We start from the raw sequence: 54,507 nt of genomic DNA, 5'->3' as shown, positions 1-54,507 counted from the left end.
CGGTCGGGGACCACGATCACTTTGCGCACTGTAAGCCCTTCCAGCGAACGCGCCACCCCCGGATCGGCCAGCGCTGCTGCTTCGGCATCATCCTTGGCCGTGCCCTTCGCCAGCTCGATCTCGCCACGCCGTTTGCCATTGACCTGAACCGCTATGGTTACGGTGTTGTCGACCAGCAAGGACGGATCGGCCTCCGGCCAGCCGGCAGAAACCACCATGCCGTCTCCGCCCAGCCGCTCCCAGCAGGCTTCAGCGAGGTGTGGCATGAAGGGCGAAATCAGCTGGGCGAGGATGCCCAGTGCTTCGGCCTCTGCGGCTTTTCCGGCATCATCACCGCCGCGGAATTTGCGCAGCGCATTGACGAAATCGTGGATCTTGGCCACGGCCGTATTGAAGCGGAAGCTCTCGATCGCCTCGGTCACATCGCGGATGGCCCGATGGGCCACACGGCGGATTTCCAGCGGCTCGCCTTCGGCATTTCCGGCAGCCTTGCCGGGAGCCGGAATCTCATCAGCGCGCTCGTCCACCAGGCTCCACAGGCGCTGGATGAACCGCCAGACACCGTCCACGCCGCCATCGGTATATTCAACATCCCGTTCGGGCGGGCTGTCGGACAGCACAAACCAGCGCGCAGCATCCGCGCCATAAGTGTCGATGAAATCGTCGAGGTCGACGACATTCTTCTTCGACTTCGACATTTTCTCGATCGCGCCGACCGTCACCGGACGGCCCCCTTCGATCTCGACCAGCTTGCCGTCCCGCTCCTCGATCTCGGTCGGGGCCAGCCAACGGCCATCCTCGGACCGGTAGGTCTCGTGTGTTACCATGCCCTGCGTGAACAGGCCGGCGAACGGCTCGCCATCGGGCAGATCGATCAGACCGCAATCGCGGATCGCGCGGGTGAAGAAGCGCGCATACAAAAGGTGCAAGATCGCGTGTTCAATGCCGCCCACATACTGATCGACCGGCATCCAGCGCCGGGCCTCGTCGGCATCAAACGGCTTGTCTTCTGGCCAGGGTGAGGCAAAACGCAGGAAATACCAGGACGAGCAGACAAACGTGTCCAGCGTGTCGGTCTCGCGCCTTGCCGGTGCGCCGCACTCCGGGCAATCGACATTGCGCCAGCCCTCATGCCGGTCGAGCGGATTGCCCGGCGTGTCGAAGGTGACATCGCGCGGCAATTCCACCGGAAGAGCTGTGTCTGGCACCGGCACCACGCCGCATGTCCCGCAATGGATGACCGGGATCGGACAACCCCAATAGCGCTGGCGGGAGACCAGCCAGTCGCGCAGACGGTAGGTGGTCGCACCCTGGCCCAGATTCACCTTTTCCAGCTCGGTGATGCAGCGCTCTATGGCCTCATCGGTCGCCAGTCCGTCCAGGAAACGCGAATTATAGATCGTGCCCGGCCCGGTATAGGCCTCGGTGTCGATGCTATGGCTGGCCGCGTCGGTATTCGGCGGCAACACGACCGGCGTCACGTCCAGATCGTATTTACGGGCAAAGTCGAGATCGCGCTGGTCTCCAGCCGGTGAACCGAAAATCGCGCCCGTGCCATAGGTCGACAACACGAAATTCGCTGACCAGACCGGGATTTTCCATTTCTTGTCAAAGGGATGCAGGACCTTGACGCCCAGATCGACACCCTTCTTGGGGGCCTTCTCGATCTCTTCCTCACTGGTCCCGGCAGAGGCGCAATCGCGGGTGAAGCTGTCGACAAACGGATCATCCTGACCGAGTTCACGGGTGATGGCGTGATCGGGAGCCAGCGCCAGGAAGCTGGCGCCGAAAATCGTATCCGGCCGTGTCGTGAACACGGTGATGCCGGGCATGCCGAAGCGCTCCGCATCCGCCGGATCAGCGAACGGGAAGGTAATGTGCGCCCCGCGCGACCGGCCGATCCAGTTGGCTTGCATCAACCGGACTTTCTCCGGCCAGCGGTCCAGCGTCTCCAGCCCGTCCAGCAGGCTGTCGGCATAATCGGTGATCTTCAAAAACCACTGGTCCAGCTCGCGCTGCACAACCGGCGCGCCAGAGCGCCAGCCTTTGCCGTCGATCACCTGTTCATTGGCCAGAACCGTATTGTCGACCGGATCCCAGTTGACCTTGGCCTTGCGGCGCTCGACCAGGCCCTTTTCCATCAACTTCAGGAAAATCGCCTGCTGATGCTTGTAGTAATCGGGTTCGCAGGTGGCGATCTCTCGGTCCCAGTCCAGCGACAGGCCGAGCCTTTTGAGCTGGCCGCGCATGACCTCGATATTCTTCAGTGTCCAGTCGCGCGGATGGACCTGGCGTTCACGTGCCGCATTCTCGGCGGGCAGGCCGAACGCGTCCCAGCCCATCGGGTGAAGTACGTCAAAGCCGCGGGCGCGCTTGTAGCGGGCCACAACATCGCCCATCGCATAATTGCGCGAGTGCCCGACATGGATCTTGCCGGACGGATAGGGGAACATTTCCAAGACATAGTATTTCGGCCGGTCAGACGCTTCGCGGCCTGCGCGGTCCACGCCCTGATCGGCCCAGATGCTTTGCCATTTCGGCTCGGCTTCCCTGGGATTGTATCGGCTCATCTTGATGTGTCCTGAACCCGCGCCCTGCACGGGTTGGGGTTTAGTCTTGCGTCGAGATACGCAGCTGACGCGCCCGCGTCAGAATGGCGTTCTCGATATCCAGCGCGGTCTGGCCCGACACCGAAGCGTCGATCCACTCACCATCCTCGGCGCGCTCCTGACGGAAAACACGGACCGAAAGGGCATCGCCCCGCAGGCGCGTATCAAGAATGTAGACCGTGACCTGGAAACGCTCGGACGGCAGTTCCGGGTTGGCGTACCAGTCCGTAACGATGACGCCGCCGAACGGATCGACTTCGCGCAGCGGCATGAAGCTGATCGTGTCCAGGCTGGCCCGCCACAGGAAGCTGTTCACACCAATGCCTGCCGGACGATGATCGCTCGATCCGCTGGTCAGGCTCGGAAGGCGTAGCCCGCCCCGCTCATTGTCAGCACGCGGCGTGGACGAACAGGCCGCGAGCGCCAGCGCGGAAAGCGCAAGAACCGGCAGGGTAAGGGAGCGGCTGAACTTCATCGATCGGTCTCCATGAAAGGCAGGCCCGGCCGGCGGCCGGAATGCGGCTTGATCTATAACATGCGAAACGCGCATGGCCAGCCATTGGCGACACCTCTTGCAGGGCCGGTCCGGATTTCTCCATCGTGGCTTTCAGGACACATCTGCCTTTTTCTTGCCATAATTGCCGCTCGGCTTGCTTGACGATGCAGGGCAGTGCGGTGTGGATTAACGCCTCGTCCGGGGGGACGGGGCCGACCGGCGGGGCCGCGAGAGGCATGATGTTACGGATTTCTGGCGCGATCATATTCTCCGCGCTGTCCGTTGTCCTCGCGGCCGCGCCGGCGCATTCTTTCCAGAACAATTCCGATTTCAGCGAGGCGTTTGCCGCGGTCGAATTCCGTTTTTCGGCCGATGCGGCACTGGTCTTTGCGGCGGGTGATTATGGCGGCAGCACGCTGGCCGATCTGGATATGCGCTTTGAATGGGAAGGCATTTCCGACAATGGTTGGCGCTGGGGTGCAGAGTTGGGTCTTCATGCGCAGGCCGATAGCGCCCGTGAAGGCTTTGCCAATCAGGCGGGACTGACTGTGCCTCCGCAGCGCTCGCTGACCACAGGCCGGTATAATGGCGGTGTGCCGGAAACCCGCCAGCGCGCGGTTGCGGCCAGCCAGGCGGCGCTGTTTCTGAAAACCTCATGGGGGGACTGGCGCGCCGGGCTGACGCCGGGCGCGGCTGCGGCGGAAACCGTACCCATGCCGACCGGCTCGGCCTATGTCCGGCTGGATGGCGGCCCGTTATCGCCGTCCTATGGTGCTGCGATAAGGACGTTGAACGCAGCCTCCGGCCTCGGACCGTCCCTGATCTATACCAGCCCGCGTATTGTTGGCCTCCGCGCTTCGGTCTCCTTCACACCGGAGACCGCCTATTGCGCCATCGATTTCTGCCGGTCGAACGAGACCCTTCCGCAGCTGGCGTCCTCGCACCTGGAGAACTTATTCGAGGCGGGTCTGTCCTTTGATCATACATTTATCGAGGCCGGCCGGGTGCGTCTGGGTGTCAATCTGGTGCGCGCCGAGCCCCGATCGGTTCGTTTTGCCGAAGACTATCAGGCCGTGGGTTTGCAGGCCCGCTGGTCCCGGGAAGACTGGCATGCCGGCATCTCTGCTCTCTGGTCGGACAATGCCGTCTCCAATGGCGGGTATGAGGCCGTGATGGCGGCTGTGCGGCGTGACGCCGGATTGTGGAGTGTCGGACTGGAATGGGCGCAGGCCAGCGATGACCTGCTGATGGAGACCCAGGACGCGTATCAGCTGACCGTTTCTCGCCTCGTAGGCGAAGATTTCAGTGTGGCATTTGGATTACACGAGGTCGATACGGAGTTTACGCAGTTCGGCCCCTTAGTGACTGGAAATTCAGCAAGAAATGGAACGGGTGCCTTTCTGGAGCTGGTCTTCAACCACTAGGCGCACGAAGAATTTCCGTTAAATCGCCGTAAGTCTGCCAATCAGGGCTTCGAATCCGGCCGCCTCTTGGCTATATTGGATAGCTACTGAGGGGTATTGCAGATGCGCTTTGCGTTGAAAGCTGATTGGATCGCGTGTGCGGTCGCGGGGCTGATGGCCACCGCGCCGGGCGCTTTCGCGTTCCAGGATGCCGTCAGCGCGTCGAGCGATGACGATGCCCAGCAATGGTATGAGACCTACACGCTCAGCTCTGACATGGCGCCGGGCGTCAATCTCGACTTCCCTGACAGTGAAGTGGAATTCGACAGCGGTGATGGCTGGGGCTTTACGCTCGGCTTCGACCGCAGCGAAGACCAGCGCTACGAGTTCGATTCGATCGAAACCGGTGTTTATGTCGACCTCAATGACCGCTTCCGCTTCGGTGGCTCGATCCGGTTTTCCAATCCGGACAATCTGATCGAGGGCCCGCAATTGCGCGAGCGTGCTCCGGAAGTGAAGTTCGAGACCGGCTGGCGCTTCTAGGCTTGCAACGCCTCTATCGCGGCCAATCCTGAAAATCCGACATCCTCCAGCCTGCGGGCGGAGTCTGCGTTCACACCGCCCAGCGCATAGACAGGCAAGAGTGCCTGGCTGACCAGCTGGCGGGACCTGAACCGCCCCAGCGCCTTTCCACTGCCTCGGCTGTTGGTGACACAAACCGGAGAGAGCAGTGCTGCATCTGCCGATAGCCGGTGCGCCCGTTCCAGCTCGGCCCGGTCATGCGCTGAAACGGTCATGACCCTCTCCCTGTTTCGCCGCCGCCAGTCGCGCGCCTGCCGCGCCAGCCGGGCCGGCCAGTGAACACCATCGGCATCGCAGGCCTCAGCCAGGGCCGGATCGGCCGAAATCAACAGGACCAGCGCTTTTGCCCGCGCGATACCGGCGAGCTGGCTGGCCTCGGCGAACCGCTCCTTGCGGCCGAAATGCCGGTAGATCAGCGCGCAACCGGCGGGCAATCCGGATGCGAAAGCCGCCACATCGGGCGTGCGGACCGGATCGGTCAGCGCCATCAGCGGCGGCAACAGGTCCGGAACGCCCGGCCATCTGGCGGCCAGCCTTGCCAGTCTTTCAGCTTCGGAATAGTTGCGGGATGTCATGACCACTGATCTAGACGAATTTGCCGCGCGCCGGAACGCCATCCTGGATGCGATCGCCAACGCCGCCCGCATGGCCGCACGTTCGCCTGCGGATATCGCGCTCGTCGGCGTCTCCAAGAAGCAGCCTGATGAACGGATCGATCTGGCGCTGGCCGCCGGACAACGCGTCTTCGGGGAAAACCGGGTCCAGGAAGCCGAGGCGCGCTGGACCCATCGCCGCGCCGCCTATACGGATCTGGAATTGCGTCTGATCGGTCCGCTCCAGACCAACAAGGCGGAACAGGCCGTCGCGCTCTTCGATGTCATCGAGACGCTGGACCGGCTCAAGCTGGCGCGTGAACTTCGCAAGGCGATGGACAAGCTGGGCCGGACGCCGCGCCTCTATGTTCAGGTCAATACCGGCGAGGAAGACCAGAAGGCGGGCATTGCCCCGGGGGAGCTGGGCGAATTCCTACAGCTTGTCCGGACGGAATACGGCTTCGTGATTGAAGGCCTGATGTGTATTCCGCCGGTCGAGGAACCGGCCGGGCCGCACTTTGCCATGCTGGCGGACCTCGCCGCCGCGAACGACGTGAAAAAACTCTCCATGGGGATGAGCGCGGATTTCGAAACCGCTGTGAAATTCGGCGCCACCAGCGTGCGGGTTGGCTCTGCCCTGTTCGGCGAGCGCCCTAGCGCCTGATCTCGAGCGCATCGCCCGGGCGGGCAGTTTTCAACACAGTCTCCAGATCGTCGCGCTTCAGCGCCACGCACCCGAGCGTCCGCGGATAGTCCGGCTTGGCACAATGCAGGAAGATCGCCGAGCCCAGCCCCGGCTGCGGCGGTTCATCATTGTGCGAGAGGATGACGATGATGTCGTAAAGCTCATCCTGGCGGGTCAGCTCCTCGCAAGAAGCCGGATAGGGAAGGCGCACTGGCCGGTTATAGGCGCCATTCTCCGGCGCATCGCACCAGCCATCATCGGGGCGGATCTCGCGAACCGGCAGCGCCGTATCCGGCCGGGTCACACGATCTGCCCGGTAAAGAACGCGGCGAAGCCGGTAGGTGCCGAGCGGTGTGGCGCCATCGCCTTCCCGCTTGGAGGCCTCATCAATGACGCCGCCCTTGCCGAGGGCGGCACGAAACGCGAAGCCGGCGCCCGAGAAAACGCCTTCGGATGAAACGGTGAAAACAGTCATGAATGCGATTTGCCTACAGGCCGCCCGATCGCGCAAGTGGTCGGCGCGGGACGCCAGACTTCAGGCCAAGCCCGGCGCGGCGCCCCGATCGCCTCCCCCACCACGGAGGTGTCACGCCGTCTGGCCGTGGCCGGGGCGCGTCAGCGTTAACCATGCAATTTTGCGGCCATTTTCACGCGCCAATGACAGGCGCGTAACGCCTTTGTGTGCTTGACCGTGATGGCCTGACCGGGTCATTCCTGCCGTGTATTTTCTGCCGGTGGGCAGGAATTGCCTCCCGCTGAAAAACAGGCATGATCGAAAAACCATGAGCGCCAAGAAAACGATTCTCTGTGTCGATGATGACGACGATCTCCGCGAAACCCTGGTCGAGCAGTTCGGATTTCATGACGAATTTGCTATCCGCGATGCCGCTGATGCCACCAGCGGGATAAAGATTGCGCGCGATGAACGCGTCGATCTGGTCCTGCTGGATGTGGAATTGCCCGACATGGATGGCCGCGAGGCTTGCCGGCTGATGCGCAAGAATGGCGTCACGGCGCCGATTGTCATGCTGACCGGTCAGGATACCGATGCCGACCAGATCCTCGGGCTCGAATCCGGCGCCAACGACTACGTCACCAAGCCATTCAAATTCTCGGTCCTGCTGGCCCGGGTGCGCGCCCATTTGCGCAGCCATGAGCAGAGCGAGGACGCCGTCTTCCAGATCGGCCCCTATGAATTCAAACCGTCGATGAAGCTGCTGGTGACGGCAGATGAAAAAAAGGTCCGTCTGACCGAGAAAGAGACCAATATCCTCAAATATCTCTACCGGGCGGGCGGCAAGCCGGTCTCGCGCGACGAGCTGTTGCACGAGGTCTGGGGTTATAATCCCAACGTCACGACCCACACGCTGGAAACCCATATCTACCGGTTGCGGCAGAAGATCGAACCGGACCCCGCCCGTTCGCGCCTGCTGATCACCGAAAGCGGTGGTTACCGGCTGCAGAGTTAGGCTCTAAAGCACCAGATCCAGCACCACCGGCACATGATCGGACGGCTTTTCGCGGCCGCGCTCGGGTTCGTAGATCCGGAAGCCGTCGCGGCCTTTCGCCAGCGCCGCATCCTTCAAGGGCGGGGTGACCCAGATATGATCGAGCCGCCGCCCGCGATTGGAGGCCTTGTAATCCCGCGCGCGATAGCTCCACCAGGTGTAGATCTTTTCCGGCTCGGGGATGACTTCGCGGGCCACATCGACGAAATCGCCGGCATCGATCACCGCATTCAGCTTCTCCACCTCGACGGGCGTGTGAGAGATCACCTTCAGAAGCTGCTTGTGTGACCAGACATCGTTTTCCGTCGGCGCAATGTTGAAATCGCCAAGGATCAGGATCTTGTCCTTCTTTGTGTTCCGGGCTCCGAAATAATCCCGCATCCGGTCAACGAATTCCAGCTTGTGGGCGAAGCGCGGATTGGTCTCGACATCGGGCTCGTCCCCGCCGGCCGGGACATAGAAGTTGTGCAATTCGATCCCGGCCACGCCGACGCGCTGATGCCGGGCTTCCTCGCGCGGGCAGATCGCCTCATCGCCCAGATCCTCCAGCGGAAGTTTCGAGGCGATGGCCACGCCATGCATGCCTTTCTGCCCGCGGATATGGAAATGCTCATAGCCCATCGCCCGGAAAGTCTTTTCCGGGAATTGTTCCTCCAGGCATTTGATTTCCTGAAGGCAGAGCACGTCCGGCTGCGCCTTGGCCACGAAGGGCGCAATCAGCGGTTCGGCGCGCAGGCGCACGGAGTTTACATTCCAGCTGGCGATCGACAGCTTTGTCATGAAGTCTAGCCTTTACAGTACGTTATAGGTTGATCCGGCGAGCCCGATCGGCCAGCGCCCGCGTACGAACAGCCGCCAGCGGGCCAGGAAGGGATGCGGCGGATCCTCATCCTCGGATTCGGACAGGATCACCAGTGCCGCGCCATTGGCCGCTTGTACCAGCGCGCCCGCAGCCGCATTCAGCACGCTTTCATCGCGCATATCGCCCAGCGAAGCGGAATAGGCGACGGCATCCTGTGCCGCCTCTCCGGCCTTCAGGCCGACATATTCCAGCGCTGTGCTGATCCCGTCCTCATCGATCCGTTCGGCAGCTGCGGCGACGAGCCCTGCGCGTAGCATCTCCTCGGCTTCCCAGCCCTCGGGATTGAAATCCAGAGCTTCAGCGGCTTCCGCGGCTTCGTCCCAGCTGGTCAGGAGGCCGGGTTCGGCATAGGGAAAACCCAGCCCGTCCAGATAGGTTCGCGACAAATCCTTCTCACGGTTATCCAGCGGATCGCCCAGCCGCATGAACAGGCGCGCATCCGCAATCCCGTCGGCAAAGGCCCGGACCTTGTAGAGCAGCGGGATCTCGTCCAGCAGGCGGGTAAAATCATCATCGGACATATGTGTTACCTGATACGGACTTCACCATTTCGGAATTCAAACAGGACCACGCAATTCGACAGGGCCTGCCCCTGCGGCAATTCCTCGAACCGCCAGCGTTGGACAGCGCGCTCGGCCGCCCGTTCAAAATAGCCTTCCGGCACCGATTCCGCAGCGCGCACGCGATGAGGCCGGCCGGTGTCATAGACATGGAAGCGAACAACGACCCAGCCTTGCAGGCCCCGGATCCAGGCGCTTCTGGGGTAGTCAGGCAGCTCGAACTGGCGGGCTGCCAATTGCGCACCCTGACAGTCTTCCGGCCCGATCAACCGTTCGACATTCGCCGGGATCGGGAAGGGCTGTGTGGCCATGAAAGGCTCGTCGCGCGGATCCAGCCCCCCGGCACCGGGCAAGGAGGAGACGCTGGAACAGGCGGCCAGGGCCATGGCACCCAAGGGAAGAAGTCTCTGTATCATCAATCTACGCTAACGCGGTTATCGCAAAAGAAAAACGCCCCGGCGGTTCGGGCCGGGGCGCTTGTGACCGCCTAGTAGCGGTAATGCTCGGCCTTGAACGGGCCGTGCTGTTCGACGCCGATATAATCGGCCTGTGTGGGTGACAGCTCTGTCAGTTTCGCCCCCAGCTTCGGCAGGTGCAGGGCCGCAACCTTTTCATCCAGATGCTTGGGCAGGATGTAGACCTCGTTCGAATAGTTATCGCCGCGGGTCCACAATTCGATCTGCGCCAGCACCTGATTGGTGAAGGAGGCCGACATCACGAAGGACGGGTGACCATTGGCGTTTCCGAGGTTTACCAACCGGCCTTCGGACAGAAGAATGATCCGGTTACCATCCGGGAATTGCACCAGATCGACCTGCGGCTTCACATTGGTCCACTGGAAATTCCGCAGCGCCTCGACCTGAATTTCATTATCGAAGTGACCGATATTACAGACGATCGCCATGTCCTTCATGGCGCGCATGTGATCGACCGTCAGAACGTCCTTGTTGCCGGTCGCGGTGACGAAGATATCGCAATCATTGACGACATCCTCGACCGTCACCACCGCATAGCCGTCCATCGAGGCCTGCAGGGCGCAGATCGGGTCGACTTCGGTGATCGCCACGCGGGCGCCGGCCTGGCGCAGCGATTCCGCCGATCCCTTGCCAACATCACCATAACCACAGACCAGAGCGGTCTTGCCGGCCATCATCACGTCGGTGCCACGGCGGATGGCATCCACCAGGCTTTCGCGGCAGCCATAGCGGTTGTCGAATTTCGACTTGGTCACCGAGTCGTTCACATTGATCGCCGGGAAGGGCAGCTCGCCGCGCTTCTGCATCTGATAGAGGCGCATCACGCCTGTCGTGGTTTCTTCCGAAACGCCCTGAACCGCAGCCTTTGCCTTGGCGAACCAGCCCGGCGATTGCGCGATACGCTTCTTGATCTGGGCGAACAGGAATTTTTCTTCCTCGGACTTCGGTTCTCCCAGGATGGAGGGATCATTTTCCGCCTTTTCACCAAGGATCAGGTAGAGCGTGGCGTCACCCCCGTCATCGAGGATCATGTTGGCGGTTTCGCCGTCCGGCCAGGTGAAGATGCGGTCTGCAAAATCCCAGTATTCTTCCAGCGTCTCGCCCTTGTGCGCGAAGACCGGAATACCCTTCTCCGCAATCGCGGCAGCGGCATGGTCCTGGGTCGAGAAAATATTGCATGACGCCCAGCGTACTTCCGCGCCCAGCTCGACCAGAGTCTCGATCAGAACAGCCGTCTGGATGGTCATGTGCAGCGAACCGGCAATACGCGCGCCCTTCAGCGGCTTGGTGTCGCCATATTCCGCACGCAGGGCCATCAGGCCGGGCATCTCGATTTCGGCCATTTCGATTTCGGTGCGGCCCCACTGGGCAAGTGACAGGTCTTTTACGGCATGATCGGACATGGTTCGAGGGTCCTTCCTTATTGGAAACTTTGGAAAAACGACCCTCCGGGGCGGGGACTCCCGGCCGGAAAGGCTTGTGGATGGGGCGCCGGTTAGCACGCGTCCCGCTTTCACACAATGCGGCGGCGTGGATGGCGTATCAAAAGATTCCGTGAAACCCCTGACTCTGGCGGCCCAAATCTTGTATAAACAGGGTTCAGAGGCCCGTCAGAAGCGGGCCCTGCCGCGGCGGGTGTGCCGCAAGACATTAAAAGGGGTGGGTTCATGTCGAGTATTCCGGGGGCGCACGCCAGCCTCGGCTTCGGGCGTAAACGCGTCGAATTCTACGCTGCGCCGGGGGTAACCGCCGGCGCTGCCGCGCATCGCGGCGAGCACGAAATCCGCGATATGGACGGCCAGTCCCACATATTGCGCCTGTCCCGGCCCGATACACCTCTGGAATCCGGAGAGAATGTTACCGTCCTGCGCTTGCAGAGCGGGCCTGACCATGAATCCCGCCCGGTCGCCCTGATCAATCACGACCGGAATGCCTGGACCCGTACCGCACCGGATGCCACCGGCATTCTGGGCCGCAGCGGAATTACCCGAGGACTGAACTGGTGGCTGTCCATGATCCTGTTCATGGTCACAGCACTGGCGTTCTCCTGGCCGGATATCCGCCTCTTCATGCTGGAGGTTGATCCCGCGCTGTTTGCAGCGCTGCCCGATCTCAATGTCTTTGAAATGGCGCGCCAGCAATTCCCGATCCTGCCCGGTTTCGATCTGGCCGCTGTCATTCCCGGATTCTCCGGTGTAGCCGGTCAGGTCAGCCTCGCCGAATGGCTGACCCCGAATGTCCTGGCGTTTGCAGCCGGCCTTCTGGTGCTGGCCCTGTTCACCTATTTTGCCCGTTCCTGGCGGATTATTTGGGTGCCGGCCTACGCCGCCGCAGCGCTGGCAGCGGGACTGGCGCTGGGGGCGATTGCACCGCTCATTCCGTCCATGCTGGCACTGGCCGGGGTCGGCCTGCTTTTCTGCCTGGGAGGCATCGTCAACCGAACCCGCGACTCAGCCCGGCTGGAGGGCCGCATTGCCCGTCTCAGCGAGAACATCCTCCGCAATCCGCCGCGCGAAGGCGTCAGCGCGCCTGCTGCGGCAGGTGCGGCCCTGTCCACCGGCGTGGCTGCCGATGCCGTGATTGAGGCAGCTGAGCCGGCCGCTGATCAGGCCGAAGCGCCGGAAGAGCTTGCTGTCGAGGAGGCCGCTGAACTCGCTGATGAAAGTGTTGATGATGATCTGCCCAGCGACGAGGCGCTCGCCGCTGCCCGTGCGGATGTGGCGCCTGCCGATGAGGACATGGCTGATCCGGCGCCGGTTCCCTCGCTTCGCGCCTCACAAGAGGATGGTCCCGAAACACGCGATCCGGACCGCGACATGATCATGCCGCCGCCCCCACCGCTGGCCAATCGCTCGGTCAGCGATAATGGCGATGCCGGTGAAGCCGGCGAACCGGACGACACGCCGGTTGCTGAAGCTGAAGCCGCCGGTACAACGCCGGATGCCGTGGCCGCTACGCCTGAAACGGCCGATACTCCGCAACTGGATGAAGGTCCGGAAGCCGGTGATGATGAGCAGGATCCCTTCCTTTCGAGCTCTCCGGCCCGAGAGGAGGACGATCCGCGCTCCTAGGCAGATTCGTGGAAACGGTCCTCGACAAGCTTGACGAGGGCCTCCAGTGCGGGTTCCGCCTGAGGCCCTTCAGCATGGATGACAATGTCCGTGCCGTGCCCGGCGGCCAGCATCAACAAGTCCATGATCGAGGATGCCTCGACTTTCTCATCGCCACGCTGGACTTGGACCCGGGCATCATAATCAGCGGCAAGATCAACAAATTTCGCTGATGCGCGGGCATGCAGCCCCCGCTCATTGCAAATGGTCACGCGGCGGGAGTGCGGCATTACTTGCTGGCGCTTTCCAGCACGCGGGCCGCACGCGCGACATAACGTTGGCCCGCTTTCTCGCCGGCCTCGGCCAGAGCCTCGAGATCCAGCGTCCCGCGGCCCTCGGCCAGCTTGATCATCATGGGAAGATTGATCCCGGCCAGCACTTCCACCTTGCCCGGCGACAATTGCGAAATCGCCAGATTTGACGGTGTGCCCCCGAACATGTCGGTCAGGATCAGAACCCCTGCCCCGCTATCGAGGCGGGCAATGCGGTCGCGCAAATCATCCCTGCGTTCGGCCAGATCGTCGTCCGGACCGATGCACACGGCTTCGCACTGCTCGAGCGGGCCGACGACATGCTCGGTCGCCGCGACAAACTCGCGGGCCAGATCACCATGTGTAACGATCAGAAAACCGATCATGCCTTACCCCATCGGCCTTGATTAAATCCCGCAGCGCCTGCAACGGAAAGGCCTTTTTTCACGCCGGGCTCAATTTTGAGCAGCGCGGGGGAAGGCGACCACGAAGCGGGCCCCCTTTATCTGGCCGTTTTCATCTACCCGGTTCTCGGCCCGGATATGTCCGCCATGCACGCGCACAATTTGCCGGGCAATGGCCAGGCCAAGCCCGGAATGAGAGCCGAATTCCGCGCCTTTCGGACGCTGGGTGTAAAACCGCTTGAAGATGGTTTCCAGATTGTCGGGCGGAATGCCGGGGCCCTCATCCTCGACCGTTATGGTCAGCGCCTGATCCGCTTCCAGGCTCAAACGGATGGAAACCACCCCATCCACCGGGGAGAAGGTAATGGCATTATCGATCAGGTTCCGGACGACCTGGCCGATCGGGGCGGCGCGCCCCTCGACAGGCCCCGTTTCCAGTCCGGTTGTGAAGGCGAGCCTCGGACCGGATTCGCGGGCTGTTTCATAGGACGAAACCGTATCCCCGATCAGCTGCACAAGATCGACATGGCCGACCGCCTCGCGGGCCAGTTCGGCATCAAGGCGGGAGGCTCGCGAAATGTCTGTGATCAGCCGGTCCATGCGCCGCACATCCGAGGAGATGACCTGTAAAAGCCGGTCCCTCTGCTCGTCATTTTTCGCCCGAGGCAGGATTTCCGCCGCTGACCGGATCGAGGTCAGCGGGTTTTTCAATTCATGCGCGACATCGGCCGCAAACTGTTCGATGGCATCCATCCGGTCGTAGAGCGCAGCTGTCATTTCCCGCAGCGCCTCGCCCAGCTCGCCGATTTCATCGCGGCGCCCGGCCAGCGAGGGCATTTCCACCCGCCTGCCCTTGGCCTGGCGGACCCGCCGGGCCGCTTCCGCCAGGCGCCGGATGGGCCGGGCAATGAACACGGTCAGGGTCAGCGAAGACAGGATGGACACCAGCGCCGCCAGCAGGAAGAAAGGGAACAGGGCGCGCCGTTCATCGGCAATGATTTGGTCCAGATCGAAGGATTCCAGCGTCACCACGCCGACGACGGCACGCACCGGCTGGATGGGTACGGTGACCGATACAACGCGCGACCCGTCCGGTTGACGGCGCACGCCGGCGACCACTTCGCCTTCAATCGCAGCGGCCACCTCCTGCTCGAGCGTCCGGTTCAGTGCGGCGCGCTCCTCTTCCGTCCGGAACAGGCCGCCAAACCGGTCGAGCAGGCGCGAAAGCAGGCTTCTGGCATCTTCCGCCAGATCAGAAGGCAGGGCTTCGCCTGGCGGCGGCAATTCCGTGACGTCGAGCCGGTTGGTCAGCAGATGGCTGTCGGCCACGAGTTGTGCGGCCTTGTTGAAGATGCGGGCCCGCACATCATCGGGCACATAGAGATCCCGCAGGAGCAGCCGCGCATCACCTTCCAGGAGAATGGGGGAAGGGTCGCTTTCCGCTGCGCCCTCTGCCATCACATTGGCGATCAGCCGGCCTTCAACCAGCAATGCCTCGATCTTGGCATTGACCAGGCCACGCCGCGTCTCGGACACGGCCAGCATGCCGACAATCAGGACGATCAGCGCAAGCCCGTTGGCGACCAGGATGATCCAGGCCAGCCGCGAGAAGGAGAGTCCGCGAACGGAGGAGAGCGTGCGTCTAGCTCTCCTTGTAACGGTATCCAACACCATAAAGCGTCTCGATGGCGTCGAACTCCTTGTCGACTTCTCTGAATTTCTTGCGAATGCGCTTGATGTGGCTGTCAATGGTGCGGTCATCGACATAGATCTGATCGTCATAGGCCGCATCCATCAGTGCATCGCGGCTTTTGACGTAGCCGGGGCGCTGGGCCAGAGACTGCAGGATCAGGAATTCCGTCACCGTCAGCCGGACCGGCTCGCCTTCCCAGGAACAGGAATGCCGGTTCGGATCCAGCGACAGGCGCCCGCGCATGATCGGCTTGCTATCACCATTCGGCGCTCCCGGTTCTCCGGCCGGATCGGGCCGCGCGCGGCGCAGCACCGCCTTCACCCGCTCGCCCAGAAGGCGTTGCGAGAACGGTTTGGTGATATAGTCGTCGGCACCGAGATTGAGACCGAGCGCCTCGTCGAATTCGTCATCCTTCGAGGTCAGGAAAATCACCGGCATGTTCGAGGACTGGCGCAGCCGCCGCAGCAATTCCAGCCCGTCCATGCGCGGCATCTTGATGTCAAATACGCCCAGATCAGCTGGATCATCGGCCAGTTCTTCCAGCGCGGAAGCCCCGTCATTAAAGGTCCGCACCGTATATCCCTCGCCTTCCAGAAAGATGGAAACCGAAGTGATGATGTTCTCGTCGTCGTCGACCAGCGCGATTGTGGCCATCAGCGCGCCTCCCATGCACGTTTCATGCGACCTTAGACAAGCTGGACGAGAAGCGAAAGCGTCAGGGTTCACCACGCCTTAAATGTTTCAGTGGCATTTAGTCTTTCTGTTTTGCCGGAGCTCAACCCATGCCGTCAGGCAAGGTCCATTACGAAATCTTCGTCAAGAAGCATCGCAAGGCGGGCTGGTCGCTGGCGGAAGCCCGTCCGGACCGCGAGGATGCGATCGAATACGCGCGGACGCTTCTGCAGAATCTGCCGACGGGTTCGGTGCGGGTTTCCAAGGAAAGATTCGACGAGGGCAGCCGCACCTTCCGCTCGACAACGATTTTCGAGGAAGGCGCGGAACGCTTTGCCGTCGATGAAGACAAGACGGGCGACGGGTCATTGCCCTGTGTCTCGCCGGATGATCTGACCAATGCGTCGGCGCGTGACACGATGCGCCGCGTGCTGTCGGAATGGTTTGTCCGCAAACAGCTGACCCCGATGGAGCTGATGCATTGCCCTGATCACGCCGAGGATCTGGAAAGCGGCGGCACGGAGCTTCAGCACGCCATTCAGAAAGTCGCCGTGGCCAGTGCGCGCGACGGCGATTCGACCGTCCATGCCTATGTGAAGCAGCTCAACGATCTGACCCAGCAGGCCTTCGACCGCATCTACAAGGACGGGAAAACGAAAAACCTGCCGCGCTTTTCGGATTACAAATCCTATTCCGCGCTGATCGACGCCTTCGTGCCCAAGCAATCCCTCTACAAGATCCGCGCCGCCCTGTCGGACCGGCTGGCCGATGAGCGCAGCTATGGCAAGAAGTTGCGGGTCCTGATGGAGTTTGCCGGTGATTTGCCGGCGGATCCCGCAGCCAGAGCGCTGGCGCTGGAACAATTGGACATGTTTGCGTCGGAAATTCTGGATTTTGATTCCGGTCTGTCTGCCATCATCGGTTCGGTGGATGAACTCGGAGACGAGGTTCAGCGCCTGGCCGACATGTTCGATGGTTCGGCAAACGCCGAAAGTCTGAGCGGCGCGCCGGCCGAGGCGCGGACGCTAACCGGCCTGATGAAAGATGGGAATTTTTCCGCCTGCCGTGCGGTGATTGCGGCCGCCTTGCTGGAGCGCCTGCGCCGGCCGCGCCGCCTGCGCCCGGCCGATGTCATGGCGGAAGTGAAGCTGGCCCGGAAGCTGGCACAGAAACTGGTGGTGGCGCAGGGCCCCGACCTGTCGGCTGAATCCCTGCAGGACGCCTTCGCCAAGCGCTCGGCGCGTTTGCTGACGCCGGAGACGATCGGCGACTTTCTTGAAAAGTGTGATTCCACGGATCAGGAGATCGACCAGCTCCTGGCGCTTGAAGAAAACATTGTCGGCGAACAGAACAAGAGAAAGCTGGCCGGCTATATCCGGGCAACGCTGGGGACCCACAAGACCGAGAGCTGGTTTGTTTCCGGTGAGGGGCGCCCGGTGGACCGCCTGCACCGTCTGACCGCCTTTCAGAACCGGGCGCTATCCGGGAATTACCCGGCGGAGGACAAGGCCAGCCTTTCCGATGCGTTCGACGGGCTGGGTATGAAGATCATAGAGCGCTCAAATCTGCTCGAAACCATCGCCAGTGGCAGCCAGCCGGTTCTTGATCGCGCAGCCTCGCTGTTGAAGCTGGTGACTTGCCAGGCGATCCCGGCCGGAAAATGCGCGGCGGCGGCACAGCAAAAGGCGGTCCGCCTGATCCGGTCAGATGCGGGACTGGAGGAGGCGCGCGCCGATACCGACCGCGAGAAGCTTTCGGGTATCGAGCAGATGCTCAAATCCCTGGCAAAGGATGCGGCCTAGGCGGCGCTTCCATAGAAGTTCAGCGTGAACGGGCCACCCCAGAAGACCTTGCCAAGGCCGCGCACGGCCTTGTCCAGCATCCGGGCGCGGTTCGGGGCGCCGACAGCCCACAGAGCGGCTGCGGCAATTCCGTAAATCACGGACTGCACCGCTCCGACCGCCATCCAGAACAATATGCCGGGAATATTGACCGGCCTCCGCGAGGCGCAGGCCGCACTCGGTCCCTGGCCATAGGCGAAGGCGCGCTTCAGCGTATAGTTCAGCGTCGCCCGGCTGGTCAGCGGATCTTCCCAGACCCAGGCCTCGGCTGACCAGGCGAAAACCGCTCCGGCCTCCTGCATCTGCGCAAACAGAAGATCATCCTCGCCGCCGCTTTGATTGCGGCTGGTATCAAAGGGCTGGTCGCCCGGCAGCGCGGCGCGGCGGATCAGCGAGTTTCCGCAACCATAATAGTGATCAATATGGCCGCTCTCTTCCGGACCGCTGCGGGCGAAAAATTGCGAATAATAGTCGCGATGCCGGCTGACACTATCCGGAAGCCGGGTCCGGACGGGGCCGAATACGGCGTCAGCTTCGTAGAAGCGCAGCGTGCCGATCAGCTCACACAACCAGGTCACGGGGGCTTCCTCGTCGTCATCGAGAAAAGCGATCAGCTCGCCCGTGCTGGCGGCCAGGCCGGCATTGCGGGCGTTGGCGACACCGGGTTCGGGCATGTGCACGATCTGCACGGGCACCGCCGCGACCTTGGCCACGGCCTGTGCGGCAGCCAGGCCGGAACCGTCCGGGTCATTGTCGACAATCACCAGTTCGATCGACAGTCCGCAGGGATTGGCCTGAGCGAGAATGCTTTCCGCGGCGCGCGTCAGCCCGTCCGGGCGCTTGAAAGTCGGGATGATAACGGAGACGTCCATGTATCGGGCCGCAGATCTGAGGGCGTCTGACAGCGCATTGCTGCCCGGCCAGACCGGAATTCAAGCTTCCAGTCTGCCACCCAAGCGCTGAAATCTGGTTAAAACCGGCACCAATTCCGCGACTTGCGGACCATATCAGCTGTCAGATCTGGGCAATGTCGTCATTGCTGGCGGAAAAACGCAAAATCTCGGCGAGTGGCCGTATTTCGGCACTATGCCGTGCACCCAGATGTTCGTTCTTGTCGAGCAGCGGAACATCTTCGGGGATTTTCGACCGGTCGACACGGACCGAACCGGACAGAATGACGATCGGAATATCCGGACACAAACCCTGCATCGTGGTCAGCGTATCTTCGGGATTCACTGAATCCGGCAGGCGCAGGTCCAGGAGGACAAGGTCGTAAGCCTGGTTTTTCAGTTTCCTGCGGGCATCACGAAGATCACGCGCAACCTCGAAACCGATCTCGAAATCGCCGGATTCAAAGACCGCGTTCTGCGCCAGAAGCGCGTCCGCAAAATCATCCTCGACGTGAAGTACTTTTAGTGCCGACACAGCCTGCCCCCAGACATCTATCAATACAGCCCGGCTCAAGCCTCGGCCTATTCGAGACCGGAGGCAAGGTTAATCAATGCCTGCCTGCTCGAGATTGGCGCGCCGGGCCGCTGCGGTCATCGTGTTCCGCAGCAGCATGGCAATGGTCATTGGACCAACGCCGCCGGGAACCGGTGTGATCCAGCCTGCAACTCCTGCCGCTTCATCGAAATCGACATCGCCAACCAGTCGGGTCTTTCCTTCGCCTCTTTCCGGCGCGTCGACCCGGTTGATTCCGACATCCAGCACGCAGGCGCCCGGCTTGATCCAGTCACCCTTGACCATTTGCGGACGGCCGACGGCGGCAACCAGGATATCAGCTGTCCGGCATAGCGCCGGCAGGTCTGTCGTCCGCGAATGCGCAACCGTGACGGTGCAATTCTTTTCCAGGAAGAGCAGAGCGGCCGGCTTGCCGACCAGGATCGACCGGCCAATCACCACGACCGACTTGCCGGTCAGGTCGCCCATGGCCTGTTCGGCCAGAAGGACACAACCGGCCGGCGTACAGGGGCGCAGACCGTCTTCGCCCGCCAGCAGACGCCCGGCACTGATCGCCGTCAGCCCGTCAACATCCTTGTCCGGATCGATCATATTGATCACGGCGCCCGCATCGATGTGATCGGGCAGCGGCATCTGAACCAGAATGCCGTCCACCGACGGATTGTCATTCAGCTGCCGTACCAGGGCAATGACCTCGTCCTGGCTGATCGAGGCGGGCTTGCGGATTTCAGTGGACTCCATGCCCGCCGCCATCGCCCGCCGGACCTTGTTGCGGACATAGACCTCGCTGGCCGGATCCTCGCCGACCAGAACAACGGCCAGCCCCGGCTTGCGGCCCATCAGGCGCTCCAGTTGAGCGGCCGCAGCGCCGACCCGGCGGTCGATCTCCTCAGCTATGGCTTTTCCGTCGATGATCTGTGCTGTCATGTCGTTCCGGCTCCCAGCCTGGCGGCGATGTTTGCGCGTTCGCCTGCCTCGCAGACCATCTCGATTGTCTTGAGGCGGTGGCTATGCCCGCGCACCAGTGTCAACCGGTTCTTAGCAAGTCCAGCCTGTTTGGCGAGCAATTTGATGAGGGCGGTATTGGCCTTGCCGTCTTCGGGGATGGCCCGCACCCGGACTTTCAGCCAGCTTTCCCCGTCGGAACCGTCGATCCAGCCCTCGATCCGGTCGGCCGAGGCATTCGGCGTCAGCCGGACAGTGAGCTGCAGGCCCGACGGGACAGTCCGCAGTCCCGTCAAAACCGGAACATCAGCTCCGGCAGAAGCCATCCACGGATAAACTGGATCAGCAGGATCACGACAAGCGGCGAAAAATCCAGCCCGCCCAGATTGGGCAGAATCCGTCGGACCGGTTGCAATACCGGCTCGGTCAGAGTCGACGTCATCCGCCACAGCGAGCCAACAAAGGGATTGTAGGGATTAACGATCCTGAAGCTGATCAGCCAGCTCAGAATGATCCCGACGATCAGGATCAGAATGAACAGACCCAGCACCGGGTCGAGAAAATAGACGATCAGCGCGTCCAGAAGGGAAAGATTGGTGCCCATGCCCGAAAACTTTGCTCCATCTCTGATGGTTTCCGGTCTAGCCCTATCCCGCGGCGGCGGGCAAGCCGTCTTGATCAGATTGGCCCGGAAAAGCAGGAAAGTGCGGTGGCGCACCGTCTTGACGCGGAAACGGCACGGACTTATTCCATCGCTCCCAATCGGTCGGGGCTATAGCTCAGTTGGGAGAGCGCGTCGTTCGCAATGACGAGGTCGGCGGTTCGATTCCGCCTAGCTCCACCAGCCTTCACTGACGATGTCAGCGGAGGCTGTCACGCCGTAGCCTGAAAGGCGAAGGCGGACCCGCCCTTTCCCGTTCATGCAGTCGAATGTGCGCTTACTCAAGCGGCGTCGGAACTGGCTTCCTGTGCCAGCAATGCGACCATGCCGTCCCTTGTTTCAGTCGACCGCAGACGGGCGCGGACATCCTCGCGCCGGAAGACGCGGCTGACGCGGGCGAGAGCCTTGAGGTGTTCCGTGCTGGCAGCTTCCGGGGCCAGCAGCAGGAAAACCAGGTCGACAGGCCGGCCATCAATGGCATCGAAATCGATTGGCGTCTTCAACCTTGCAAACAGGCCGAATACGCCGGAAATGCCGTCCAGACGGGCATGCGGAATCGCGACGCCATCACCGACACCAGTGGAACCCAGGCGCTCACGGTCCATGACCGCATCAAGAATTTCGCGCGAATCCAGTTCCAGCCGCGACGCTGCAGCCTCACACAGGATTTGCAGCGCTTGCTTGCGGTTTGTCGCGCTGATCGTTCCAAGAACGGCGTCTGCCGATAACAGATCGGAAAGGGCCATATTGCGTGTCCGGTAGTCAGTCTGAAGCAGAGTGGTCATGCTTCATCCGGTTGATCCAGAGGGGTTCAGTTACTTTTGCTGCGATCGGGATCGATCCAACCGACATGCCCGTCAGGCCGCCGGTAGACGATATTGACCCCGTTGTGCGCAATATTCCGGAACATCAGGAATGGCGCCCCCGCCGCTTCCAGTTCCAACACCGCCATGCTGGCCGTCATGACCCGCAGCTCCCCTGGCGTCTCGGCAACGATTACGGGTTCATCGCCGGATGGCAGGTCCTCGTCTTCGTCGTCGAAATCGGATTCCGGCCGTCCGCGGAACACCGTGATCGGTGTTGTTTCCGCCGGAAGGTCGGATTTGTTCTCATTGTGATGGTTCTTCAGCTTGCGCTTGTAGCGGCGCAGCCGCTTTTCCAGATGCTGGCTGGCCTGGTCGGCGGCCTTGTAGGCGTCCTCACCCTCACCATTGGCCTGCAGCATAACGCCGGACGGAAGGTGCAGCGAAACATTCACCCGGAAGCCTGTTCCCTCCTTGGAAACGGAAACATAGGCTTCGCTCGGCCGGTTGAAATATTTCGAAACGGCTTCCTCGACACGGCCGACGATCTCCTCGCGGAGGGCGTCAGAAACATCGATACCTTTGGAAACGACCTGGATCTGCATGGTTGGCCCCAGCCTAGCACATGGAATTCTGTCTTGCGAGCGCGAAAGCCCCCTCAAGAGCGCGCGGAACCTATTGGCGGTTTCTGAAATGTCAATTCCGGCACTGTTTCCGTCCTAGCCGGCGCGCTTGAGCATGCGGCGGCGCTGGATGGAAGAGGGAATGTTCATGGCTTCCCGGTATTTGGCCACGGTCCGGCGCGCAATATCGATACCTTCATTGCGCAGGCGCTCGACCAGAGCGTCATCTGACAGCACATCGTCCAGCGTTTCCGAATCGATCATCGTCTTGATGCGGTAGCGCACGGCTTCTGCCGAATGGGCCTCGCCGCCACCGGCAGACGGGATCGCCGACGTGAAGAAATACTTCAGCTCGAAAAGGCCACGGGGCGTCGCGGCATACTTGTTCGATGTGACCCGGCTGACCGTGGATTCATGCATATCGATCGCGTCAGCCACGGTTTTCAGATTCAAGGGCCGCAGGAAGGCGACACCCTTGGCCAGGAACAGATCCTGCTGACGCACAATCTCGGCAGCGACTTTCAGAATGGTCCGCGCGCGCTGATCCAGGGATTTGACCAGCCAGCTGGCATTCTGGGCGCACTCGGTCACAAATGTCTTGTCTTCTTCGCTTCGCGCCACAGCATTGATTTCTGCAGCATAGCTCTGATTGACGAGGACTCGCGGCAAGGTGTCCGCATTCAGTTCGATCCGCCAGCTGCCGTCCGGATTTTCCCGGACAAAGACATCCGGCTCGATCGCGCGGGTATTGTCGGCACCATAGGCGAGGCCCGGCTTGGGCGTCAGCGACCGAAGCTCGGCCACCATGTCGTCGAGATCTTCCTCGTCAACACCGCAGATCGACTGAAGCGCGGCGTAATCGTGTTTTGCCAAGCGGTCCAGATTGTCCAGAAGCTTGGCCATGGCCGGATCCAGCCGGTTCCGGTCCTTCAGCTGCAGCGCCAGGCATTCGGGCAGATCGCGGGCCATGATTCCGGCGGGTTCGAAGCCCTGGATGATATCCAGTGCGGCTTCCACCTCTCCGCGCTCGACACCCAGCCTTTCGGCCACTTCGCCGAGGTCGTTGCGCATGTAACCGTCATCATCGGCCAGATCGATCAGATGGGCGGCGATCATCCGCCGTACCGGCTCCGCGCCGGCGATGCTCAACTGGTCGTGCAGATGTTCCGACAGGGATTTTTCGCGGCTGGCATTGGCCGCCGCATCATAGTCGCCCCCCTCGAATGAGCCGCCGCGATTGGCGCCTGACCAGCTGGCGCTCATTCCGGCATCGGTCCCCGCCATATCGGCTTTGGAATCCGATGTATTCAGCACATCGGCGTCGGCATCGACGGCATCATTGGCTTCGGCGTGGGAGGAGCCATCCAGTTCCAGCTCCTTGCGGGCGCCGTCTTCCTTCAGCTCGACGGTTTCCGGCTCGTTTTCGCGGTCATCGCGTTCCAGCAGCGGATTGCGCTCGAGCTCCTCCTCCACAAAGGCGGCCAGCTCGATATTCGAGAGTTGCAGCAGCTTGATCGCCTGCTGCAATTGCGGCGTCATGACCAGGGACTGGCCCTGCCGCATTTCAAGTTTTTGATGAAGTCCCGCCAACGGGGCCCCTCCGCTCTGAATCAGTCAGAGAGGAGTTAATCAGCCAAAACTTTCACCGAGATAAACGCGGCGGACATCCGGATCGGCCCGGATCTCGGCCGGCTTGCCCTCGAACAGGACCTCCCCCTCATGGATGATGGTGGCGCGGTCCGTAATCTCCAGCGTTTCGCGGACATTATGGTCGGTGATCAATATGCCGATGCCGCGATCCTTCAGAAAACGGATCAGGTCACGGATGTCGGTAATGGCCAGCGGATCGATCCCGGCAAAGGGTTCATCCAGCAGCATGAAGGAGGGCCGGGTTGCCAGTGCGCGGGCAATCTCCACCCGGCGGCGTTCACCGCCCGACAGAGACAGCGCGGATGCATCGGCAAGGTGGCTGATGCGCAATTCCTCCAGCAGCTGGCTGACGGTTTCCTTGCGGGCGGTCTTGTCCGGCTCGACGATCTCGGCCACGGCCAGGATATTGTCCTTTACCGACATGCCCCGGAAGATCGAGGCTTCCTGTGGCAGATAGCCGATGCCCAGCCGTGCCCGCTGATACATGGGCAGGCGGGTGATATCCTCGCCATCCAGCAGGATGCGGCCATAATCGGCCTCGACGAGGCCGGTGATCATGTAGAAACAGGTCGTTTTGCCGGCGCCATTCGGTCCCAGCAAACCGGCCACCTCGCCGCGTTTCAGGCGCAGCGATACGCCTTTTACGACCGGCCGCTTGCGATAGGACTTGCCGATATTCTCGACAACCAGCCCGCCCGCCGGTTCAGCCGACAGTGTTCTTTCCGGCGTCATGATGTCATCGGCCATGCTCACCCTTCAGCGTCCCCGCCGTCTTCATCGTCCTCATCCCCGTCAGACGTGGGATAAAGGATCAGGCGGACCCGTCCGCTACTGTCCGTTCCGGCATCCTCGGCCTGGCCGCCGCAACCGGGCGGATTGACCCGCGAATTATTGGTGGCCAGGTCCACCACCAGGCAGTTCCCGGTGATGACGTCGCGGCCGCGCGTCAGCACGACATTGCCGGTCATGACAATGGTTTCTTCTGTCAATTCGTAGACTGCGCGCTCTCCGCGGGCCACTTCATCCGGTGTCACATAGAAGACATTTCCGGTGGCGATCACGCGATCAACCTCGCCCCAGCTTGACCCGCCCGCACCGGAACCACTCGTGCGCTGGGCAAAGAAGACTTCCAGCCGGTCGGAGCGCAGATTGGCGTCGCCCTGGGCTGCGTCGACCTCGCCGGAAAACACTGCGCGGCGTTCGGTATCAAAGACTTCCAGATGTTCGGCGGTGATATCCATCGGCCCGCCCTGGGAACCGATCTGGGCCATGGCCGCTGCCGGAAGTCCGGCCAGCAGGGAAACAAGGGCTAACAGGCGCATCATCATGGCTGGTCTCCATCGCCGCCGGCTTCATTGCGAATATGTGTGCGGACATTTCCTGTGAACACGACACGATTGCCGCCGTCCAGTATTTCATATGCATCCGAGCGGATGGTGCCCAGCGGCCCCTCACCCTCGACAGTGCTGTCTCCGACAACGCGCTCCTCGGCCAGGAAGATGCGGGCATGGTCGGCGAGAAATTCATAGCCCGAGCGGGTCCTGAAGCGCACATCGGCATTGAGGTCCAGCGTGCGGGCATCGGCGTCGAACAGCCCGGTACGCGCCAGAACACCCTCTGCCTCGTCATCAGCGGCAATCAGATCATAGTCGAGCTGAGGCGATTCCAGCTCGGTCAGGCGCACATCCTCGCCGCGGCGCCGGATCGCGGCATCGGCGGTCACCACATAGGGTGTGCCGTTCTCGTCGCGCCCGGTGAATCGCGGATTGATCATGCGGGCATCTTCACCCACGGTCACCGGCGCCTGCTCTTCGGTGCCCAGAGACCGCCACACGATCTGGGCGATAATCAGGGCCACGATCAGGCCTGTCAGGCCCACAAGGCCCAATCGCAAAAGTCGCACGAACCGGGTCCGCCGCCGCGCCGCGGTCAGCGTCGTCGCACGCCGGGGCTCCCACGCCGTATGATGCGCGGGCTGCAGGGCGGACATATCAGCGGTCGTGGCGGTCATTCAGTCCCGTTCATGGCCGTCTGGCGCGGCAAGTTTATGGCAAGCCGGTCAGGCGTGCGCGAAAATATCAGTCTCGTCCCAGCCCTCGAGATCCAGCGCCGCGCGTGTTGGCAGGAAATCGAAGCAGGCCCGTGCCAGGTCCATCCGGCCCTCGCGCTCCAGCTTTTCTGTCAGCCTGTCGCGCAACTGATGCAGATAGAGGACATCCGAGGCTGCGTATTCCAGCTGGGCATCGCTCAGCTCTGCAGCGCCCCAGTCCGAGCTCTGCTGCTGTTTGGACAATTCAATGCCCAGCAATTCCCGCGTCACATCCTTCAGCCCGTGCCGATCCGTATAGGTGCGGGTCAGCTTGGAGGCGATCTTGGTACAGAAGACGGGTGCCAGCGTGACGCCCAGATATTTCCGGATCATGGCCACATCGAAACGCGCAAAATGCAGAATTTTTTCGACACCCGGATCGGCCAGCAGCGTCTTCAGATTGGGACAGTTATACCCTGAGCGGTCCATCTGGACGATATGGGCGTCGCCATCTCCGGCCGACAATTGCACCAGGCACAGCTTGTCTCGCACCAGCGACAGGCCCAGCGTCTCGGTGTCGATCGCCACGGCCTTGCCGAAGGACAGGCCGGCAGGCAGATCCGATTTGTGAAAATGGACAGTCATTTTGCGTTTTCACCTTGTTTTTTCCGGTCTAGCCCGAGCCGGGCAAGGCAACAAGCGCCGCGTGCGCCGCACGCGGCAGGCCGGATATTTGGGCTGAAAGGCGAACCGCCCTATCTTCCCGACAATGACGGATGTCCTGCACGATCCTGAAACCGGCGGGAGTGCCGAGCTGACGCGCCGGGATGGAGGCATCCTGCAAATCCGTTACGCCGGCAGCATCAGCCTCGCATTTGTGGAGAAAACCGCCGACCGGATTATCACCCGGATTGAAGACGGTGCCCGCCGCATCCTCTATCTGGTTGAGGACTCAACGCCGCTGTTCACACCCGCCGAGCTGACCGATGAAGTGCGCCGCGTGGGGCGGGCCGGCAACCGGCAGGCGCGCTTTGCCTACCTGGCTCCCGAGGACATGTTCACCAAACATTTCATGCTCATCGAAGCGGCGGCCTTCAATGAGGGTGTGACCGTGAAATTCTTTTCCGATAAAGCGGCCGCGCGGGCCTGGCTGACGGAAGATAATTAGAGCGTTGCCAGAAGCGGCCCTGCCGCGATTGGACAGATAAGCCCCCGCACGAGACTATCCTCGCCTCGATAGGGGGAAACAGTATGCTCGAAACGATCTATTATATCGGCCAGACCATCGCCGTTGTGGCCATCCTCGGATCCGTCGTTGCTCTGGTGATCCAGCTACAGCAAAGCAACAGGCTGGCCCGCGCGGAAATGTCCTTGTCCGCCTGGCTGCCATCAATCCGGTATTTCTCGGAATCCGTGAACAGCGAGGAGACATCGGCCTTCTTCCACAAGGCCTTGTTCACCGACCAAAAGCTGACCGACCCGGAGCGGATGCGCTTCTCTCATTTCGCGGCATACAACACCAACTCTCTGGAAACGCTGTTCTATCTGGAAAAGGAAGGCCTCTGTAACCAAACGATCCTGCTTCGGCATATCGAAGGCACTGAATATTTCCTTCGCAGCCCACGCATGCGGCACTGGTGGGCGGCAACCCGCGATAATTACTACCTGCCGGAATTCCGCGAATTCTTCGATACACTGGTATCCAGGTACGAAAGCTGAGGGGGCGACTTCCAGATGCGCCCTATTATCGCCCGCCTGATCATTATCGCTTTGACGGGCAGTCTCGCATCCTGCGGTCAGGCGCGGCCCGGTGACCGTCTCGATTCCACCCATATCGATACCGCGCTGACCGCCTTCCGGCAGGACGATCCGGATGTGTTGGGTACGCTCGAAAATGGTGCGGCCATGGCACATCTGCAGCGGCATGCCGGCCGGACGGGTTACTATTCACGCGAGACCACGGATCGCCAGATCATCGAGGATCTTATTCACCTGGATGACCCGGTTCAGACCGGCAGGGCCCTGCCGGCCCAGCAGCTTCGTGACCGGATCGTGGGTGATCCGGAGCGCCAGCAAACCTGCTTTGGTGAGGCGCGATCCCATTGGCCGGAGGACTGGCGCGAGCCGGTCACTGTTTATCTGACCTGGGGATATGATATCGGCGTGGCGAGTGATCTCGGCGCGTCGCTGAATCTGGCCCATCCGCATTTCCTCGAGCAGCCGGACGAGGTCTGGTTCTACTGCGTCCACGAGGTCCACCATGTCGGTCTCATCCGGCGCCATGAATTTCCCGATATTCCGGGCCTGGAGACACGAGGCGATCTCCTCGCGGCGGTTCGATACCTGACCTTCCTTGAAGGCACGGCGGTTTACGCCGCCCATGACTGGCGTGCCCGCGAGGCGGCGCTGGACGCAGACGGGGACTATGCTGCCCTGCAGAACCCTGCCCGAATGGAGGTGATTTCAGCGCATTATCTTGAGTATCTGGACACGCTGTCGGACCGCCCGCCGGGCGAAGCCATCAGCGATGCTGACTGGGAAATTATCGAGGAAATGTCAGGCGGAGACCGCCTCTGGTACCGGCATGGCGCCTTCATGGCGGCGGAGATCGATGAGGTGCTGGGCCGGGCGGCCTATCTGGAGGTTCTGGAAAACGGGCCAGACGCCTTCTTTGCCGCCTTCGAGGCGTTGGCAGAAACGGCTCGCTAGAGCGTGCCGGGATCAGGACATGTCGGAGATCAGCACCCGGAGAAGCACTTGGCCCTCATGCCCTAGTCGCGTCCGAATATCTGATAAAGCGAAAACACGGCCAGCATGATCGGCCAGGCAAACACCCAGATGCGATGCATGCCATGGCGCCGGACATGGCGCCAAACCAGATAGCCAAAGACCAGTATTGAAAGAATCAACACCACAATAATCGTGAAGGCGGTCAAAAGGTCCGGTTCAAGGCTGCGCATGGCACGGATTTCCCGGGTGTTTGAGGGGCCACGACCAGACGGTTTCGGCCTTATCCGCGCCAAGAGGATCGTGAATGATAATAGGCTTTGAAGGGGAGAATGGTGCCCAGGAGAAGACTCGAACTTCCACGCCCATACGGGCACTAGCACCTGAAGCTAGCGCGTCTACCAATTCCGCCACCTGGGCAGGTAACAGGGCGCGGGACATACGAATTGCACACGCGCCTGTCAATTCGCGTGTCAGCGTTTCCTGCCGCTGACCGCTTCGACAATGTGTTTTGCATCCTCTGCGCCGCGGCGCACATGGACGAGATCGCCCGGCTCCGACCAGGCCGGCCGTAATGAATCCGATGCCAGGATCACGGCCGAATAATCACCCATCTGGTCGAGCGCGGCGCGGTTGAACAGCCGCTGCGAGGCCACATCGCCTTCAAAAAGGGCGCGCGGTGCGTCGTCCAGCAGCGAGTCCGGTGACTGGACAATTGGCGGTTCCGGCAAAGCCGATCCCCGCAGCTTGCGGTAACGGTAACGCTTCATGACACTTATTCCCCCTGTCCATCCCCGGGGCCCGTCAGCGCTTCGATCGGCGCTTTCCGTTTGACCCATTTGAACCCTTCGCGCTTGGTTATCACGGCTGTATCGACAGGTCCGCCGACGCCTTCCGGTCCAAGCGACATGCGCATCTTAACAGAAGTTAAATGAACGAGCGACTCTGCAAGCCATGCCATCTCGTCCGGCGGCATACCCTGTAATGTCGAGGCGAACGGGCCCAGATGCATGTCCTGGATATAATCACGCAGATAATCCAGGAAAACGCCGATGAATTCATCTGACATGGCAGCATTTTCGGCTGACAGGCGTGACTTCTCCTGCTGGTTCTTGGCGAACTGGTTGATCAGCCGGTCGCCATTGGCGCGGATCAGGTCGCGGAACACGGTCAGCGAGTAGTCCAGAAAGGACGGATCCACCCCGTGCACCATGGAGATCATCACATTGCGCACGGCAAAGGGCAGGACATCGGCGGGATGGTCCACCGTGATCTGGCTTTCCGAACGCGTGGTAACTGCCAGCCGGCCGGCGATCACCCCATCGCTTTCCAGATTGATCAGGGACGGAAAGGTTTCCCGCGCGCCGAAGCCGGCAATCACGATGCCGGATCGTGCCACGGTCTCGATATCAGCGATCGCCAGCCGGTGCAGAAGGCGCGGCAATTGCCGGCGGATGTCATTATTCATCCGGTCGCCGATCCTTGACTGCAGAAGGTCAGCATAGCGCTCGAGCAATTCCGGGAAATTCTTCAGGAATTCGTTTTCCGACAGATCTCGCAGGGCCGGGTGAACCCTGCGGGCCTCGACATCGGCGATGAGCGGTTCCAGCGACCGGCTGACCAGCGCGCTGGCCTCGATGGCCCGCAGAAAAGACGCTGTCTTGGTAAAAACCGCCAGCTCACTGTCGCGCAAGGTGAAGTTCTGGAACTTTCCGGCGAATTCGAAAAAGGCATGACCCCATTCCTCGATCGAGGCATGGGCGGTGTCGTGATGCTCCCGGTATTCCTTGATGATCACTTCCCAGGGCACGCGCATGAATTCGGCATTGCCATAGATCATCACGCCGACAGGGTGCCGGTTCGACAGCTGAAACAGCTTGTCGACACTGTCATAGGTCTTGATGCTCATACCCGAGCCGAATGTAGCCTTGGAGTCCGCGGCCAATGCCACGGCCTGCTTGTTCAGCAAGGCGACTTCTGCCGTCATTCTCTCAAAGACCCCCGAAACACGCCATTTTTGGCCATGAAGCCCACAAGCCTAGCCATGAAGCCTTGGCAATTGGAGTCGGTTCGCTCGCCAAGCGAATGTAAAGCGCAGTGCTGCATGGACAGGCGAAGCGATTTCTGGTCTATGCGGGCGGTTATCCGAGATCACGCGGGAGAGACAGCCTGATGCTTCGCAACGAGATGATCACCGTCTTCGGGGGCTCCGGTTTCATCGGCCGGTATGTTGTACGTGCGCTGGTAAAGCGCGGATACCGGGTGCGCGTCGCCACGCGGCGCCCGCATCTGGCGCTGGACATGAAGGTGACGGGTGTTGTCGGTCAGGTCGAGTTGGTCCAGGCCAATGTGCGTGTCCCTTCTTCGATCGCACGCGCCGTTGATGGTGCGCATGGTGTGGTGAATCTGGTCGGCATCCTCGCTGAAGGGGGCCGTCAGCGTTTCGCCAGCCTGCAGGCCAAGGGGGCGCAAAACATCGCCGAGGCAGCAGCTGCGGCCGGTGTTCAGCGTTTCATCCAGATGTCGGCGATCGGCTCTGATGCGGGTTCGGATTCGCGCTATGCCGCGACCAAGGCGCAGGGCGAGGCCGCTGTTCAGGCCGTTTATCCGGATGCCGTGATCCTTCGTCCCTCGATCGTGTTCGGGGCCGAGGACGATTTCTTCAACCGCTTTGCCGACATGGCGCGGTTTGCGCCGGCTCTGCCGCTGCCGGGTGGCGGTCATATGCAGATGCAGCCGGTCTTTGTCGGTGATGTCGCCGATTGCGTGGCCAATGCCATGGACGATGCATCGGCCGGCGGCATTTACGAGCTCGGCGGTCCGCGCGCCTATACCTATCGCGAGCTGATGGAATTCATCCTGAAGACGATCGACCGCCCGCGATTCCTTGTACCGGTACCGATGTTCGCCATGTCGCTTCTGGGGCTTGCCGGAGAAATGGCGGCGATCCTGCCTTTCGTTCAGCCTTTCCTGACGCGCGATCAGGTCACGCTGCTGGCCGAGGACAATGTCGTCTCCTCCGACATGCGCGGGGTAGCCGATCTGGGTGTGACACCGGAAACTGTGGAATCCATTGTACCGAGCTATCTCGGCCGCTACCGCCGCTACGGGCAATTCCACGAGGCCGCGTAAACCCGGCCTAGAAGACCAGCCAGAAAATCACACCGGCCAGCGCCACCCGGTAGAGTACGAAGGGCAGAAAGCCGACGCGCTCGACAAAGCGCATCATGACGGCAATGGCGGCCCAGGCCGAGGCAAAGGACAGGCCGGCGACAATCAGCCCGTCGGTCAGACCGGTGCCCTCGGCCCCGCCCATCGCCAGATCAATTCCTGCGACAATCGCAAAGGCGGCGATGACCGGGATCGCCATCAGCATGGAGAACCGCGCCGCCTCGCTGCGTGACAGGCCCAGCGCCCGCCCCGCCGTCATGGTCACGCCCGACCGGCTGGCGCCCGGTATCAGGGCGAACATCTGCACGAGGCCGATCAGGAAGGCCTGACCGTAACCGAGTGTTTCTGTGGTCTTGTGTGTGCCCCCGAACCGGTCCGCCGCCCACAGCGGGACGGCAAAAACCAACGTGGCAATGCCGATTGCCAGAGGCGAGCGAAACAGGCCGGCATTGCCGGTCAGATAGAGTGCGCCGGCGGCGATGATTACCGGCGGTGTCGCCACGCCGATCAGCAGGGCCAGCCGCCCGCCCGGCGTCATGCGCCCGGACAGCCAGGCCAGCTTGCCTCGGGCGACATCCAGAATGTCCCGCCAGAAATAGACCAGAACAGCCACCAGACTGCCGGCATGGGCCATGACATCAATCAGCGGGCTCTGATCGTCCAGCCCGGCGGCGATCGGCGCCAGGATCAGATGGGCAGACGAGGAAACGGGCAGGAATTCCGTCAGTCCCTGGACCAGGGCAAGAAGCACAAGCTGGAAAAATGACATGAACGGGCTCCGCAGGTCGGCCGGAGTCTGATCTCTCCCGCTTCGGGTGACCAGAGCGTTAAATGATACTGTAGCCCGGACGCAAGAACGCCCGGCCACGAGGGGGTGTGGCCGGGCGTCTGCTGTGCGCCGTCAAAACCTTGTGCGCATGCACCGGGAGGGGACTCCGGTGCGATCGGGACGGCAGATCCGTCAGCGGGGGGACGACGCCAATCCAGCGCCCCAATCAGCCGTTACATTAAAGACACGGGCGCCAAAAAAATTCAAATGAAAAATAAGAAAGGATTTTGATGTGTGATTATTGCAACAAGCTGCTTCAGCCTACTGACGGCGGTTGCGGCGCTCGTCTTCCGGCTCATCCAGCACGAAAAGCCGAGGATTCAGGCGGACATCGGTCTCCACATCCGACAGGGTGACGCGCGTCACATATCCCAGCGAATCAGCGACAAACCATTCTTCCAGCGCATAGGTCACGGTGTTGAAGACAAAGCGCGCCTGCCCGTCCATCTCGTCATTCCGGTCCTCGACATCGACATAGAGCCGGTTGTCCTCGACGAAGACGTCGGTCACCCGGGCATCTTCGGCCAGGTCGACATCCGGTTTCAACAACCACCAGAGCGGGGTCGAGCGCAGCGGCACCCGGTCGACGGTTTCAAGATCCGAGTCCTCCATCGCCACGGTCGTGCCATCGGCGACGACCAGCAGCGGTGAGGGATCATCGTATTCGAACCGAAGACGGCCGGGACGCCGGATCGACAGCGTCCCACCGGCATGGGAACCGTCATCCGCAACCTGATCAAACCGTGCCCGGTAGGTCTCGATGGAATTGATCCAGCCATTGACGCCAGCCAGTGCGGCCTGCGGATCAAAGGCCTCAGCCTCGGCAATGGGTGTATCGGCGGTTTCGGCCGGAACGGCGTCCTGCGCAAACAGGGCGAGGGACAGGAAGAATTCGATCATCATGGGCGCCATCATGCCAAGGAAATTGCGGCGGCGTCATGGCCAAAGAACAGCGTGTCAGTGGCTGAAAAGCTGGTGGCTGATCACCGCACTGGATTTGGATCAGGCGACATCCCGGTCGGGCAGGAAGATCTCGCGTTTGCCGGCATGGTCGGCCGGACCGATCATGCCTTCATCTTCCATGCGCTCGATCAGCGTTGCAGCCCGGTTATAGCCGATCTGCAAGCGCCGCTGTATATAGCTGGTCGAGGCCTTGCGATCGCGCGCGACCACGGCCACGGCCTGATCAAACAGATCATCGCCGGATCCGCCCGAGGCCTCCTCGAAGGGCGAGGGGCCGTCATCGCTCTCCTCGGTAACCTCTTCCAGATATTCCGGCGTGCCCTGCTTTTTCAGATAGGCGGCGACGTCCTCGACTTCCTGGTCGGAAACGAAGGGACCATGCAGGCGGCGGATACGCCCGCCTCCGGCCATGAATAGAAGATCGCCCATGCCGAGAAGCTGTTCCGCGCCCTGTTCACCCAGAATGGTGCGGGAATCGATCTTCGACGTGACCTGATAGGAAATCCGCGTCGGGAAGTTGGCCTTGATCGTGCCGGTGATGACATCGACCGAAGGGCGCTGGGTGGCGGTGATCATGTGGATGCCGGCGGCCCGGGCCATCTGGGCCAGCCGCTGAACGGCGCCCTCGATTTCCTTGCCCGCGACCATCATCAGGTCCGCCATCTCGTCGATGACCAGCACGATATAGGGCATCTTCACCGCATCGATGGTCTCGGTCTCGTAGAGCGGTTCACCGGTCTCGCGGTCATATCCGACCTGCACCGTCCGTTCGAGCGGTTCATTGTTCGCATTGGCTTCGGCCACGCGCTCATTGAAGCCGGCAATATTGCGCACGCCGATCTTGGACATGCGCAGATAGCGGCTTTCCATCTCGCGCACCGTCCACTTCAGCGCGGCAACGGCCTTCTTCGGATCGGTCACCACCGGTGACAGCAAATGCGGAATGCCGTCATAGACGGAGAGTTCCAGCATTTTCGGATCGATCATGATCAGGCGGCAGTCTTCGGGCGGCAGCCGGTAGAGCAGCGACAGGATCATCGCATTGATCCCGACCGATTTACCCGAACCGGTCGTACCGGCGATCAGAAGGTGCGGCATGCGCGCCAGATCGGCGACGAAGGGCTCGCCCCCGATCGTCTCGCCCAGCGCCAGCGGCAGCTCGGCCTTGGCGGTCTCGAAGGAATTGGAATTGAACAGCGCCCGCAGGAAAACCGTCTCGCGGGTCGGATTGGGCAATTCAATACCGATCGCATTCTTGCCCGGCACCACAGCGACACGTGCCGCGGTGGCGCTCATCGAGCGGGCGATATCATCGGCCAGATTGATCACGCGCGAGGACTTCACACCGGCGGCCGGTTCGAACTCATACAGGGTGACGACCGGTCCGGGACGCACCTGTCCGATCTCGCCACGCACGCCGAAATCCTCCAGCACGCCCTGAAGCAGTTCGGCATTCTGCTGAAGCGATTGGGCATCGACCGTATCCGTCCGCGCTTTCGGACGCGCCAGCAGGTCAAGCCGCGGCAGTTTGAAGCCTTTGGATTCGGCAAAGGGCAAAGCGCCTTGCGCTTCGCGCGCCTCGCGGCCCGAGGCCTTGCGTTTCCGCGTCGGCGCGACCTTCACCGCTGGCTCGGCGCTAGGCCGGCGCGTGCGGGGTTTTGGTGCCACGATCATGTCTTCAGAACGGCGCGCTTCGCTGTCACCCTCACGCCAGGGAATGCGCCCGGCAATGGAATCGATCCAGACGCGCACCGTCGCCCAGGCGAGGCTCGCCGTATCGGCGGCGGCCACCACATCCGACGGGCGCAGGCCGAAGGTAAAAAACACGCCCAGCGTCGCGAAAGCGAGGCCGATCACGGCAGCAATCACCATTGCGCCGGGCACGCCCAGGCTTTCCAGCGGCCCGGTCAGTGTAAACAGCAATCCATCGCCGATAATCCCGCCCAGACCGGTCGCAAACGGCCAGGTCTCGGGGATGGGCAGGGCGGAGACCGCCAGTGCAAAGCCCAGAATGGCAAAGCCGGCCGCAGACACCCGAAGGAATTTGAAGGCAAAGGAACGTGGCTGCACCGGACGCGTCATCTTCATCACGCCCCAGCCGCCGAGGACCAGTGCTATGCCGCCCGCCGCCCAGCCCAGCGTTTGCAGGAAGAGATCGGCGATATTCGCACCCATCTGGCCCAGCGCATGGGTCACCGGTCCGGACGCGGCAACATTCCAGCTCGGATCCAGCGGATTATGGTCATAGATGGAAAAGGCGATCAACCCGGCCACCAGCACCAGCACGCCACCGCTCAACAGCGAACCGATACGCGCAAACAGACCGCCGCCCGCGCGCCTGACGCGGCCGGAAATGTCATCGTCGGAAACAGCGTCGTAACCTGCCATCGCGCCATTCAAGCGATAAAGCGTGAGTCGAGGGTAAACGCGGGTTAAGAAAATGCTGTCTCGCCCACCCTGCGGCAGCGCGCCCTCTTCCAAATCGCAGGCCGGCCACTAAAGTCCGCGCCATGATGAAATTCGACTGCGATGTGATCGTTCTGGGCGGGGGGCTGGCGGGCCAGACGCTGGCGCTGGCGCTGGATCAGGCCGGTGTGTCAGCGGTGCTGGTCGATGCCGAGCCGCTGGACGACATGCTGGCCCCGGAATTCGACGGCCGGGCTTCGGCCTTGGCCTATACCTCCTTCCGCCTGCTGGAGACCATTGGCGCCGCCGATCTCATGCGCGATCACGTCCAGCGCATAGAGCATATCCTGGTCTGTGACGGCCGCCCCTATGGCGGTGCGCGTCCCGGCGGGCCGGGACAGAACACGCTGCATTTCGACCGCCGCGAGATCCATCCCGAGGAGGATGGCGAGCCGCTGGGCTATATGTGCGAAAACCGCCAGACCCGCCATGCGTTGACGAAACTGCTGAAAGCCTCCGGCGTTCAGGTCATCGCACCCGATCTGGCGCTGGGTCATGAGCGCGTGGCTGGCGGTATCCGCCTTGATCTGAAGTCAGGACAATCCGTCACCGGCCGCTTGCTGTGTGCGTGCGATGGCAAATTCTCGCGCACCCGCCGTCAGGCGGGAACCCGTACCGCCGGATGGGGCTATGACCAGTCTGGCATCGTCATGACGGTCGAGCATGAAAAGCCGCATAATGGCGTGGCCTATGAATATTTCATGCCGGGTGGTCCCTTCGCCATCCTGCCTCTGCCGGGCAATCGATCCTCGCTGGTCTGGACGGAAAAGACCGCCACCGCCAGCGCGATCCTGTCGCTCGACGAGGCCGGTATCCAGGCCGAGCTGGAAAAGCGCTTTGGTGATTTCCTCGGCGCGGTAAAGCCGGTCGGGCCGAAATTCGCCTACCCTCTGGGCGTGCGCTTTGCCGAGCAATTCCATGAAGACCGGATCGCCTATGTCGGCGATGCCGCGCGTGGCATTCACCCGCTGGCCGGGCAGGGCTTCAATCTGGGCATCCGCGATGTGGCGGCGCTGGCCGAAGTGCTGGTCGAAGCCAAATCGCTGGGTCTGGAACTGGGCTCGCCGGTGACGCTGCAGCGCTATGCGAAATGGCGCAAGCTGGATTCGATGGGGCTGGTCGCCGCCACCGACATGTTCAACCGGCTGTTTTCAAACGATATCGGCCCGCTGCGCTGGGCGCGCGGGCTGGGTCTTTCGTTGGTTGATAAAATCCCGGCGGCGCGGCAATTCTTCATGCGCGAGGCCGGCGGAGAAACCGGTGATCTTCCAAAACTGCTGAGAGGCGAGCGCCTGGCGGCTTAAGCCACGCCGATCCGCGGGGCACCGCCATCCTCGGCCTCGGAGGGGCCGAAGGCGCGATCCAGCACATTGGTGGAATCCTGAGCCAGTTCGATCGCCTGGGTGAGGTGTTCAAGCACCTTCATGTTATTGGCCAGAACCTTCAGGGCTTCCGGGCGGTGATCCTCGGAGATTTTCGTGCACCGCAGCAGCACATCGGAACGCAATTCCATGAGGATATCCTCCAGCTTGCGCCCGCCGGGATTGGATTCCGATTTCAGAAAACGGGTCATATCCGACTCCATTCCATCTGCTAGACGGATCAGCTAAGCAGAAACGCGTTAATTTTCGGCTGACAAGCCGACAGGAGTGCCGGGAAAGCGATGATCCTGAGCTTGACCATATCGGGTGCGGCCGTCTGCCTCTTCCTGCTGGCGGTTCTGGCGGCCAAGCGGCCCTTCAGGACACCCGATGCCTCACTGGCGGCCTGGTTCGGCGCTCAGGCAGCATCCTTCCTTGTTGTCGCCATCAGCACCGGATTTCCGGCTTTTTGGCCGATTGTCCTTCTTTCGGCAGGGCAAATCTTCCTGTTCAGCCTTGGTCCGGCCCAACTGGTCTATGCAAGGGCAATGGCGGGCCAGCCCCTCGGGCTGAAGAATCAGGGCGTGGCGATTGGTGTGATCACCGGCTTGTTGTTGCTGTTACCCTTGCTGGTCGATCTCGATGTCCGCTCCGGTGCAATCATTGTCGAGCAACCGCCCGTCTGGCTTTTCATCGTCCCGCCGGCTGCGCTTCTGGCGTCCATGGCCTGGCCGATTGCGGCTTTGAGGATCGCAGGGCGGGCCCGCCGGCGCGCCAAGGACCGCTATTCCAACCTCGGAAGTGTGGATCCGGGATGGATCCGCATCTGGGCGATCTCCTCGCTCGCCGTCTCGGCCATTTCCCTGCTGGCCTTTCTCAATGCCTTCTTCGCCTTTCTGCCGCTGGACCAGTATGTCGCCGCTGTACTCGGCTTCCAGATATTGCAGCTCGTCTATGTCGCCCATCGGGGGCTTACCCGTCCGGGGGTTTTTCTCGCCACGGCGCGTCAGGTTGAAACCGCGAATATCGATTTTGACGCGGCGAAGGCAGATTATGAGCGCGCCCGGTCACAGCTGGCGGAAACGCGGCTGTTTCTTGATCCGGATCTCACCGCACCTCGCCTTGCCGATGAACTGGGTTGGGGACCCGACCGGCTGACCCGGGCATTCCGGATCGGCGGATCGACAAATTTCCATGATGCAGTTCTGCGTGCCCGGCTGAAGGAGATGGAAAACCTCGCGCGCGATCCGGCCAATGAGCGGGTAACGACGCTGGCGCTGGGACTGGATGCTGGCTTTGGCTCAAAATCCGCCATGTACGAGGCTTTCCGGCGTGAACTGTCGACCACGCCGGCAGCTTGGCGGAAATCTGTCGCGCACATATAAGTCATTGAATTAAAACAAAATGAGCGTCCTGTCAGTCTTTTTTCAAGGCTCCGGACGACGCGCTGATGCGTTTGGGATTGTCTCCGCTTCGACGTCTGATCCTGTCGAACTGGAGACCTGAAATGAACCGCCCTGAAGCCGCTTTCCAGCCGGAAAACCGGCGCTTTGCCTTTCTGCGTGCCCTGGGTGGCGGGTTCGAAGTGGTCGCCGTCATCGGAGCGTCCACACTTGCGGCCGTACTGGCCCAGCAATTTATCACGCCCTCTCTGGGCGAGGCGCTCGGTCTGGAGGGTGCCGAGCCGGACCTGATGGCTGGCAGCTGGACGATTCTGCGGATGTTTGCCCTGCAATATGGCGTCCTCCTTGGCCTCGCCCTGGTATTCGGATTGCTGCGCGGGCGCCGTTCGGCCCGCAGCTACGCGCTGGGAAAGGGCTCGCTCTCCACGGCCGGAATTCTCAAATGGGGCATCGCTCTGGGCCTGATTGCGGGGGCGCCCGGTACGCTTGTCCTTTTCCTTCAGGAAGTCGCCCCAATCGGACAGGATACGCCGATCTGGGCCGCCCTGCGCGAAGCGCCCCATGATACCAGCTACTGGATCTTCCTGTTTGTCGGTAGTTTCGGTCTGGTGCCGATCGTCGAGGAACTGACCTGGCGCAGCTATGCCATTGGCCGTCTGACAGAAACGCTGGCGCCCGGTGCGGCGATCCTTTTCACAGCTTTGCCCTTCGCTCTGCTGCATGTGCAGTACGCTTCCACGGACCCGGCGATGATCGCCACCGGCCTCTCGGTAATCATCGCCAGCTTCGCCTTTGCCTTTGCGACGGTTCGCACTGGCACAGTCTGGCCGGCGGTCATTGGCCATGCAATCACCAATTTTCCGGCAGACGCCTGGCTGGGTGGGCTTCAGCTGGCGCTGGCGCTTGTCCTGTTCATTGTCTTCTTCAAACCGATCCGCCGTGAACTGGGCCAGTGGTCCGGCCTGTTCTTCCGCTGGTCAACTCTTCAGGCGCTGGCCATCCTGGCGCCGGTCATCGCACTGGCCGTGCTGGCCATGATGTTCCAGGCCTATGCGATATGGATCGGCGCCGCTGTGCTTGTGGCGGCTCTTCTTCTGGGGCTGGCCTGGCGTTCACGCTGGCGGCAATCCAAGACTTGATCCGGCCCCGCCAATCGGCATGCTGCCTCCCGCTGATTATGCGGGAGGCAGGCATGGCAGAGAAAATCGGAGCCGCGAAAGCGATCGCGGAACTGACGGGCTGGAACGCTGTCGAGGGCCGCGATGCCATCACACGGGAATATCATTTTTCCGATTTCAACGAGGCGTTCGGCTTCATGACACGGGTCGCTTTGCGGGCAGACCAGATGGATCACCATCCGGAATGGTTCAACGTCTATAATCGCGTCAATGTCCTGCTGGCCACGCATGATGCCGACGGCGTCACCACGCTCGATCTCGAACTGGCGCGTTTCATGGATTCGATTGCGCCCTAATTGGCGTGAATGATCACCATGCCGAGGAGGATGTCCGCGCCCTCTTCGCCCAGCGCCTCATCGGTGGCCTGCTGCAGCAGCTCGGAAATCCGGTCCGCATCCGGCACTTCGCCATAGCTGTAGTTCGAGCCCGCATACATCGCCAGCGCCGACACATAGCGATCGCGCAGGCGCGGCATCAGCCGCTCGGCGCGCTGGCGCAGACGATTGTCCGGAATTTCCAGCCCGGCCTCGATATGCATCACGCCGCGCAGGCGGAAGTCGGAATGGACAGTTGCGGTCAGCGGATCCAGCGGGACATAGCCATCTGATGTGGTCAGGATGCGATGGCGCCGGCCGCCGCCGGAGCCTTCCTCGCTCGAGGCACCATGACTGCCACCGCCCTCATTGCCGCCGCCACCACCGCCTCCGCCACCCAGGGCGGTGGCAGGCGTTGCCAGAAGCAGCATCGAGACGAGGGCGGGCAGGATCTTTTTCATGGGCCTCGTCTTAAGCCATCACGGTAAAATAAGCGTTCGCGGCCAATCCATTTTTCATTAGGCAACGTAAGCACGGGGTGAATCTGTCAGGAGATACTCATGTTCCGTCTGTTCGTTATGGCCGCCTGCCTCATGTCTGCGCCTGCCTTTGCCCAGGACGAGGGCGGCGCGCCGAATTTCGTTGCCGTCGGAATCGCGGCCCTGCCGGAATCTCCGGGGGCGGACAGCTATCGCTTCATTCCGTTTGCCGCGGGCCGGGTCCGTACCGGTGATGTCGTCTTGCAGGTTGAAGGGCCGGGGCTTTCGGCCAGCTTCCTCAATCAGGGGCCTGTCGAGGCGGGCGCCTATGTCCGCTATTATGGCGGGCGTGATGACGATACCGGCGATGTCATCGTCGACCTGCTGCCGGAAGCCGATAGCGGCATCGTTGCGGGCGGTTTCGTTCGCTACCAGGTCGCCGATGGTCTGCTGACGCCCTTTGACCGGCTGTATGTAAGCGGCCGCCTCGGAATGGATGTCACGGGCGAATATTCCGGCGTCTTCTGGTCGGGCTCTGCGGCCTATGCCACCCCGCTTTCCCGCACCACTCTCCTGATCGCCAATCTGTCGATCTCGGGTACGCCCGATGACTATGCTGACGCACTTTTTTCCGTCAGCAATGTCGGCGCGCTGGCCAGCGGTCTTCCCGTGTTCACCGCGCAGAGTGGTCTGCAGGACATTGGTCTGACATTCCTCCTCGATCAGCAGGTCACGGACAATTGGTCGGTGACCGGGATTTTCAGCGCCAGCCGCCTGCAGGGGGATTATGCCGACAGCCCGATCGTGACGATTCGCGGCGACGAAATGCAGTACTTCGCCGGCCTTGGGATCGGGCGCCGTTTCTAGCGCGAGCCCTCAAGCAAAAACCCCGCGCCTTTCAGCGCGGGGTTTGATCTGGTGGAGCTAGTCGGAATCGAACCGACGACCTCTTGCATGCCATGCAAGCGCTCTCCCAACTGAGCTATAGCCCCGTAACTCTTTCCCGCCCTTGGGTCGGCGAGAGGCGCGGAAACTAGTCAAAGCCCGCGCCGTGATCAAGCCGCTTTAGCGCGGCTTAATCATCATCATCCTCTTCGCCGCTGATGCCGAAATCATCATCGTCTTCATCATCGTCGAGAAGCACGTCGTCATCGTCGTCATCGTCGAGATCGACATCGTCCTCATCAAAGCCTTCGGGGATGTCATCCGACGAATCGTCATCGTCATCATCGTCGTCGTCGTCATCATCATCGTCCAGCGACGGAACCTCGGCATCGTCGAGTTCAGGAACGTCGTCCTCTTCCTCGTCTTCATCCTCGTCCTTGTCGTCGGTCTGATCATCCTTCTCGTTCGACCGTTCGGGCGCAGGCGCGCGGCTGGTCACCGGAGCCACGGCTTCCGGCGAGAATTCATGATCGCATTTCGGGCAATGCGCCGGGTCCTTGTTCAGATCATAGAACTTGGCGCTGCATTCCGGGCAGAGGCGTTTTTCACCGAGATCGGGTTTGGCCATGACGATCCCCCTGGATAGTGGTGTGGGCCGATGAGCAGTGGTTTCGGCGCGCGTCGTTGCCACGTTCCCCGCCTCCTGTCAAAAGCCTATGTCTGCTGACCGGAAATTTGGACGTCGCCACCATGCCCCATCTTGAAATGCAAGCCCTGACCCGGGCCCGTGCCAGGCGCGGTCAGCCACTGCGTGGCGTGCTTGATGCGCCCGGTGACAAATCGGTCTCGCACAGGGCGTTGATCCTCGCCGCATTGGCCCGTGGCGTCACTCATATTACCGGCCTGCTGACCTCTGACGATGTTCTGGCGACCGCCCGGGCGATGGAAGCGCTGGGCGCCGACATAAGTTGGCCGGTTAGCGACGCGAACATCTGGACCGTTACCGGTTGCGCCGGGCTCTGGTCGCCGCCGGAAGCGCCCCTGGACTTCGGAAATTCCGGAACCGGCGTTCGCCTCACCATGGGGGCGGTCGCGGGTGCCGGAATTCCGGCTGTTTTCACCGGGGATGAAAGCCTGTCTTCCCGCCCCATGCGGCGCGTGCTTGATCCGCTCGCGCAAATGGGAGCCGCCAGCCGGTCGGAGGATGGCCGATTGCCGGTCACGCTGGAAGGCGGACCTCTGACCGGCATTGATTATGCGCCACCAATTGCCTCGGCGCAGGTGAAATCCGCCATCTTGCTGGCCGGTCTGGGCGCGAGGGGGGAGACCGTTGTCCGAGAGAGCCGCCTGACCAGGAATCACACCGAGACCATGCTGGGTCTTTTCGGCGCGAAGGTTTCAACGGAGCGTGATGGCGACGGCGCCATCATCCGGCTCGATGGACCACAAGCCTTGACGGCGACGGACCTGATCGTGCCGGGTGATCCCTCCTCAGCCGCTTTTGCGACGGTGGCAGCACTGATCCGGCCGGGCTCGGACATCACCCTGCGCAATGTCATGACCAACCCGGCGCGTACCGGCCTCTATCGGGTGCTGGAACGCATGGGCGCCGATATCAGCTTCACGCCGGCGGGAATGGCGGCTGGCGAAGCGGTCGCGGACATGCGTGTGCGGGCCTCACAACTGAACGCCATTGATCTTGAACCGGACATTGCGCCGGACCTTATTGATGAATATCCGATCCTCGCTGTCGCCTGCGCCTTTGCATCAGGTGTGTCCCGCTTGCGCGGTCTGGCCGAGTTGCGGGCCAAGGAAAGCGACCGTCTCGCCGCGACCTGGAATTTGCTGCGCGCCAATGGGGTGGAGACCGAGATTGCCGGCGATGATCTGATCATTGATGGCGGCGGGAACGTCGGGGGCGGTGCGGCGGTCGAGACCGAAGGCGATCACCGCATCGCCATGGCATCGCTGGTTCTGGGGACCGTATCGGGCGCCGCCGTGACCGTCGACAAGGCGGGGATGATTGCCACCAGCTATCCCGGCTTCATCCGGGATATGAAAGCGCTGGGCGCCATGATAGAGCCGCTCGGATGATCATTGCAGTCGATGGAACGCTGGCTTCGGGAAAGGGCACGGTCGCGCGCGGACTGGCGCGGCATTTCGGCCTGCCCCATCTGGACACAGGTGCGCTTTATCGCGCCGTGGCTGTGGCGGTCCTGTCGGCAGGCGGGGATCCGCGTGACCCGGAGACAGCCCGGGCGGCGGCCCGCGCGCTGGACCCTTCGGCCATCGCCGAGAATGCCATCCGTACCGCGGAGGCCGGCGCGGCAGCGTCCGTCGTGGCGGTGCAGCAAGGTGTTCGCGACGCGCTGTTTGATCTGCAAAAGCGGTTTGCCGAACAGCCCGGGGGAGCCGTGCTCGACGGGCGCGATATCGGCACAGTGGTGTGTCCGCACGCTGATGTGAAATTCTATGTTGATGCCGATCCGGCTGTTCGCGCCGAGCGCCGCTGGCGCGAACTGGCGGCCAGAGGCGACACCGTCAGCCTCGAGGAAATCCGCCGCCAGCTCGACGAACGCGACCGCCGGGACTCCTCGCGCGAGACAGCGCCGCTGATGCGGGCAGAGGATGCCATCTTGCTGGATACGACTCATTTGAGTATAGACGCCACGCTCGCCGAGGCCGTCCGCATCGTTCAGAACAAGACGGACGCCGCGCCGCGCACCTAAGCCGGACTTCACAGACGTTCAGGCCCTGGACCGGGACTCCCCGCCCGTTGGAGCTGATCGTTTGCGACGTCCATTGATCAACCCGCCGCATCTTGCGGCATAGCGCGTATGAAATTGGCCCTGAAGGCAAGACCGCCGGAAACAACCGGCCGGCCGGAATATCATTTCATACCGGAGTTTCTCCAAACCATGTCTGACGTTCAAACCTCATCTCCGTCCCGCGATGATTTCGCGGCAATGCTGGAAGCCAGCTTTGCCGGGCAGGATCTCGCCGAGGGCACTGTTGTCAAAGGCCGCGTGACCGCGGTCGAAAATGATTTCGTCACCGTTGATGTCGGTCTCAAGACCGAAGGCCGTATCCCGCTGCGGGAGTTCACCGGCCCGGGCTCGACTGCTCCGTCCGTTGGCGATGATGTAGAAGTTTACCTTGAGCGTATCGAGAATGCGCTCGGCGATGCCGTCATCTCGCGCGACAAGGCGCGCCGCGAGGAAAGCTGGGATCGCCTCGAGAAGGCTTTCGACAAGAAAGAGCCGGTCAATGGTGCCATTGTCGGCCGCGTCAAGGGCGGCTTCACCGTCGACCTCGGCGGCGCGTCGGCCTTCCTGCCGGGTTCACAGGTCGATATCCGTCCGGTCCGCGATGTTGGCCCGCTGATGAATATCGAGCAGCCTTTCGCCATTCTGAAAATGGACCGTCCGCGCGGCAACATCGTGGTTTCGCGCCGTGCCGTTCTGGAAGAATCCCGCGCTGAACAGCGTGCCGAGCTGGTCGGCCAGCTGGCCGAGGGTGAAGCCCGCGAAGGCGTCGTCAAGAACATCACCGATTACGGTGCATTCGTGGATCTCGGTGGCATTGATGGCCTGCTGCACGTCACTGACATGTCGTGGAGCCGAGTTGGCCACCCGTCCGAGGTTGTGGAAGTTGGCCAGACCGTCAAGGTCCAGATCATCCGCATCAACCCGGAAACCCAGCGTATCTCTCTGGGCATGAAGCAGCTGATGTCCGACCCGTGGGAAGGCATCGCCGCGAAATACCCGGTCAACGCCACCTTCAAGGGCCGCGTCACGAATATCGCCGAATACGGCGCTTTCGTGGAACTGGAGCCGGGTGTCGAAGGCCTGGTGCACGTGTCCGAAATGTCGTGGACGAAGAAGAACGTGCATCCGGGCAAGATCGTTTCCACCTCTGAGGAAGTGGACGTCATGGTCCTGGACGTCGACAGCGAGAAGCGCCGCATCTCGCTCGGCATCAAGCAGACCCAGCGCAATCCGTGGGATATGCTGGCCGAGAAGCATCCGATCGGTTCCACCGTCGAGGGCGAGATCAAGAACATCACTGAATTCGGCCTCTTTGTCGGTATCGACGACGAGATCGACGGCATGGTTCACCTCTCCGACATCGACTGGAACAAGTCTGGCGATGCAGCTGTCGCCGACTACAACAAGGGCGATATCGTGAAAGCCAAGGTGCTGGACATTGACGTCGACAAGGAGCGCGTCTCCCTCGGCATCAAGCAGCTGGCTGGCGATCCGATGGATGATAGCGGTGTCCGCAAGGGCCAGACCATCACCGTCACGGTCAGCGAGATCACCTCGGGTGGTATCGAGGTCACCTTCGGCGATGACAGCGGCATGAAGTCCTTCATCCGCAAGTCCGACCTCTCGCGCGACCGCGACGAGCAGCGTCCGGAACGTTTCGCTGTCGGCGACAAGATCGACGCCAAGGTCACCAATATCGACAAGGGCTCGCGCCGTGTCTCGCTCTCCATCAAGGCGCTTCAGATTGCCGAGGAGAAAGAGGCAGTCGAACAATATGGCTCGTCCGACTCGGGCGCTTCGCTGGGTGACATTCTCGGCGCAGCTCTGAAGCAACAGGGCGATGCGGAACCGGCAGAAGCCAAGAAGCCGGCGGCCAAGAAGGCCGAGGCCAAGGCTGAAGACGCTGGTGACGACGCCGTCGACTTCGACAAGATGACCAAGGCCCAGCTGGTTGAATACGCTGAAGCCAACGGTATCGACATCGTGAAGTCAGCGAAGGTCGCCGAGGTCCGCGAAGCCGTAAAGGCTGGTGCGGGCAAGTAATCCGGTTGACCTTTTGGCAACAGGATGGGGCCGGGCATGCAAATGCCCGGCCTTTTTCTTGTTATCTTTCATTGACTCTCACAGCTGGGCTGGCGCAACTTACCGCTCCACAGCGCAGGGAGACCCTTCCATGATCAAGTCGGAACTCATTGCCAGATTGGCCGAGGAAAATCCGAACTTGTTCCAGCGGGATGTCGAGCGCGTTGTGAACGCGGTCTTCGACGAGATCGGTGATGCACTGGCCCGGGGCGACCGGGTCGAGTTGCGCGGCTTCGGAGCCTTCTCCGTCCGCCACCGGAGAGCCCGCGAAGGACGTAATCCGCGCACCGGCGCATCGGTCTCGGTGAAGGACAAGCATGTGCCCTTCTTCAAGACCGGCAAGGAATTGCGCGAGCGGGTCGACGCCTCTGCGAAGTAGGCATTCTGCTTTTCCATGACTGACATCAAATTCTGCGGCCTGCGGACGCGAAATGATGTGTGGACCGCAATCGATTTGCGGGCTCGCTGGGCCGGTTTTGTCCATTCCGCGGACCATCCTGACCATATGGACCCCGATGATGCCGCTGAGGCGTTTCGCCCGGCCTTGAACGTCGTAGAAGCGGTCTCCGTCACATACGATGCTGGCGATGATTTGCTGTCGCATGTCAGGGCGGACTTTGCGCCCGAATGGATCCAGCTGCATGGAAGTGAAAGCCCGGCCCGCACGGCCGCAGTCCGCCGGTTTGCCGGAAAGGGCGTGATCAAAGCCATCCGGGTCGCCGGGCCGGAGGATCTGAAAGCGGCGGAGGCCTACCATGGCGCGGCAGATATCATCCTCTTCGACCTGCAGGTCCCGATCAGGGATGACAGGGCCTGGCCGGCAGCCCCGAAGTTCAGCACACCCTGGATTTTGTCCGGCGGGCTGACGGCAGATAATGTCCGTGAGGCCGTAGCGCTTACGGGCGCCAGCGCTGTCAGTGTTTCCGCGGGGATTGAGGATATGCCCGGACAGAAATCAGCGGCCAGGATGAAGGCGTTTGCAAGCGCGCTACGTTCGTCTGCTCCACGCCCTTCAGCCCCCGCCTGAACACCACCCATGACGGCGGCACGGAAAATGCGTTAGAAGGCAGGATAAGTTTGTCGGCAGTGCGTCGCGCTGCGTCATAAGCAGGATTGTCATGAGCTGGCTGGACCGCATCACCCCGGGCGTTTCGAAAATGTTTGCCAAGCGCGACACGCCGGAAAATCTCTGGATGAAGTGCCCGATCTCCGGCGAGATGGTGTTCCACAAGGACCTCGAGGCCGGCATGTTTGTCACGCCCGCCGGCCATCACATGCGGATCGGTCCCGAGCACCGCTTCAAATTCACCTTTGACGGCGACTGGAAGACGCTGGACACACCGGAAGTCCCAAAAGACCCGCTGAAGTTCAAGGACGACAAAGCCTATACCTCGCGCCTGTCCGCTGCCCGCAAGAAGACCGGACGCGACGATGCCATGGCGATCGCCCAGGGTTCGATCGGCGGCGTGCCGTCTACGGTTCTGGTTCAGGATTTTGCCTTTATGGGCGGATCGCTGGGCATGGCCGCCGGTGAGGCCTTCATCACCGCGGCCGACGCGGCTCTGGCCGAGCGCACCCCGTTGATTGCCTTCACCGCCGCCGGCGGCGCCCGCATGCAGGAAGGCTGTCTCTCCCTGATGCAGATGCCGCGCACAACGCTGGCCGTGCGGGACCTCAACGAGGCCGGCCTGCCCTATATCGTTATCCTCACCGACCCGACCACGGGCGGGGTGACAGCGTCCTATGCCATGCTGGGCGATGTCCACATTGCCGAACCCGGCGCGATGATCGGCTTTGCCGGCCGCCGCGTGATCGAACAGACCATCCGCGAGAAACTGCCGGATGATTTCCAGACCGCCGAATATGTTCTGGAGAAGGGCATGATCGACCGCGTCGTCCATCGCCGTGACTTGCGGGACGTGCTCGGCCGCATGCTGCGCACGCTGATGAAACGCGGCGGATCGAACACGCCGGCGCTGCGCCGCAATACGGCTCCGGCCGACTATGCCGAAGACTGACGGATTGCAGCCGGTTCTCGACCGGCTTGCTGCGCTTCACCCCAAGAAGATCGACCTCTCGCTGGGCCGGCTCGAAGCCCTGCTGGAAAAACTCGGCAACCCGCACCACCGCCTGCCGCCGGTCATCCATGTCGCCGGAACCAACGGCAAGGGATCGGTGTGTGCCAGCCTGCGGGCGATGGCAGAAGCCGCGGGCGAGCGCGTCCACGTCTATACCTCGCCGCATCTGGTCCGCTTCAACGAGCGTATCGTGCTGGCCGGAGACATCGTCGATGACAAACGCCTGACCGATGCCTTTGCCCGCTGTGAGGCGGTCAATGACGGTGCGCCGATCACCTTTTTCGAGATCACCACGGCAGCCGCCTTCCTGCTGTTCTCCGAGACACCCGCAGACCGGCTGATCCTTGAAGTTGGTCTGGGCGGACGGTTCGATGCGACCAATGTCATTCCAGCGCCGGCCGTCACGGTCATCACGCCCGTCAGCCTGGATCATGCCGAATTCCTCGGCAGCGATATTGCCGGAATAGCCGGTGAGAAAGCCGGTATTATCAAGAAAGGCGTGCCGGCCATTATCGGCCCGCAGCGGCCTGAAGCCGAGGACCGGATCGGGGCCATCGCGAATGCGATCGGAGCCCCGCTTCGCCAATGGGGGCGGGATTATCGCGCCTGGAGCGAGCAGGGCCGCCTTGTCTATGAGGAAGAAAACCTGCTCTGGGATCTGCCGCGCCCGGCGCTGGAAGGCGAGCACCAGATCATCAATGCCGGTATAGCCGTTGCTGCCGCCCGCGCCGCCGGGTTCGGGGAGCCCGCCGTGCGCGAAGGGCTGGAAGCTGTCAGCTGGCCGGCCCGCCTGCAGCGGCTGACATCAGGGCCCGTCGTGGACGCGGCCGGTGACGCGGAAGTCTGGCTGGATGGCGGGCATAATGAAGCGGCGGGACAGGCGCTGGCGCGCGCCATGGCCGATCTTGAAGCACGTTCCCCGCGTCCGCTCATGCTGATCTGCGCCTTTTCACCGAACAAGGATGCCCGGGGCTATCTCGATCATTTCCAGGGGCTCGCCCGGCGGGTGCAGGCGATTTCATTCTCTGGCGGCAGGGGCGGCTCGCAACCGCCGGCAGAAATCGTGAAGGCAGCCCGCAAGGCCGGCCTGACAGCCGAGGCCAATACCGATCTCTTCTCGGCCATTGCCGACGCCACGCGCGATGATCTCGCGCCGCGCATCCTGATCTGTGGTTCGCTCTATCTGGCCGGCGAGGTGCTGGGCCTCAATGCCGGTATCACGCCGCACGCGACCAGCGGCTGAAAGAAAAAGGGCCCGCCGATTGGCGAGCCCTTTCTCAATTCGGTATGGGAACCGGATCTAGGCGGCGGCCGAAACCAGCGTTTCCTTGATCCATTCCTCGATGCGGCCCTTGGCCATGGCGCCGATCTTGGTCGAGGCCACTTCACCGCCGCGGAAAATCATCAGCGTCGGGATGCCGCGCACGCCATACTTGCCCGGCGTCATCGGGTTTTCGTCGATATTGACCTTGGCAATGGTGATCTCGCCCGACATTTCTGCTGCGAGTTCTTCCAGGGCCGGGCCGATCTGCTTGCAGGGGCCACACCATTCAGCCCAGAAATCCACCAGGACCGGCTTGTCGGCTTTCAGAACGTCGCTCTCGAACGAGTCGTCGCTGACCGCTATGGTCGCCATCGCTACTCTCCTCTGGTTGGCGAATCCCGGCGTGCGGAATTCGAATTCGGGCGTGACCTAGGAATTGCCGCGCCAACCGTCAAGCTTTCACTCCCGCTGCGAGAGCGGATTTCAGGGCGGCATCGTCCAGTTCCATCAGCCTGGGACCATCGGTCCAGAGCAAAGCACAGCGTACGGACTTGCCAGGATGTATCGCTCTGAGAAGCGCTTGGTAGGCGGCCATCTGGGCCAGATAAAGGCGTGGAACATCCCTGGCGTCCGTCGGCGGCGGACGATTGGTCTTGTAATCGAGGATCAGAATCTCGTGATCGGTGATGACCAGACGGTCGACCTGACCGTTGAGCACGAGACCGTCGGGCAGGCCCGGCGCGCTGCCCGTCAGGGAAACTTCCGCCAGGCTGCCCGGACCGAATAGCGGCGCGAATTCCGAATGGGCCAGTACATTCAGAGTTTCCTGCGCAATGTCAGCCCGCTGTGCTGTGTCCAGATCGGCCTGCATGGACAGATAGGCCATGGCCGCCTCTTCCCGCCGGTCTGGCGGCAAATCGGGCAGGGTTTCCAGAAGCTTGTGGATCAATGAACCGCGCCGGAAGCGATGGCTCATATCGCCTGCCAGAGGCGACAGGACGGGTGTATCGTCCTCATCCGCAAGATGGGAAGGTGCGACCGTGCGGCCTTTGCCGGTTTCCGGCAGAGCCGGGGCCAGCGCCCAGGGAGGCAGGTCAATTTGTGCCCGAAGGCGCTCCGCGCGGCCCATCTTTTCCGGACGCATACCGCGCCAGCGTCCTTCCAGACGGTTTCCGTCCTCGTCTTCAACCGGCGTTTCGACGCTCTCCCAGCCCTCGCCCTGCCACAAAGTATCCAGACGCTCGTACCAGCTGCGTTCATCGATTCGGCCCGGTGCCGCGAAGCGCTTCCAGCCACAGACCAGAAGCCGGTCACTGGCGCGCGTCAGGGCGACATAGAGCAGTCTTGCATTTTCCCCTTCCGCGCGAATTTCATCATTCTGCTTCAGCCGGTCTGACAGCTCTGGCTGGATATCACCGGAGGGCGCCCAGACGATGCCGAACCTGTCCTCGAAATACACCCGGCGTTCGGCGCGGACACGCGCTTTCGTGGTCGTATCCGGCAGGATGACGATCGGGGCTTCCAGCCCTTTCGAGCCATGGACGGTCATCACCCGGACCTCGCCGCGGCCCTCATCCATTTCACGTTTGATCTGGCCTTCGCCCGCCTTCAGCTCGGCAATGAAGCCGGGCAGAGAAGCCATCGCCTGCTGTTCATAGGCAATCGAGCGCGCCAGGAATTCCTCGACCGGATCGCGTGCCTCCTCGCCCAGCCTTGCAAACAGGCGCTTTTGCCGGGTTTCGCCTGTGGCTGAACGCTCATTGAGGAAATCAGCGAAAAATCCATAGACTCCCGCTGTACCGATCCGGGCGCGGGCGCGCATCAACGCGGTTTTTGCTTCGGCCAGGACAGGGTCGGAACTGTCGCGCAGCGCATCCCACAGAGCGCCCTTGCGCCCGTGCGCCAGCCGGTAGAGCGCGTCCTCATTGATCGGCGCAGGGGCAGCTACGGGATCAAGGAAGGGTGTTTTCAGAAACTCCGCCAGTTTCAGATCATCCAGCGGGTTCAGCGCTACTTCCGCCAGATTGATCAGGTCCTGTACTGCCAGCTCCTCGGTCAGCACCATGCGGTCAGCTCCCGCGACCGGCACGCCAAGCTGTTTCAGCCGCCGGATCAGCTCGCGGAAAAAGCCGGACCGCCGTGTGACCAGCACCATGATGTCCTTCGGCTCGGCGGGCCGCAGCGCCCTGGTCTCTTCATCATGAACGGCATCGCCATCATCCAGAATGCGCCGGATCTCCTGCGCCACCAGCAACGCCAACCGGTGGGGCGGGCTCATTGCGCTTTCCCGGTCAACCGGGGCCGCCGGATCAGGATGATCGGCTTTGGCAAAGGCCGGGACGGCCGGCCAGAATTCCACCAGGCCAGGCCGCTCCGTCCAGGCTGCCTGGTGAGTCTGATAGCGCTCGAAAGCCTCCAGCGCGGGGCTGTATCCGCTGGCTGTAAGAGTTTCGGATCCGGCGAATTTGGTCTCGGGGGCATGCCGCACAGCCCGGGTTTCGCCGAGCAGTCTTTCCGGCTCGAAAGCCGCATCAACGGCTTCGAGGATGACGTTCGACGAGCGGAAGGAAACCGAGAGGGGCGGCGTCTCGAACAATTGTGCAGCTTCCAGTGCCTGCTGACGAACGCGCGCTCCCCATTCCAGGAAACGTTTCGGCTCTGCCCCCTGAAAGGAATAGATGGACTGTTTCTCGTCACCGACGGTGAACACCGTCTTGGCCTGTCCCCGCTCGATTCCGCTACCGGCAAAGAATTCCTCGACCAGCGCTCCGATCACCCGCCATTGCTCGGGCGCATTGTCCTGCGCCTCATCGACCAGCACATGGTCAATCCCGGCATCCATCTTGTAGCGCACCCAGTCGCGCGCTCCGGCGTTTTCCAGCAGATCGACGGCAAAGGCGATCAGGTCGGAATAATCCAGCCGGCGCCGGGCCCGCAATCCCTGTTCGTAGCGGCGGACATAATCGGCCGCGATCGTGTTGGCGGCTTCGGAGGCTTCGGCCATTTCCGCTGCGGCGATCTGCTGACGCAGATCGGCCAGTCTGGCGGCCTCCTGGTTCAACAAGGCATCGATCGCCGGAAAACCTTCCCTTATGTCCTTGGTACAGAAACTTTTCCGTAGCTCGCCCTTCTGGGTGAAATAGACACCGGAAATCATCTCCAGCGCCTGCGCTTTATCGCTGGCCGCCAGAGCGGCCAGGATCAGCCCGGCCGCTTTCTGATCCGTGGCTTTGCCGGTCTGCATCGTCAGGGCAGCAGATTTCAGCGCTTCATGCGGCGCCTCGCTCCAGCCGCTCTCCCTCAGGCCAGCGGCGCTGGCATTTCCGGAAACGCCCAGTTCGGCTCGCAAATCCGCTCGCAGCCCGTCCTCGCCCTTCTCGCGAAGCACTTTCGTGAAATCCGCTCTTTGCCCTGCTGCCATCCGCACGATCAGGTCGAAACTGTCCGTGCCCCGTGACTGGATGGCTTCGAGTGCGCTCTGCAGGCGGTCATCGGCTGCCGCGGACAACAAAAGCCCCCGCCGTGCCTCGGCGGCGATGGCGCGGGTTTCGCTATCATCGGCGACCTCGAAACCCGGTGGCAGTCCGGCCTCGAGCGGGAAACGTTGCAGCAGCGACTGGCAGAAGGCATGAATGGTCTGCACCGCCAGCCCGCCCGGTGTTTCGAGGGCGCGGGCAAACAGCCGCCTTGCATCGGCCAGCTCCTCTCGCGAATAGGTCTCGCCTTCCACATTGTGAAGCGCGTTGAGCTCTCCCGTCAGAGCCGCATCATCGGCGATCGACCATTTGCCCAGCCGGTCGAACAGGCGCGATTTCATCTCTCCGGCCGCGGCCTTGGTATAGGTCAGGCACAAGATCTTGTCTGGCGGGGTCTTGGCCAGCAGCAGCCGGGCGACGCGGCTCACCAGTACACGGGTCTTGCCGGAACCGGCATTGGCCTCGACATGGATATGATGGTCGGGCTGTGCAGCCAGCGTCTGTTGCTGCGAGGCGTGACGGATCTCCGGTGTCATGACCCGCCCCCCTTGTCTTCCTCGGCGGACGACCACTCTGCCCGCCGGGCCAGCCGGTCATAATCGCCCCACTCGTTTTCGAACTGGGCGAAAATCTGCGACAGATAGGGCGTGTCTTCCTGGCGATAGCGCGCGATCAGCTTGTGCAGGACGGCCTCATACTCGGCCATCAGCTCGTCGGTGGGTTTCGCATTGCGGCCCTGATTGACCGGCTTCTCCGCCCCCGGCGTACTGCCACCGCCCAGTTGCAGATAAAGCAGATCACCCGGCTCTGCCGGATCCAGATCGTCAAAGGCGCCATCGCGGACCATGGCCGCTTCCAGCGGTGCCTGGGGCTCAAACCCGGCAGCTGTGGCGGTGGGAGACGGCGTCCGCCCGGTCTTGTAATCGAGAATATCGATCCGCCCGTCGGGCCGGGAATCCAGCCGGTCCGCCTTGCCGCGCAAGGTGAAACCGGTGTCGCCAACCGCCCATTCCGCCCAGCATTCCAGCGCCGCCGGGCGAATGCCGGTTTCGCGGCGCCTCGCCTCCCAGTCGAGAAACCATTGCGCCAGACGCTCGAAGCGGATCATCTCCGGCACCAGTTCGGCTTCGTCCATGCCCGCGG

The 54,507-nt window shown here is 62.0% G+C and carries 58 protein-coding genes and 3 tRNA genes (2 of these 61 only partly in view); 23 read left to right on the top strand and 38 right to left on the bottom strand.

What is annotated here, in order from left to right:
* On the bottom strand, positions 1-2,570 hold the 5' portion of the coding sequence (leuS, locus tag V0U79_RS11495; protein ID WP_330199659.1) for a leucine--tRNA ligase. Its footprint begins 25 nt before the window's first position; only the first 2,570 of its 2,595 coding nucleotides appear in the window; the start codon lies at positions 2,568-2,570; the stop codon falls past the left edge of the window.
* A 40-nt stretch (positions 2,571-2,610) separates the two neighbouring features.
* Complete coding sequence (locus V0U79_RS11490) at positions 2,611-3,084, bottom strand: DUF3576 domain-containing protein (RefSeq protein WP_330199658.1); 474 nt, start codon at positions 3,082-3,084, stop codon at positions 2,611-2,613.
* Between the two features lie 257 nt (positions 3,085-3,341).
* On the opposite strand from V0U79_RS11490, the gene V0U79_RS11485 reads away from it, so the two are divergent.
* Positions 3,342-4,529: a porin gene (locus V0U79_RS11485; RefSeq protein WP_330199657.1), complete on the top strand. Its 1,188-nt coding sequence runs from the start codon at positions 3,342-3,344 to the stop codon at positions 4,527-4,529.
* A gap of 102 nt (positions 4,530-4,631) precedes the next feature.
* Complete coding sequence (locus V0U79_RS11480) at positions 4,632-5,051, top strand: NtrZ family periplasmic regulatory protein (protein WP_330199656.1); 420 nt, start codon at positions 4,632-4,634, stop codon at positions 5,049-5,051.
* Here V0U79_RS11480 and V0U79_RS11475 read toward each other — a convergent pair.
* Complete coding sequence (locus V0U79_RS11475) at positions 5,048-5,665, bottom strand: thiamine phosphate synthase (protein ID WP_330199655.1); 618 nt, start codon at positions 5,663-5,665, stop codon at positions 5,048-5,050. The genes V0U79_RS11480 and V0U79_RS11475 overlap by 4 nt on opposite strands.
* Here V0U79_RS11475 and V0U79_RS11470 point away from each other — a divergent pair.
* Entirely contained in the window at positions 5,664-6,347 is a 684-nt protein-coding gene (locus V0U79_RS11470) for a YggS family pyridoxal phosphate-dependent enzyme (protein WP_330199654.1), read from the top strand. The genes V0U79_RS11475 and V0U79_RS11470 overlap by 2 nt on opposite strands.
* On the opposite strand, the gene V0U79_RS11465 is transcribed toward V0U79_RS11470, so the two are convergent.
* Entirely contained in the window at positions 6,337-6,843 is a 507-nt protein-coding gene (locus V0U79_RS11465) for a L,D-transpeptidase family protein (RefSeq protein WP_330199653.1), read from the bottom strand. The two genes, V0U79_RS11470 and V0U79_RS11465, sit on opposite strands and share 11 nt — an antisense overlap.
* Positions 6,844-7,150: 307 nt before the next feature.
* Between V0U79_RS11465 and V0U79_RS11460 the strand changes: the two genes are divergently transcribed.
* Positions 7,151-7,837, top strand: coding sequence for a response regulator transcription factor (locus V0U79_RS11460; RefSeq protein ID WP_330199652.1), 687 nt, complete (start codon positions 7,151-7,153; stop codon positions 7,835-7,837).
* 3 nt (positions 7,838-7,840) lie between these two features.
* Here V0U79_RS11460 and xth read toward each other — a convergent pair whose 3' ends face one another.
* The 4 genes from xth to ahcY form a co-directional block, all read right to left on the bottom strand.
* Positions 7,841-8,656, bottom strand: coding sequence for an exodeoxyribonuclease III (xth, locus tag V0U79_RS11455; protein WP_330199651.1), 816 nt, complete (start codon positions 8,654-8,656; stop codon positions 7,841-7,843).
* A 12-nt stretch (positions 8,657-8,668) separates the two neighbouring features.
* A complete protein-coding gene (locus V0U79_RS11450) occupies positions 8,669-9,259 on the bottom strand; it encodes a hypothetical protein (protein WP_330199650.1) in 591 nt (196 codons plus the stop codon).
* A 5-nt stretch (positions 9,260-9,264) separates the two neighbouring features.
* Positions 9,265-9,714, bottom strand: coding sequence for an energy transducer TonB (locus V0U79_RS11445; protein ID WP_330199649.1), 450 nt, complete (start codon positions 9,712-9,714; stop codon positions 9,265-9,267).
* Positions 9,715-9,785: 71 nt separating this feature from the next.
* Positions 9,786-11,177 carry an adenosylhomocysteinase gene (ahcY, locus tag V0U79_RS11440; RefSeq protein WP_330199648.1) on the bottom strand — a complete coding sequence of 464 codons (1,392 nt, stop codon included), beginning with the start codon at positions 11,175-11,177 and terminating at the stop codon, positions 9,786-9,788.
* A gap of 264 nt (positions 11,178-11,441) precedes the next feature.
* Here ahcY and V0U79_RS11435 point away from each other — a divergent pair, with 264 nt between their 5' ends.
* Complete coding sequence (locus tag V0U79_RS11435; RefSeq protein ID WP_330199647.1) at positions 11,442-12,845, top strand: hypothetical protein; 1,404 nt, start codon at positions 11,442-11,444, stop codon at positions 12,843-12,845.
* Here the strand turns inward: V0U79_RS11435 and V0U79_RS11430 are convergent.
* The 4 genes from V0U79_RS11430 to V0U79_RS11415 all read right to left on the bottom strand — a co-directional run bounded on the left by V0U79_RS11430 (position 12,842) and on the right by V0U79_RS11415 (position 15,886).
* Entirely contained in the window at positions 12,842-13,114 is a 273-nt protein-coding gene (locus V0U79_RS11430; RefSeq protein WP_330199646.1) for an HPr family phosphocarrier protein, read from the bottom strand. The genes V0U79_RS11435 and V0U79_RS11430 overlap by 4 nt on opposite strands.
* On the bottom strand, positions 13,114-13,521 hold the full coding sequence (locus V0U79_RS11425; RefSeq protein WP_330199645.1) for a PTS sugar transporter subunit IIA: 408 nt from the start codon (positions 13,519-13,521) through the stop codon (positions 13,114-13,116). The genes V0U79_RS11430 and V0U79_RS11425 overlap by 1 nt, the downstream gene beginning before the upstream one ends.
* Before the next feature lie 69 nt (positions 13,522-13,590).
* Positions 13,591-15,213 carry a sensor histidine kinase gene (locus V0U79_RS11420; RefSeq protein ID WP_330199644.1) on the bottom strand — a complete coding sequence of 541 codons (1,623 nt, stop codon included), beginning with the start codon at positions 15,211-15,213 and terminating at the stop codon, positions 13,591-13,593.
* A complete protein-coding gene (locus V0U79_RS11415) occupies positions 15,182-15,886 on the bottom strand; it encodes a response regulator transcription factor (RefSeq protein WP_330199643.1) in 705 nt (234 codons plus the stop codon). The genes V0U79_RS11420 and V0U79_RS11415 overlap by 32 nt, the downstream gene beginning before the upstream one ends.
* 128 nt (positions 15,887-16,014) lie before the next feature.
* On the opposite strand from V0U79_RS11415, the gene V0U79_RS11410 reads away from it, so the two are divergent.
* Complete coding sequence (locus V0U79_RS11410; protein WP_330199642.1) at positions 16,015-17,706, top strand: hypothetical protein; 1,692 nt, start codon at positions 16,015-16,017, stop codon at positions 17,704-17,706.
* Here V0U79_RS11410 and V0U79_RS11405 read toward each other — a convergent pair.
* The 5 genes from V0U79_RS11405 to V0U79_RS11385 all read right to left on the bottom strand — a co-directional run bounded on the left by V0U79_RS11405 (position 17,703) and on the right by V0U79_RS11385 (position 20,758).
* Positions 17,703-18,617 carry a glycosyltransferase family 2 protein gene (locus V0U79_RS11405; protein ID WP_330199641.1) on the bottom strand — a complete coding sequence of 305 codons (915 nt, stop codon included), beginning with the start codon at positions 18,615-18,617 and terminating at the stop codon, positions 17,703-17,705. The genes V0U79_RS11410 and V0U79_RS11405 overlap by 4 nt on opposite strands.
* A gap of 142 nt (positions 18,618-18,759) precedes the next feature.
* A complete protein-coding gene (locus V0U79_RS11400) occupies positions 18,760-19,170 on the bottom strand; it encodes a response regulator (protein ID WP_330199640.1) in 411 nt (136 codons plus the stop codon).
* A 69-nt stretch (positions 19,171-19,239) separates the two neighbouring features.
* Complete coding sequence (gene folD, locus V0U79_RS11395) at positions 19,240-20,136, bottom strand: bifunctional methylenetetrahydrofolate dehydrogenase/methenyltetrahydrofolate cyclohydrolase FolD (protein ID WP_330199639.1); 897 nt, start codon at positions 20,134-20,136, stop codon at positions 19,240-19,242.
* The gene (locus V0U79_RS11390) at positions 20,133-20,450 is read right to left on the bottom strand and encodes a DUF167 domain-containing protein (protein ID WP_330199638.1); all 318 of its coding nucleotides are present in this window, start codon (positions 20,448-20,450) and stop codon (positions 20,133-20,135) included. The genes folD and V0U79_RS11390 overlap by 4 nt, the downstream gene beginning before the upstream one ends.
* Positions 20,447-20,758: a YggT family protein gene (locus V0U79_RS11385; protein ID WP_330199637.1), complete on the bottom strand. Its 312-nt coding sequence runs from the start codon at positions 20,756-20,758 to the stop codon at positions 20,447-20,449. Before V0U79_RS11385 ends, V0U79_RS11390 begins: the two co-directional genes overlap by 4 nt.
* A 164-nt stretch (positions 20,759-20,922) precedes the next feature.
* Between V0U79_RS11385 and V0U79_RS11380 the strand changes: the two genes are divergently transcribed.
* Positions 20,923-20,998, top strand: a tRNA-Ala gene (locus V0U79_RS11380).
* Positions 20,999-21,096: 98 nt separating this feature from the next.
* Here the strand turns inward: V0U79_RS11380 and V0U79_RS11375 are convergent.
* From V0U79_RS11375 to V0U79_RS11345, 7 genes are all read right to left on the bottom strand, one after another.
* Positions 21,097-21,600: a PTS sugar transporter subunit IIA gene (locus V0U79_RS11375; RefSeq protein ID WP_330199636.1), complete on the bottom strand. Its 504-nt coding sequence runs from the start codon at positions 21,598-21,600 to the stop codon at positions 21,097-21,099.
* A gap of 26 nt (positions 21,601-21,626) precedes the next feature.
* Entirely contained in the window at positions 21,627-22,223 is a 597-nt protein-coding gene (hpf, locus tag V0U79_RS11370) for a ribosome hibernation-promoting factor, HPF/YfiA family (RefSeq protein WP_330199635.1), read from the bottom strand.
* 114 nt (positions 22,224-22,337) lie between these two features.
* Positions 22,338-23,831 carry an RNA polymerase factor sigma-54 gene (rpoN, locus tag V0U79_RS11365; RefSeq protein ID WP_330199634.1) on the bottom strand — a complete coding sequence of 498 codons (1,494 nt, stop codon included), beginning with the start codon at positions 23,829-23,831 and terminating at the stop codon, positions 22,338-22,340.
* Positions 23,832-23,870: 39 nt separating this feature from the next.
* Entirely contained in the window at positions 23,871-24,638 is a 768-nt protein-coding gene (gene lptB, locus V0U79_RS11360) for an LPS export ABC transporter ATP-binding protein (RefSeq protein ID WP_330199633.1), read from the bottom strand.
* A gap of 2 nt (positions 24,639-24,640) precedes the next feature.
* Entirely contained in the window at positions 24,641-25,219 is a 579-nt protein-coding gene (locus V0U79_RS11355; protein ID WP_330199632.1) for an LptA/OstA family protein, read from the bottom strand.
* The gene (gene lptC / locus V0U79_RS11350) at positions 25,216-25,902 is read right to left on the bottom strand and encodes an LPS export ABC transporter periplasmic protein LptC (protein ID WP_330199631.1); all 687 of its coding nucleotides are present in this window, start codon (positions 25,900-25,902) and stop codon (positions 25,216-25,218) included. Before lptC ends, V0U79_RS11355 begins: the two co-directional genes overlap by 4 nt.
* 48 nt (positions 25,903-25,950) lie before the next feature.
* Positions 25,951-26,565, bottom strand: a complete 615-nt coding sequence (locus tag V0U79_RS11345; protein ID WP_330199630.1) for a ribonuclease D — start codon at positions 26,563-26,565, stop codon at positions 25,951-25,953.
* 124 nt (positions 26,566-26,689) lie between these two features.
* Here V0U79_RS11345 and V0U79_RS11340 point away from each other — a divergent pair, with 124 nt between their 5' ends.
* The 3 genes from V0U79_RS11340 to V0U79_RS11330 all read left to right on the top strand — a co-directional run bounded on the left by V0U79_RS11340 (position 26,690) and on the right by V0U79_RS11330 (position 28,629).
* Complete coding sequence (locus V0U79_RS11340; RefSeq protein ID WP_330199629.1) at positions 26,690-27,088, top strand: STAS/SEC14 domain-containing protein; 399 nt, start codon at positions 26,690-26,692, stop codon at positions 27,086-27,088.
* Between the two features lie 83 nt (positions 27,089-27,171).
* Positions 27,172-27,639, top strand: a complete 468-nt coding sequence (locus V0U79_RS11335; RefSeq protein ID WP_330199628.1) for a hypothetical protein — start codon at positions 27,172-27,174, stop codon at positions 27,637-27,639.
* A gap of 15 nt (positions 27,640-27,654) precedes the next feature.
* Positions 27,655-28,629 carry a DUF5700 domain-containing putative Zn-dependent protease gene (locus V0U79_RS11330; RefSeq protein WP_330199627.1) on the top strand — a complete coding sequence of 325 codons (975 nt, stop codon included), beginning with the start codon at positions 27,655-27,657 and terminating at the stop codon, positions 28,627-28,629.
* A gap of 62 nt (positions 28,630-28,691) precedes the next feature.
* Here V0U79_RS11330 and V0U79_RS11325 read toward each other — a convergent pair whose 3' ends face one another.
* From V0U79_RS11325 to V0U79_RS11310, 4 genes are all read right to left on the bottom strand, one after another.
* Entirely contained in the window at positions 28,692-28,880 is a 189-nt protein-coding gene (locus tag V0U79_RS11325; protein WP_330199626.1) for a hypothetical protein, read from the bottom strand.
* A gap of 100 nt (positions 28,881-28,980) precedes the next feature.
* Positions 28,981-29,067, bottom strand: a tRNA-Leu gene (locus tag V0U79_RS11320).
* 53 nt (positions 29,068-29,120) lie between these two features.
* On the bottom strand, positions 29,121-29,417 hold the full coding sequence (locus V0U79_RS11315; RefSeq protein WP_330199625.1) for a hypothetical protein: 297 nt from the start codon (positions 29,415-29,417) through the stop codon (positions 29,121-29,123).
* Between the two features lie 5 nt (positions 29,418-29,422).
* Entirely contained in the window at positions 29,423-30,634 is a 1,212-nt protein-coding gene (locus V0U79_RS11310; RefSeq protein WP_330199624.1) for a hypothetical protein, read from the bottom strand.
* 185 nt (positions 30,635-30,819) lie between these two features.
* Here V0U79_RS11310 and V0U79_RS11305 point away from each other — a divergent pair, with 185 nt between their 5' ends.
* Positions 30,820-31,779, top strand: coding sequence for a complex I NDUFA9 subunit family protein (locus tag V0U79_RS11305; protein WP_330199623.1), 960 nt, complete (start codon positions 30,820-30,822; stop codon positions 31,777-31,779).
* A gap of 7 nt (positions 31,780-31,786) precedes the next feature.
* On the opposite strand, the gene V0U79_RS11300 is transcribed toward V0U79_RS11305, so the two are convergent.
* From V0U79_RS11300 to V0U79_RS11290, 3 genes are all read right to left on the bottom strand, one after another.
* Positions 31,787-32,587 carry an undecaprenyl-diphosphate phosphatase gene (locus V0U79_RS11300; RefSeq protein WP_330199622.1) on the bottom strand — a complete coding sequence of 267 codons (801 nt, stop codon included), beginning with the start codon at positions 32,585-32,587 and terminating at the stop codon, positions 31,787-31,789.
* 321 nt (positions 32,588-32,908) lie between these two features.
* Positions 32,909-33,550 carry a LolA family protein gene (locus V0U79_RS11295; RefSeq protein WP_330199621.1) on the bottom strand — a complete coding sequence of 214 codons (642 nt, stop codon included), beginning with the start codon at positions 33,548-33,550 and terminating at the stop codon, positions 32,909-32,911.
* A 99-nt stretch (positions 33,551-33,649) separates the two neighbouring features.
* Complete coding sequence (locus V0U79_RS11290; RefSeq protein WP_330199620.1) at positions 33,650-35,998, bottom strand: FtsK/SpoIIIE family DNA translocase; 2,349 nt, start codon at positions 35,996-35,998, stop codon at positions 33,650-33,652.
* Between the two features lie 122 nt (positions 35,999-36,120).
* On the opposite strand from V0U79_RS11290, the gene V0U79_RS11285 reads away from it, so the two are divergent.
* The gene (locus V0U79_RS11285) at positions 36,121-37,380 is read left to right on the top strand and encodes an FAD-dependent monooxygenase (protein ID WP_330199619.1); all 1,260 of its coding nucleotides are present in this window, start codon (positions 36,121-36,123) and stop codon (positions 37,378-37,380) included.
* Here the strand turns inward: V0U79_RS11285 and V0U79_RS11280 are convergent.
* Positions 37,377-37,649: a histidine kinase gene (locus V0U79_RS11280; protein WP_330199618.1), complete on the bottom strand. Its 273-nt coding sequence runs from the start codon at positions 37,647-37,649 to the stop codon at positions 37,377-37,379. The genes V0U79_RS11285 and V0U79_RS11280 overlap by 4 nt on opposite strands.
* A 90-nt stretch (positions 37,650-37,739) precedes the next feature.
* Here V0U79_RS11280 and V0U79_RS11275 point away from each other — a divergent pair, with 90 nt between their 5' ends.
* The 3 genes from V0U79_RS11275 (at position 37,740) to V0U79_RS11265 (ending at position 40,314) form a co-directional block, all read left to right on the top strand.
* Positions 37,740-38,822 carry a helix-turn-helix domain-containing protein gene (locus V0U79_RS11275; protein ID WP_330199617.1) on the top strand — a complete coding sequence of 361 codons (1,083 nt, stop codon included), beginning with the start codon at positions 37,740-37,742 and terminating at the stop codon, positions 38,820-38,822.
* A 122-nt stretch (positions 38,823-38,944) separates the two neighbouring features.
* Entirely contained in the window at positions 38,945-39,979 is a 1,035-nt protein-coding gene (locus V0U79_RS11270; protein WP_330199616.1) for a CPBP family intramembrane glutamic endopeptidase, read from the top strand.
* Between the two features lie 53 nt (positions 39,980-40,032).
* A complete protein-coding gene (locus tag V0U79_RS11265) occupies positions 40,033-40,314 on the top strand; it encodes a 4a-hydroxytetrahydrobiopterin dehydratase (RefSeq protein ID WP_330199615.1) in 282 nt (93 codons plus the stop codon).
* Here V0U79_RS11265 and V0U79_RS11260 read toward each other — a convergent pair.
* Positions 40,311-40,793, bottom strand: coding sequence for a hypothetical protein (locus V0U79_RS11260; protein WP_330199614.1), 483 nt, complete (start codon positions 40,791-40,793; stop codon positions 40,311-40,313). The two genes, V0U79_RS11265 and V0U79_RS11260, sit on opposite strands and share 4 nt — an antisense overlap.
* Positions 40,794-40,892: 99 nt before the next feature.
* Here V0U79_RS11260 and V0U79_RS11255 point away from each other — a divergent pair, with 99 nt between their 5' ends.
* Positions 40,893-41,678 (top strand): MipA/OmpV family protein, encoded by a 786-nt coding sequence (locus tag V0U79_RS11255; protein WP_330199613.1) that lies wholly within the window; start codon positions 40,893-40,895, stop codon positions 41,676-41,678.
* Between the two features lie 49 nt (positions 41,679-41,727).
* Here V0U79_RS11255 and V0U79_RS11250 read toward each other — a convergent pair.
* Positions 41,728-41,803: transfer RNA gene (locus V0U79_RS11250), tRNA-Ala, on the bottom strand.
* An 83-nt stretch (positions 41,804-41,886) separates the two neighbouring features.
* Positions 41,887-42,324, bottom strand: coding sequence for a TIGR02300 family protein (locus tag V0U79_RS11245; RefSeq protein ID WP_330199612.1), 438 nt, complete (start codon positions 42,322-42,324; stop codon positions 41,887-41,889).
* A 122-nt stretch (positions 42,325-42,446) separates the two neighbouring features.
* On the opposite strand from V0U79_RS11245, the gene aroA reads away from it, so the two are divergent.
* The 7 genes from aroA (at position 42,447) to V0U79_RS11210 (ending at position 49,867) form a co-directional block, all read left to right on the top strand.
* Positions 42,447-43,790, top strand: coding sequence for a 3-phosphoshikimate 1-carboxyvinyltransferase (gene aroA / locus V0U79_RS11240; protein WP_330199611.1), 1,344 nt, complete (start codon positions 42,447-42,449; stop codon positions 43,788-43,790).
* Positions 43,787-44,425: a (d)CMP kinase gene (gene cmk, locus V0U79_RS11235; RefSeq protein ID WP_330199610.1), complete on the top strand. Its 639-nt coding sequence runs from the start codon at positions 43,787-43,789 to the stop codon at positions 44,423-44,425. The genes aroA and cmk overlap by 4 nt, the downstream gene beginning before the upstream one ends.
* 189 nt (positions 44,426-44,614) lie before the next feature.
* Complete coding sequence (gene rpsA / locus V0U79_RS11230) at positions 44,615-46,507, top strand: 30S ribosomal protein S1 (protein WP_330199609.1); 1,893 nt, start codon at positions 44,615-44,617, stop codon at positions 46,505-46,507.
* Positions 46,508-46,637: 130 nt separating this feature from the next.
* Positions 46,638-46,925, top strand: a complete 288-nt coding sequence (ihfB, locus tag V0U79_RS11225) for an integration host factor subunit beta (protein ID WP_330199608.1) — start codon at positions 46,638-46,640, stop codon at positions 46,923-46,925.
* A gap of 15 nt (positions 46,926-46,940) precedes the next feature.
* Positions 46,941-47,573, top strand: coding sequence for a phosphoribosylanthranilate isomerase (locus tag V0U79_RS11220; protein WP_330199607.1), 633 nt, complete (start codon positions 46,941-46,943; stop codon positions 47,571-47,573).
* Positions 47,574-47,664: 91 nt separating this feature from the next.
* Positions 47,665-48,564, top strand: a complete 900-nt coding sequence (gene accD, locus V0U79_RS11215) for an acetyl-CoA carboxylase, carboxyltransferase subunit beta (RefSeq protein ID WP_330199606.1) — start codon at positions 47,665-47,667, stop codon at positions 48,562-48,564.
* Positions 48,551-49,867 carry a bifunctional folylpolyglutamate synthase/dihydrofolate synthase gene (locus tag V0U79_RS11210; protein ID WP_330199605.1) on the top strand — a complete coding sequence of 439 codons (1,317 nt, stop codon included), beginning with the start codon at positions 48,551-48,553 and terminating at the stop codon, positions 49,865-49,867. The genes accD and V0U79_RS11210 overlap by 14 nt, the downstream gene beginning before the upstream one ends.
* A 57-nt stretch (positions 49,868-49,924) precedes the next feature.
* On the opposite strand, the gene trxA is transcribed toward V0U79_RS11210, so the two are convergent.
* The 3 genes from trxA to addB all read right to left on the bottom strand — a co-directional run.
* The gene (gene trxA / locus V0U79_RS11205) at positions 49,925-50,260 is read right to left on the bottom strand and encodes a thioredoxin TrxA (protein ID WP_330199604.1); all 336 of its coding nucleotides are present in this window, start codon (positions 50,258-50,260) and stop codon (positions 49,925-49,927) included.
* A 79-nt stretch (positions 50,261-50,339) separates the two neighbouring features.
* Complete coding sequence (locus V0U79_RS11200) at positions 50,340-53,900, bottom strand: UvrD-helicase domain-containing protein (protein ID WP_330199603.1); 3,561 nt, start codon at positions 53,898-53,900, stop codon at positions 50,340-50,342.
* Positions 53,897-54,507, bottom strand: partial view of a double-strand break repair protein AddB gene (gene addB, locus V0U79_RS11195; RefSeq protein ID WP_330199602.1) — the final stretch only. The gene runs 2,395 nt beyond the window's last position; the window shows 611 of its 3,006 coding nt (coding positions 2,396-3,006); its start codon lies off the right edge, out of view — the gene reads right to left on this strand; its stop codon occupies positions 53,897-53,899. Before addB ends, V0U79_RS11200 begins: the two co-directional genes overlap by 4 nt.

The sequence above is a fragment of the Hyphobacterium lacteum genome (assembly GCF_036330345.1).
GTDB lineage: Bacteria > Pseudomonadota > Alphaproteobacteria > Caulobacterales > Maricaulaceae > Hyphobacterium > Hyphobacterium lacteum.
The sequence above is the reverse complement of the archived record's forward strand: the minus strand, read 5'-3'. Positions and strand labels throughout refer to the sequence as shown.

Bases quoted from the DNA above. Each gene is read 5' to 3' on its own strand.
- V0U79_RS11490 (WP_330199658.1), bottom strand. From the start codon at position 3,084: ATGAAGTTCAGCCGCTCCCTTACCCTGCCGGTTCTTGCGCTTTCCGCG.
- V0U79_RS11485 (WP_330199657.1), top strand. From the start codon at position 3,342: ATGATGTTACGGATTTCTGGCGCGATCATATTCTCCGCGCTGTCCGTT.
- V0U79_RS11480 (WP_330199656.1), top strand. From the start codon at position 4,632: ATGCGCTTTGCGTTGAAAGCTGATTGGATCGCGTGTGCGGTCGCGGGG.
- V0U79_RS11470 (WP_330199654.1), top strand. From the start codon at position 5,664: ATGACCACTGATCTAGACGAATTTGCCGCGCGCCGGAACGCCATCCTG.
- V0U79_RS11475 (WP_330199655.1), bottom strand. From the start codon at position 5,665: ATGACATCCCGCAACTATTCCGAAGCTGAAAGACTGGCAAGGCTGGCC.
- V0U79_RS11465 (WP_330199653.1), bottom strand. From the start codon at position 6,843: ATGACTGTTTTCACCGTTTCATCCGAAGGCGTTTTCTCGGGCGCCGGC.
- V0U79_RS11460 (WP_330199652.1), top strand. From the start codon at position 7,151: ATGAGCGCCAAGAAAACGATTCTCTGTGTCGATGATGACGACGATCTC.
- xth (WP_330199651.1), bottom strand. From the start codon at position 8,656: ATGACAAAGCTGTCGATCGCCAGCTGGAATGTAAACTCCGTGCGCCTG.
- V0U79_RS11450 (WP_330199650.1), bottom strand. From the start codon at position 9,259: ATGTCCGATGATGATTTTACCCGCCTGCTGGACGAGATCCCGCTGCTC.
- V0U79_RS11445 (WP_330199649.1), bottom strand. From the start codon at position 9,714: ATGATACAGAGACTTCTTCCCTTGGGTGCCATGGCCCTGGCCGCCTGT.
- ahcY (WP_330199648.1), bottom strand. From the start codon at position 11,177: ATGTCCGATCATGCCGTAAAAGACCTGTCACTTGCCCAGTGGGGCCGC.
- V0U79_RS11435 (WP_330199647.1), top strand. From the start codon at position 11,442: ATGTCGAGTATTCCGGGGGCGCACGCCAGCCTCGGCTTCGGGCGTAAA.
- V0U79_RS11430 (WP_330199646.1), bottom strand. From the start codon at position 13,114: ATGCCGCACTCCCGCCGCGTGACCATTTGCAATGAGCGGGGGCTGCAT.
- V0U79_RS11425 (WP_330199645.1), bottom strand. From the start codon at position 13,521: ATGATCGGTTTTCTGATCGTTACACATGGTGATCTGGCCCGCGAGTTT.
- V0U79_RS11420 (WP_330199644.1), bottom strand. From the start codon at position 15,213: ATGGTGTTGGATACCGTTACAAGGAGAGCTAGACGCACGCTCTCCTCC.
- V0U79_RS11415 (WP_330199643.1), bottom strand. From the start codon at position 15,886: ATGGCCACAATCGCGCTGGTCGACGACGACGAGAACATCATCACTTCG.
- V0U79_RS11410 (WP_330199642.1), top strand. From the start codon at position 16,015: ATGCCGTCAGGCAAGGTCCATTACGAAATCTTCGTCAAGAAGCATCGC.
- V0U79_RS11405 (WP_330199641.1), bottom strand. From the start codon at position 18,617: ATGGACGTCTCCGTTATCATCCCGACTTTCAAGCGCCCGGACGGGCTG.
- folD (WP_330199639.1), bottom strand. From the start codon at position 20,136: ATGACAGCACAGATCATCGACGGAAAAGCCATAGCTGAGGAGATCGAC.
- V0U79_RS11385 (WP_330199637.1), bottom strand. From the start codon at position 20,758: ATGGGCACCAATCTTTCCCTTCTGGACGCGCTGATCGTCTATTTTCTC.
- V0U79_RS11375 (WP_330199636.1), bottom strand. From the start codon at position 21,600: ATGACCACTCTGCTTCAGACTGACTACCGGACACGCAATATGGCCCTT.
- hpf (WP_330199635.1), bottom strand. From the start codon at position 22,223: ATGCAGATCCAGGTCGTTTCCAAAGGTATCGATGTTTCTGACGCCCTC.
- lptB (WP_330199633.1), bottom strand. From the start codon at position 24,638: ATGGCCGATGACATCATGACGCCGGAAAGAACACTGTCGGCTGAACCG.
- V0U79_RS11355 (WP_330199632.1), bottom strand. From the start codon at position 25,219: ATGATGATGCGCCTGTTAGCCCTTGTTTCCCTGCTGGCCGGACTTCCG.
- lptC (WP_330199631.1), bottom strand. From the start codon at position 25,902: ATGACCGCCACGACCGCTGATATGTCCGCCCTGCAGCCCGCGCATCAT.
- V0U79_RS11345 (WP_330199630.1), bottom strand. From the start codon at position 26,565: ATGACTGTCCATTTTCACAAATCGGATCTGCCTGCCGGCCTGTCCTTC.
- V0U79_RS11340 (WP_330199629.1), top strand. From the start codon at position 26,690: ATGACGGATGTCCTGCACGATCCTGAAACCGGCGGGAGTGCCGAGCTG.
- V0U79_RS11335 (WP_330199628.1), top strand. From the start codon at position 27,172: ATGCTCGAAACGATCTATTATATCGGCCAGACCATCGCCGTTGTGGCC.
- V0U79_RS11330 (WP_330199627.1), top strand. From the start codon at position 27,655: ATGCGCCCTATTATCGCCCGCCTGATCATTATCGCTTTGACGGGCAGT.
- V0U79_RS11325 (WP_330199626.1), bottom strand. From the start codon at position 28,880: ATGCGCAGCCTTGAACCGGACCTTTTGACCGCCTTCACGATTATTGTG.
- V0U79_RS11315 (WP_330199625.1), bottom strand. From the start codon at position 29,417: ATGAAGCGTTACCGTTACCGCAAGCTGCGGGGATCGGCTTTGCCGGAA.
- V0U79_RS11310 (WP_330199624.1), bottom strand. From the start codon at position 30,634: ATGACGGCAGAAGTCGCCTTGCTGAACAAGCAGGCCGTGGCATTGGCC.
- V0U79_RS11305 (WP_330199623.1), top strand. From the start codon at position 30,820: ATGCTTCGCAACGAGATGATCACCGTCTTCGGGGGCTCCGGTTTCATC.
- V0U79_RS11300 (WP_330199622.1), bottom strand. From the start codon at position 32,587: ATGTCATTTTTCCAGCTTGTGCTTCTTGCCCTGGTCCAGGGACTGACG.
- V0U79_RS11295 (WP_330199621.1), bottom strand. From the start codon at position 33,550: ATGATGATCGAATTCTTCCTGTCCCTCGCCCTGTTTGCGCAGGACGCC.
- V0U79_RS11290 (WP_330199620.1), bottom strand. From the start codon at position 35,998: ATGGCAGGTTACGACGCTGTTTCCGACGATGACATTTCCGGCCGCGTC.
- V0U79_RS11285 (WP_330199619.1), top strand. From the start codon at position 36,121: ATGATGAAATTCGACTGCGATGTGATCGTTCTGGGCGGGGGGCTGGCG.
- V0U79_RS11280 (WP_330199618.1), bottom strand. From the start codon at position 37,649: ATGACCCGTTTTCTGAAATCGGAATCCAATCCCGGCGGGCGCAAGCTG.
- V0U79_RS11275 (WP_330199617.1), top strand. From the start codon at position 37,740: ATGATCCTGAGCTTGACCATATCGGGTGCGGCCGTCTGCCTCTTCCTG.
- V0U79_RS11270 (WP_330199616.1), top strand. From the start codon at position 38,945: ATGAACCGCCCTGAAGCCGCTTTCCAGCCGGAAAACCGGCGCTTTGCC.
- V0U79_RS11265 (WP_330199615.1), top strand. From the start codon at position 40,033: ATGGCAGAGAAAATCGGAGCCGCGAAAGCGATCGCGGAACTGACGGGC.
- V0U79_RS11260 (WP_330199614.1), bottom strand. From the start codon at position 40,793: ATGAAAAAGATCCTGCCCGCCCTCGTCTCGATGCTGCTTCTGGCAACG.
- V0U79_RS11255 (WP_330199613.1), top strand. From the start codon at position 40,893: ATGTTCCGTCTGTTCGTTATGGCCGCCTGCCTCATGTCTGCGCCTGCC.
- V0U79_RS11245 (WP_330199612.1), bottom strand. From the start codon at position 42,324: ATGGCCAAACCCGATCTCGGTGAAAAACGCCTCTGCCCGGAATGCAGC.
- aroA (WP_330199611.1), top strand. From the start codon at position 42,447: ATGCCCCATCTTGAAATGCAAGCCCTGACCCGGGCCCGTGCCAGGCGC.
- cmk (WP_330199610.1), top strand. From the start codon at position 43,787: ATGATCATTGCAGTCGATGGAACGCTGGCTTCGGGAAAGGGCACGGTC.
- rpsA (WP_330199609.1), top strand. From the start codon at position 44,615: ATGTCTGACGTTCAAACCTCATCTCCGTCCCGCGATGATTTCGCGGCA.
- ihfB (WP_330199608.1), top strand. From the start codon at position 46,638: ATGATCAAGTCGGAACTCATTGCCAGATTGGCCGAGGAAAATCCGAAC.
- V0U79_RS11220 (WP_330199607.1), top strand. From the start codon at position 46,941: ATGACTGACATCAAATTCTGCGGCCTGCGGACGCGAAATGATGTGTGG.
- accD (WP_330199606.1), top strand. From the start codon at position 47,665: ATGAGCTGGCTGGACCGCATCACCCCGGGCGTTTCGAAAATGTTTGCC.
- V0U79_RS11210 (WP_330199605.1), top strand. From the start codon at position 48,551: ATGCCGAAGACTGACGGATTGCAGCCGGTTCTCGACCGGCTTGCTGCG.
- trxA (WP_330199604.1), bottom strand. From the start codon at position 50,260: ATGGCGACCATAGCGGTCAGCGACGACTCGTTCGAGAGCGACGTTCTG.
- V0U79_RS11200 (WP_330199603.1), bottom strand. From the start codon at position 53,900: ATGACACCGGAGATCCGTCACGCCTCGCAGCAACAGACGCTGGCTGCA.